Raw genomic sequence first — 49,188 nt, forward strand, 5'->3', positions numbered from 1 at the left:
TGCTCTTCCTTATAGGTGCGGACTTCACGCGTGACCTGCCCCGTTGCATCATAGCCAAAGCGCTGCTGCTGGTTTGCCCACTCGTTCTGCCGCGTTGCGCTGTCCGACACCAGCTGCTGCATCACCTGATCCAGACGATCCCAGCGATAGCGGCGCTCCAGCACCACGCCTGAACGATCGATAAAGCCGCTGCGGCGCATCACGATCCGCCCGACAGGATCGTAGCGCGTCTCCTGATGCAGCGCGCCCTGGGTGCGATCGATCTCACGATGCAGCTTATCGCGCTGATAGCCCGCGATTTCGCTCTGCTTACCGTGCATTTTCAGGTTCATCTGCAGCAGATGACCGGTGCCGTAGCGCAGGCAGTTCAGCTCGCGCCCGTCCGGCAGCGTGCTGCCGGTCAGGTTGCCCAGCGCGTCATACTGATGCGTGAACAGCCCGCCGCTGTTCTCTTCGCTGAGCAGGTTGCCCAGCGCGTCGCTGGTTAAGGTCAGTACTTCGGCTTCTGCCTCACGGCCTTCAGCTCGTGCCTTCTCCCATTCCGTCAGCGCTATCTTTCTGACTTCCACGCAGTCCGGGCCGTAGTGATATTCGGTACGGTGCTGCTGCGTAGTTTTCACCGTCAGGCGACTGACTTCATCATATTCAAACTGCGTGCGGTGAGGCGGCAGGTTTTCGCCTTCAACAGACAACGAATGCTGTACGACTTCCGTAACCTGGCCCAGCTCGTCATAACCATAGCTTTTGCGACGCCCCGCGTAGTCAATCTGCGCCAGCAGGCGCTGGCTGTTGTCATACTCGAACTGCCAGCGATCGCCGTTTGGATTGATTAACGCCGTCATCCGTCCAAAGCGATCGTACTGATAGCGGGTAATATGCCCTGCTGGATCGGTCTGGCTGACGATCTGCCCGCGCACGTTACGGGCCACGTGCCGCTCTGAAAAGCTGTCAACGTTCTCGCCAACCAGCATGCCGGCGCGATCGTATTCATATTCCGTTTCACGTCCGTCAGGACGCGTCAGGCACTGCAGACGACCCGCAGCGCTCCAGCGATAACGCGTAGTGTTGCCTTCCGCGTCCGTGCTGCTCAGCAACCTTCCCGCATCATCATACAGACGATAACTTTGGTTGCCGGAGCAGTCCTCGTCGCGCCGGAGCTGCCCGCGCTCGTTCCACCAGAAGCGATGCATGTTGTCCAGCGCGTCGGTGCGCGTGATTAAATCGCCCTGCTCGTTCCAGGTAAAACGGCTGGTACCGCCGAGCGGATCGGTTACCGCAATAACATCTCCGGCGTCGTTGTACTCGTATTGCCACACTGCACCGTCGGGCTGCACCTCTTTTAACGGAAACGCATAGGATGGATGCCAGAGGGTCGTAGTGGTCTGACCCAGCGGATCGCGCACCATCGACAGATTGGCGCGTTCATCGTAGTCATAGGTCCAGACCCGATCGCCCGGCGCAAGGGTAGCCATCAGCAGGTCGCCCTGCTCCGCCCAGCGGTATCGCCAGTGCGCGCCATAGCTGTCGATATAGTCGGTAATACGACAAAGCTCGTCCCAGCGATGCTGCGTGGTGCCGCCAGAAAAACAGGTCACGTTTGCGCTGCGATCTTCTTCGTCTGCATCGATCAGCCAGCGCTCCAGGCAATGCTGATGTTCGTCCAGCACCTGATACTCATATACGCGCCAGTAACGTGGATCGCGGGCTGGCTGCCACTGGTAGGCCACGGTCAGGCCGGTGGCGTAACTGTGCGAGGCCATCAGATCGCTGGCGCGATCCCAGCTGAAGCGGCGGGTTTCAACCCCATCAGCATCCTGCACCGCAATCAGCTGGCCCTGCGGGTTATAGCGATAATTCACCAGAGGACATAATTCCCCGGCGACCACCTGATGCAGCGCCGTCAGTCGGCCATATTGCGGTTCATAGCTCAGCCGCACGTCCAGCGCTTCGTTATCGCCAGCGATGGCGGTCAGCTGTCCGGCTTCGTTCCAGCTAAAATGCTGGCAGTTTTCATGACGGTCATAAATGCGGCCGATTCGCCATTCACCCTCACGCTGCGGATCCGGCTCGTAAAGATGAAACTCGCCTTGGGCGGTCTGCATGACGATAACGCCCTGCAGCGAGCAGAACAGCGTAAAGCCCTCTTCATCAAAACGCACCACGTCGCCTGGCGCAATCTCGCCCAGTCCCAGCTCCTGACCCGTTATGTCGCGCCAGGCAAACTGGAAAGTCCCGTCCGGATGACGAAAGCGGAGCAGACGCGTTTCAAACGGCAGCATCCAGCCCGTGCCCAGCAGACCGGTCGTCAGGTTGCGGCTGTGATAGATGCGCTGCCAGTAAAGCGGGATACGATCTTCCAGCACAAAATCCAGATCGTCCTGACCGGCCAGGATCTTGGCCCCGGTAGCATAGTTAACCGGGTGAAAACTCTGCATCGCCGCGGAGGAGATGGCGCCTGCGGCAACCGTTCCTCCGGCTTCAGAAACGATTGTACAGGTGATTTGCCGCAGCGCGCGCCGCGCAGCAACGCGGGTAAAAAGCTGTTCCAGCAGTTTTGCCCCTTCTTTACCGATACCGCCGCTCAGCAGGCCGCCGATAAAATAGGCCAGCATGTTTTTGCCGCTGCGAATATCGCGCACCACCACGCTGTCCCCGCCGATACGCACGCGCGGGTTATCGCTGACCTGAACAGTAGCTTCACAGGTGCTGCGATGCCCGTTACGCACTGCAGGATGGCCGTTGATCATCACCTTTTTCGAGCCTTCCGCCAGGAAATTGGCATTCTCGGCCAGATGCCCTTTGGTACAGGCGACGGTATCTTTATTGGCTGGCGTGGCATAAGGACTGGCACTGGCAACGGTCGGCTGAATCAAATCATCCCAAAGATTGCTAAACCAGTTGCCTACCGATTCAGCGTTAAGATGGCTGACCTTATCCAGCGCAGCGCTCACGGCATCGCCCGGATGACGGATAGTGGAAGCGATCCCGCCCGCCACGGCCATGGCAATATCTTTCAGCCCCGGCGCTTCTTCGCTGCCGACAGACGGCGAAGCCAGCCAGGCACGGCTTACGGTTCCTGCCGCGCGTGCAGCCGGTTTGCCCATGATCTTAACGTTATCAGAACCGCTGGTTATAACCGCATCCGGCGGCCCGCGCATGCCCAGCGTATCCAGCAGGCCGTCAACGGCGTCGCTGGCTTTGTTGCCCAATTTTTCAGGATAGCCGGATGCCATCGCACCCAGCATGGCTGCCGCGCCAACCGCGACGCCGGCTACCGGGTTGACGGCAAACAGCAGGCCAGCGCCGGCTAAAATGCCGGTATAGATAGCTCCTTCAACTAATCCGCTGACAAGATCCGCCAGTGCGGAGCTGTGCACTAAAGGATCGTCTAAACGAGCTGCGATCGAATCGGACATCACTCAAGCCTCCGATCCTGCGGCAGGAATAAACCCTTTTTTAATATCTTGCCAGACGGCCAGGGAAGCCGCATCGAAAGAGCCTGCGCGGCTAAAGGTCAACGTCATCAGATGCGTAGCGGTTCTGGCGACCAGCAGCTTTTGCACGACCGCCACGCCCTGGTTTTCAAAACGCATCGCCACTTCCTGCGCAGGCAGGCCGCCGAAAAGCGCCTCCTGCACTTTTTCAGCCGCGAATTTTTTCATATCGCGTTTCACTTTTTCCAACTGCTGTTGCAGATAGCGCGCTTCTTCGCCTTCCTGCACATCCCACGCTCGGGTCACGACCAGCGTGGCGCGTGCTTTGGGCAGTTTCAGTAAGGTGATGCTTTGTTCCTGGACCGCTTCAGGTAACGTCAGCGTGCCTTCGGATAAAATGTAATTCATGAATTGCTTCCTTTTTTATCGAAGGCCTGAAGAACCTCATAGCCGATAGTCATCGGTGTTGGATCGGGCGTGATGCCCGGCGTTGGCGTGCTGATATTCAGATCCAGCGTGCCGCCGGTATTGATTTGTCCGTTGCCGGTGGCGTTGATTTGGAACTGAATGCATTGCAACGAAATGGTGCCGTTGGGATCGAGCGTCAGCACGCTCTCGCCCGAAACAAAGCTGATGCCTTGTCCGGCGGCAATTTGCAAGCCATCCTGCGCCCAAAGCTCGTAATCTCCTCCCACCAGTTCATTACGTGATTTCTGTGTTTTCTGCACGTAAGCGCCGCTTACCGTGCTGGTAAAATCTTTATTAACGGATACCGTCTGATTACCGCCTACCGTGTGGGTTTCATCGTTTTTGATATTGGTATCCATATTCTTCTGCGCCTGGATCCACACCTGTTCCTCGCCCGCCTTATCTTCAAAGCGCAGCGCGTTGGCGTTGTCCGGCGTGCCGTCCTTCGAGCGGCTTAAAAAGCCCATCTGCGTTGCCGCGCCGGGCAGCGCCCACGGCGGCATGCTCGCCTCGTTGTACACGCGGCCCGTCACGATCGGCCTGTCCGGATCGCCGTTGATAAAGTCGATCACCACCTCGTCGTTGACGCGCGGGATCTGCACGCCGCCGAATCCCTGGCCCGCCCAGGCGCTCGACACGCGCACCCAGCACGAGCTGGTGTCGTCCCCTTTTGCCAGCCTGTCCCAGTGGAACTTCACCTTGATGCGCCCGTATTTATCCGTCCAGATGGATTCCCCCTTCGGCCCCACCACCTTCGCCGTCTGCGGCCCGTGCGTGCGCGGCCACGGCGTTTCCGGCGCCGCCCGGAACGTCACCGCCGACGGGATAACCCCGATGGCGATATTGTGCTTCGTGCCGCCGTCGCCCCCGCTGGCGTAGCGGTTCTCCTCGAAGTCGTAGTACGCGCTCACCGTCAGGTACTCACCGTTGTCGCTGAAGAACGGCGCGTTCAGCAGCGTGAAGGTGTTCCCCGGCGCCAGCCCCAGCGCCGTGCCCACCGCGCTTATCTGCTGGTGCTCCACCTGCCACACCTCCTGGCGGATTTTCGCGTAGTGCTCCCCGTGGTCGTGGTCCACGAAGTGCCCCGGCCAGTCGTACACGTCTATCTGCCCCGGCGCCGGCGAAGCCGGGTTCTGCCGCGCCTGCAGCATCCACGCGTTCGGCTTGCGGAAGTCGTAGTCGTCTATGCTGTAGATGCCCGGCGTCACGCTGTCCTCCATCTCCCACACGCTGATGCCCTCGGCGGAGGTGCTGCCGCCCGACGGCGTCGCGTGGTACGGAATAACCCCGTAGCCCGGAAAAGGCTGGTGCTGCCGCGCGCTGTCCGCCAGCACCAGCGTGTGCCTGTCCGCCTCGTGGCGGAAGAAGTAGTAAATCCCCTCCAGCTCCATCAGCCGGCTGATAAAGTCAAAGCTGCTCTCCTGGTACTGCACGCAGTACTCCCACACCCGGTAGCTGCCCGTCAGCCTGTCCTCCACCGTCACGCCGTACTCGTCCAGCAGCGTTTTGATTATCTGCACCACCGTCTGCCCCTGGAAGATGCGCAGGTTGCGGTCGCGCTTCATCGGCCACAGGTCCGGCTCCATGCTCAGGCGGTACACCGCGTAGCGCGTGCCGTTCAGCTCCTGGCTGTAGACCCCGGCGCGGGTGATTTTGCCGTTCAGGTAGCGCGTGCCCATGCCCTGCGTGGGGATACAGACGGTAACCGGCTGGCCCAGCAGCGTTTTGCGGTCGAGGCGCGCGTCGGGGCTCAGCAGCTCCACGGTGAACTCAAAGGCGTCGGCGAGCTTCTCCCGGCCGCTGAGCTTCCAGAACAGCAGGCCCTCAACCGGCAGGATGACGGTGATACGATCAAACATAGTAATTTCCCGGACTGGCAGGCCCGGCGGGACGCCGGGCGGATAAGATTTAGTAGGGTCAGACGGAGTGTGTTTTTAAGTGCAGGGTTGTCGTATTGGTACCTAAAAACCAGACATCAACTTAATGAGCCGAGATCTGCATGGTAGAGAAAATAATTTCCAGGCATCGCTTATTTTCTTCAAAATGATAGTCTTTTACGTTACGATGCCTGCCAACTAATTCTATATATGCCCATACGTTATTTTTATTGAAAACGTATGCCTGATAAAAAGCGCGCATATGGTCAGCTCTGCTGGTGATCTCACCCGTGCACGTAAATAAATCAATATTCAGACTGCTGTTAAAATCATTTTGGATGGGCTCCAGCTCGTTTGCTACCAGTGTTATTCCATTATCCTGCTGATGAAAACGCTCGGCACATTTATCAAAGATTTCTTCTGCCGAGTGAACCACAGTGTCAGGATAAAAGTATAAATTTATCGCACCATAATTAACATTTTCGATAGTATGCTCTATGAGCATTCTGTTTTCTGAAATAACTTTAGCTTTCCAGGATAACGGTACTTTAAACGAACTCCCTGCACCCAGATTAACGGTAGTTAATAATTCAGCCAGCGCCAGATTGCTACGATTTAAGAGATCCCAGTTAACCACGACAAAAAAGATATCATCAGCCAGCGCAGCATAATCTCGTGAAGCGCAGGAAGCTTTCAAAAGGAAGTAATTCCCACCGCCTTCCGCAGGATTGTAATCTTTTTGTATGGTATAGCGCGAGATGACTTCATCACCAGAGGCATGAACTTTGACTGTTAATACATCTGCAAACTTGCCGCTACCGTTGGGATTATTAATTAAACGCTGGTGCAGGATCTTTTCACCCATAATGGACAGCTTTTTGAACAGCCAGTCAGATGCGTTCATTTCCCACTCGCATCGCTCATAAGCTGCCCAAACCTCAAGGTAGGGCGTATCATCGGATGTAATGTAACGACCAATATTCACCAGCCCTACTTCCGGGAAGTCCACCGGATTAATTTCAGCGGGTTTCAGGCTTTGCGGTAAGGCTACCCAATAGTGCAGCATCTTCTCACTGGAAGAGGTGTAAAGACACTTCCAGTAGCGCTGCTGCATTTCCTCTTTAGTAAAAGGAGAGGCAAGCGGAAAGTCGTAGCTGATGTAATTGCTCATAACCCCCTCCTTTTTATCTACCTAACCAAATCCCATAAAGCATCAATGCAGATGCTGCGGAAACTAAACACTTTACGAAAAGAAGAAGTGACGGAGAAACACTTTTCGAAAAAGATGATAATTCTTCATAGTTCTGTGTATTATATTCCTTATGAAACCCCATGATATTTGAAAAGATGGAACAAAGTGCTACTATCAAGAATTTACTGCCAAGTACCGCGATACATGCTCCGCCTAAAGAGGCAGTGAGTTTTTTTGCGTCAGACATGGGCATAAAGTGCCATGAAGTTATCATGTTATACATTAGCCTGCCAAACAGAGCAGTTCCAATTAAAACACCAATTACTTTAGCTGCAAACAAAAGCCAATCTTTTTTAGAAAAACTGTCTTTTCCATTCCACACATACCATAGAGAAATAGCTAAAAATATAAGGAAACCTAACCAAGGCATACACAACCCACTAAATTAAAAGTTAAAGACCTGTTAGCACAGTAGTATAACCAGAATTAATAACTAAGATGTATTTTCCTGATTCCCCCTGATCTTTGCATTAATTCAAACTGTGTTCCAGAAAGATATAAGACTTCAGCTTCATGGCTATATTAAGACAAAAAGGATATATCATTAATTGAAGAACCCTCTGCAACAGCATTCATATTTCCAGAAAATAGATTCGCAGAGGAAGTATTAATAAAATCCATATCTAAATCTACGTACCATTTTTATTCAATGAAAACATCTCTTCAGGAAATGAAATTTTCTCTCTTGAATTTTCATAATAATGAAAAATCTCAGTGCGATTATTGAATATATTTCCTGCCTCCTCTGGGTTATAATATTTTTGCACAACCACTCAGACGCGTTCATTTCCCACTTGCATCGCTCATAAGCTACCCAAAACTTAAAATAGAACATATCATCGGATGTAATATAACGACTAACATTCACCAGGTCTACTTCCGGGAAGTCCACAGGCTTGATGTCAGCAGGTTTCAAGCTTTACAGTAGGGCTACCCAGTAGTGCAGCATTTTCTCATTAAAAGACGTGTAAAGGCTCTTCCAATAACGGTACAGCATTCAATTTTTAGTAAAATAGACACAAAGTGGAAAAATATAGTTGATGTTGTTATACATAGCTTTCATTTTATTACTATCCTAACCAGATGCCATAAACCGCAAGTATGCTACCGAAGGAGACCAGGCATTTTATTAAAACGATGAATAAAGATGATGTTTCCTTTGAAAGAGATAACAATGTCGGGTAATATCGTGGATTATATTTTTTATGAAAGTCAGAAATACTACTAAAAATAGTGCACAGGCCAACAACCCCAAGCTTTCCACCAAGGACAAAAAGACATGAGGTAAAAAAATTTAACACCCCAATTTTTACCGTAGCAACCGATGAGAATTGCCATACGGAGAGCAAACCTTTCAACGAAAATGTTAATAAAAAAGTAACAAAGAAAACAGCGATAAATTTAGCAAGCAATAGCCACCACTCTTTTTTACGGAAAGTATTATTACCATTCCAGACGTAAGCTACAGTTGCTATTGAAAAAAATAAAAAACCCGACCATTCCATCTTTATACATCCTGATAGCTATTCATTGGCCTGTCCTCCACGCTCTATCATGTACTCGCCCTGTAGCGTTTTGATGATGGCGACTATCGTCAGGCCCAGGAAGCTCCGCCTGCTGAGTTCTAACAAGAGTAGGCCATTAGTCAGCAGAAATGACAGTGAAACGATCAATTCCCCAGACTGGCAGGCCCGGCAGTAAGCCGGGCTGGTTGATAATCTGCAAGATAGCAGCGCTGTTACTGGCCACTGCCCTCAAATAGCTGGTTAATATGTCTTAGCTATAGCGGATAAAAAGTTGGCCTGTAAATAAAACCGACTCGCTGTAAAGCCTCTTTAAAAAGATGTTCCTGATGTGCCTCAGTTAGCTAACCTTTATATTTAGAGTGGCCAAAATTATCTCCAGGCAGCGTTTGTTAGCTTCGAAGTTATAGTTTTCATTATTACGTTGTTGGCCGACCAGCTCAATATAGCACCATACACCCGAATCATTAAAGATATAGCTTTGATAGAAGGCTCGAATCTTTTCCTTCTCGCTATATAATTCGCCAGTACAGGTTTGTATTGAGCCCAGCTCAGGATTAATGTCATTCGGAAAATCTTCCAGCTCATTTGCTGTAAGGATTACGGAATCATCGTGCTGAACAAAACGAGCTGTTGATTTATTAAAGACATCTTCATGTGCATGGCATTCGTCGGCAGAATAGAAATAGAAATTAATGACACCAGTACTGAGATTATCAGTTGTATGATCGACAACAATTCTGTTTTTTTCAATTATTTTAGCATGCCAGGAAACAGGAATTTTAAAAGCACTTTCACCTCCCAGATCTACTGAGGTGAGTAATTCAGCCATAGCTAAATTACTGCGATGCAAAAGATCCCAATTTACAGCTGTAAAATAAATATCACGCGCCAGTGCGGTATAATCGTGAGAGGCACAGGAAACTTTTAGCAAAAAATAGTTCCCGCCACCTTTATCTTTATTATAATCCTTTTGCACAGTATATCTTGAGATCACCTCATCACCGGAAGAGTGAACCTTGATAGTTAAAACATCAGCAAAAATACCATTTTCAACGGCTTTGCCCACAAGACGGCGATGAAGGACTTTTTCACCCGACAGAGCGAGCTTTTTAAATAACCAGTCGGATGCGTTCATTTCCCATTGACAGCGCTCATAAGCTGCCCAGACTTCAAGGTAAGGCGAGTCGTCAGTAGTAAAATAGCGGCCAATATTTGTTAATCCCGTTCCGGGAAAAGCTACCGGCTCCAATTCTGCTGGCTTAAGGCTTTTTGGTAATACCACCCAGTAATGCAGCATCTCTTGTTCTGAAGAAGTATAAAGGCACTTCCAGAAATGCCGTTCAATCTCTTCCTTAGTGAAACCAGGAGCAACAGGGAATCCATATTCGATATCAAACTCCATAGAACATCTCCCTTCTGATTCAATTCGTAAACCAAATACCATAAAGCATCAATACAGCCCCCAAAGATACTAAACACTTAGCAAAAATCAAAAGACCTGGGGCCAACTTACTGGTAACTGGCGAAAACTTTTTATAATTTTCATAATTATATTGTTTGTGAAAACCCATGATTCGGCCAAATATAGCCGATATTGCTACAATTAAAAACCTCATTCCCCATACCACTATAAATGAGGCACCTATTTCTTCCATTAAATCGCCGGCAGCATCATTAGTAAATCCAGGGATGATGGCCACCAGAAACTTAAGAAAAAATCCCAAAACAATAATCCCCAGGAATACACCGATCAATCCCTTACTCACGCTCACTAATTTTATTTTCCCGGAGGATAGGTTAGCGCGCCAGACAAAATAAAGCGTTACAGCTAAAAAAAACAACAAAGCTATCATTTTCATAAAAAAACTCCTACGAGAAATTAGTCACCAATCAAAACTGTCTTACACCCGTCGATAATACTACCCTCACCACCGCCGCTTTTCTGGCCCCCCTCCGTATGCTCATCCTTACCAAAGAATAATTTACGTAGTGGCTCAATGAATATTTTCAGATCAACGCCCGTGCCCAATCCTAACCAATAAGAAAATTTACCGCTGGCTTTAAAATTGAATGAGTGATCCGTATTATCCTTGTAAGCGGCTAAACTGGCTGAAGCACCAACCCCCCCCAAATTCACTTCCGCTTTTGCATTTGCTATCGCGATTCCATATAGGTTAACTTTCCGTTCAACTTTTTCTTTAACGGCCGTTGCTTCCGCGCCGCCTTCAAAATTGATCCCGTAACGCCCTTGATTGCCGGTATAAACTTCAGCAATCAGGTTTGCCTCAGCAGTCGCCAATGTTACGCTTGCGTTGGCAGTGCCATATAACGTATTTTCTTTTCCAGCAGAGCCTGTAATACCATATTGCATGCCTGTTGCTTTCGCGCTGGTATTAATACCATAAATATCTCCGCCGCCATTATAATAAGATCCGCTGGCATTAGCCTGTGCTATCTTATTATTTAGCTCGCCTTTTAACAGGCCATCGCTGTCTGCAATCCTCAACGTAAGATCTTCAAGAACAAATCCGCTTGAAACCGTATCGTAACTGCCATCATTGCTGTTGTCTTTCAGGCTGGCATAAGCCCCTAACATGTAGGCATCATAATGATCGCCATGTATTTTACCGTCTTCACCGGCCTTTTTAGCCAGCGAGCCGCCCCAGTATTGTGGAGCCGCAGGTTTAGGTTTTGCAGGAGCTGATGCGCCGCCAGCGTTACACTGGGTTTTATCGCCCTGCCGGGCGAGCGATACGCCGTTAACCAGCACGCTGCCGGAACCACCGACAATAATGCCGCTGCCGTGCTGCGTACAGGAAGGCATAGCGGTTCTCCTCAAAATCTTAGTACACACTTACCCTCAGATACTTGCCGTTGTCGCTAAAAATCGGTGCATTCAGCATCCCGAGGGAGCATCAGGCCCTCAACCGGCAGGATGACAGTGAGAAGTTGATTGCAGGTCTGGCTGCTGATGCTGATGCTGATGCTGATGCTGATGCTGATGCTGATGCTGATGCTAGCTTTTACGGTAATAACCTATAAGGGTTCTAACAAACGCATTTAGATAAACTATTAGCGCTGCGGCTTTCCGCTTTAATATTATAGCTCTTCACCAAAAAACAGTAAAAAATCAACCATCTAATATAAAAACAAAATGTTTTAAGATTCACAAGGTGCCTGAGTGAACAACTGTTGAGCAATGGAAGCAATGCGCTTTTCTTGTACTAGTTTACCACGCCACTCCTGAGGAATATTCGAATAACCATATAATGCTCCGGCAATCTGGCCTGCTGTCGCAGCCACACTATCAGCATCATCTCCCAAATTAGCAGCAAGTAATATTGCGTCACGGAAGTTATTCGTATTCCATACGGCCCACATTGCAGCTTCAAGTGTATCGATAACGTAGCCGCTTGAGCGGATTTGATCGCGGCTTTTTTCTTTGTATTCACCTGCATTAATCAGTAATACTCTTAATGAACAAGGCCATACATGAGGAGAAAAAGTATCCTGCTTTGTGTATCCATTAAGTAAGTAATGTAAAATCAATCCCAGAAACTGGCAACTGTTTATCGATTCAGCTGAGCCATGAGTAGCCAGACTCTGCCTTTTAGAATCATTCCAGTTTTTATAAAGGGAGTTGCGGTGATAAATAGCCACAGGAGCATGTCTGATGATTGCGGCATTACCTGCAGTTTCAACACCTGTGTTGCCAAACCAGTCATCTCCTTTTTTTAAATATTCTTCAAGAGCGCATCTCGTAGTATTGCCAATATCAAAACATCGGCCATTGCTACTATTTTCACCATAATGATACCAGCGCACCAGATTTTCTCTGAAAATATGCATGTCCATTTTACCTGCCGAAATGTAAGTTTCAGCCAGGCAAAGAGCCATAGATGTATCATCGGTCCATTCTCCTGCTTTGAGTGAAAATGGTCCGCCACCAACCATATCATTTACAACAGAACGATCTCTGGGAAGAAACTCTAAGGTAGTCCCAACCGCATCACCAATGGCCAGTCCAATCAAAGCGCCTTTAGCTCTGTCAAGAGCATCGTCATCAGATATTAGTCTTTGCTTATTTTTCATCCATTCCGGTTTTTTTTGACTAGCGGTATGTTCTAAATTTGCTCTGGTTGGTGTCGCATATTCCATTCTATTCTGAAGCTGCCTTGACACTGGCGGTGTGAGATGTGAGTACTTTTGAGCATATAGCGATAAAGTGAATTCATCTTCTCTGATGTCAATCATGGTCTTTCCTCATAACTAAGATGTATCTTCCCATTTTGCTCTACTCTTTGCATTACTTCAAATTTTGTTCCAGGTGGATATAAAACTTCAGCCTCATGGTTATATTGAGATAAGAATGATATATCTTTCCCTGAAGTACCCTTTACCACAATATTTATATTGCCAGCAAATGGATCTGCAGAGGAAGTGCTCATAAAGGCTCCATCTGAAACTATATTTCCCTTTTGATTTAATGATAATATCTCTTCAGGCAATGAGCTTATCCCTCTTGAAGTTGCACCATCATACAGAGGTAATTTACTTAAGCCATTTGCTGCATGACCTGCAAAAGCATTCAATTCAGGCGTTAAAACAGTCTGCCCACGTAATGCTGGGTTAAGTGATGTGTATCCTTCATTAGTTGTATACCCATATAACGCCCCAATTTCATCATCACTTAATTTATTTATAAATTCTGGTGCATTCATTAATGTATTTTCTTTCCCTGCGTTTATCCAGCTTTCGGCAGTGTCTTTGCCGACTGCATCTGCAAGAGACATTTTTGGCATTTCAGGCACTGGTTCAAAAAGCGTCTCAGGTTCAATTTTTAATAAATCTATGCTACGCCACGCATCAAACTTTGTGCCCCCTTTACCACCGGCAGCTCCACCAATCAGTCCTCCAAGCAGCATTGACCATTTTTGACCATCGCTTCCTTCGCCAAAAAATTTACCACCAATATAATTACCTGCGTAGCCACCACCCAATGCGCCAAGAGTACTTAAAATGGCTATCGCTGGTGACGCCAACACGCCTATAGCTGCAGCGCCAACCCCCAGCATTACCCAGTTTATCCAGCCCGGTACTTCAGGATTTATATCATCCGTTTGCTGCTTGCTTCCACCGATAAAAACATTTGAGGAACCTGAAAATATCTCGGCACTACAGGTGAGACGATCTCCAACCCGCGCTGCAGGAAAGTTATTAATATAAACATTGATTGATCCCTCAGCGACCCGTTGCCTTGATCCACTGTGCTCATTACATTCACCGAGCGACAAATGGGCTCGGATAGCCGCACGATTGTTAATGATTACATCTGGAGAACCATCTACCAGTTTTCCTGTACTGTGTCGCGGAGCCCATGACATACTTCCTATCATCTCTCCAACGCCACCAGCCGCCGTTGCACCAGCTGCGGCGGCGGCGATAACTGCTACTACTGCTGCGCCGCCAGTCACTACTACAGCTGCAGCACCTAAGATAGCCCCCCCAATCAATCCAGCTATCATCCAACTTTGTGACGCCGTATGGGCTATATCATCAAGTTCGCGGGCTGCATTGAACTCACTCATGAATCAGGCATTCCTGTTTGACCGAATAAAAGCAGTAATAGCATCAATAGTATTAAGCGTGGCCGGGCCTTTTACCGAGCGGCATACAAGTAAGATTGACAACATGTGTTGGGCCTTTCTAGGCGAAGAAGTCCATAACGCATAGCGCGTCGCCTCCTGCTCCACCGCCTTAGGCAAAGGAGCGATGTGTAGAGGATTGCCTGTAGCATCGTAAAACAGATAAGCTCCATTCAAAGCCCGTTGCAGATTAATATGCTGATAAAGGTCGTTTAATGTTTCAAAAACGAATAGCTCTTTACTATCATTATCCAAGGCGAAATAGACTTTTTCACTTGTCGCTGGAAGGGCTTCTTCAATAAATTCATCTTTCTCTTCCTGACAAAAGCGGATGCTATTGATTATGTTTTGATATTGTCTTTGATAATACTCGTCAAAATCATCCGTACATGTTCCAATAAAACAGACCATTTTTCTTCCCCGAGCGTTATCGTTCAAAAGGATTACGGACTGTTTCTGCCAGATCAACGCATTACCGTTTTTAAAATGATAGAAAATTTCTGCAGCGGGCTGACCATCTATCAGAATTGAGTTCGATGATTCCAACGCAAAATCTTGTAGCGTTAAATTCATTTCTTTAACTAAGCGCGATGCGATGCTTTTTATATCGTCATCAAAACTTGCTGTCGCACGTGACACTACAAACGTAAATTCACTTGCGTTATTTTCACTCATTGTAAAAAGATTCATCGTGCGATCTTTAAATATGTCCGGCAGATTAATCGACGCCTCATTAATTTTATACGTAGCCATAGCCTCTCCTGGGGAAATTATTTATTTTTTAAAAAATCATTTAATTGTGATTGCATGACCTCTTTGTGGCTATTACCTGGTGGAATCGCGGCTGTAACTCCATCTGATGGATTAAGATGTAATTCACAACCAGTATTAATCTCCCCAGTTTTATCAACCGTTATATTGAAATTAACTCCAGTAATATTAATATTGCCATCCTGATTTAGTTCAATAATGCTTTTACCGCATTCTAATCTTATTGATTCACCCGATCCTATAATGTAAGTGCCTACAGCATTGTCAGTCTTATTATTTCCTGTAAGCATAGTCGAATTACCTTTTACACCGATTATCTGATCTTTAGTTACCCGATGCTCTTCATTTTCGCCAACGTAGTGATGATAGTTTTTCCCGACAACGTGCGTGGCGTCGGCCTTAACGTGCGTATCCATATTCTTCTGCGCCTGGACCCACACCTGCTCTTCGCCCGCCTTATCTTCAAAGCGCAGCGCGTTGGCGTTGTCCGGCGTGCCGTCCTTCGAGCGGCTTAAAAAGCCCATCTGCGTTGCCGCGCCGGGCAGCGCCCACGGCGGCATGCTCGCCTCGTTGTACACGCGGCCCGTCACGATCGGCCTGTCCGGATCGCCGTTGATAAAGTCGATCACCACCTCGTCGTTGACGCGCGGGATCTGCACGCCGCCGAATCCCTGGCCCGCCCAGGCGCTCGACACGCGCACCCAGCACGAGCTGGTGTCGTCCCCTTTTGCCAGCCTGTCCCAGTGGAACTTCACCTTGATGCGCCCGTATTTATCCGTCCAGATGGATTCCCCCTTCGGCCCCACCACCTTCGCCGTCTGCGGCCCGTGCGTGCGCGGCCACGGCGTTTCCGGCGCCGCCCGGAACGTCACCGCCGACGGGATAACCCCGATGGCGATATTGTGCTTCGTGCCGCCGTCGCCCCCGCTGGCGTAGCGGTTCTCCTCGAAGTCGTAGTACGCGCTCACCGTCAGGTACTCACCGTTGTCGCTGAAGAACGGCGCGTTCAGCAGCGTGAAGGTGTTCCCCGGCGCCAGCCCCAGCGCCGTGCCCACCGCGCTTATCTGCTGGTGCTCCACCTGCCACACCTCCTGGCGGATTTTCGCGTAGTGCTCCCCGTGGTCGTGGTCCACGAAGTGCCCCGGCCAGTCGTACACGTCTATCTGCCCCGGCGCCGGCGAAGCCGGGTTCTGCCGCGCCTGCAGCATCCACGCGTTCGGCTTGCGGAAGTCGTAGTCGTCTATGCTGTAGATGCCCGGCGTCACGCTGTCCTCCATCTCCCACACGCTGATGCCCTCGGCGGAGGTGCTGCCGCCCGACGGCGTCGCGTGGTACGGAATAACCCCGTAGCCCGGAAAAGGCTGGTGCTGCCGCGCGCTGTCCGCCAGCACCAGCGTGTGCCTGTCCGCCTCGTGGCGGAAGAAGTAGTAAATCCCCTCCAGCTCCATCAGCCGGCTGATAAAGTCAAAGCTGCTCTCCTGGTACTGCACGCAGTACTCCCACACCCGGTAGCTGCCCGTCAGCCTGTCCTCCACCGTCACGCCGTACTCGTCCAGCAGCGTTTTGATTATCTGCACCACCGTCTGCCCCTGGAAGATGCGCAGGTTGCGGTCGCGCTTCATCGGCCACAGGTCCGGCTCCATGCTCAGGCGGTACACCGCGTAGCGCGTGCCGTTCAGCTCCTGGCTGTAGACCCCGGCGCGGGTGATTTTGCCGTTCAGGTAGCGCGTGCCCATGCCCTGCGTGGGGATACAGACGGTAACCGGCTGGCCCAGCAGCGTTTTGCGGTCGAGGCGCGCGTCGGGGCTCAGCAGCTCCACGGTGAACTCAAAGGCGTCGGCGAGCTTCTCCCGGCCGCTGAGCTTCCAGAACAGCAGGCCCTCAACCGGCAGGATGACGGTGATACGATCAAACATAGTAATTTCCCGGACTGGCAGGCCCGGCGGGACGCCGGGCGGATAAGGAATGGACAGGAACTGAGCGGCGCGCGCGGCCTCAGCTTTGCGGGTTCAGCAGCCATACGCCTTCGCGATCGACGGTAATGCGCTGATCGCGGGTTTGGCCGCTGTTGCTGATGCTGAAACGGTAATCGCCCGGCGGCAGCTGCAGCATAGCGAAGCCGTTCGGCGACGGCACCAGCGCCTGCGGATTGCCGTTCATCGCTACTTTATCGCCCGGCAGCAGCTTGATATAGACCTGGGCGACAGGCTCCGGCGGTGGCGCAGGTTCGGCGGCATTCACCGTTTCCGCTGGCGGCTGAGAGGCCGTTGGCGTTACTGCAGGCGCAGAAGTTGCCGCTGGCGCATTCGTGGCGGCCGTCTGCGGCGCATCGTCGCTGCCGCCGCCCGCCATCAGCGCGCCCACGCCAATCCCCACCAGCACGCCTGCGGCAATCAGGCCAGGCACCATAAAGCGCTTCAGCCCGGCGGCTTTTGGCGCAGCCTGCTCTTCTTCTACCGGCACCAGCATGGTGCCAGGCCCGCTGACCTTCACCTCAACGATTTCACTGATATCGCTGGCGGAAAGCGCCATCAGCGCCGCCAGCTCGTCTATGGTCTGCGGCCGATCTTCCGGTTGCAGCGCCAGCGCGCGGTCAATCGCGTGCAGCAGCGGCAGCGAGTAGCCGGCGGGCTTCTGCTGCACCAGCGGCTTATAGTTATCCTCGATGCTGCGCACCACGCTGACCGGCGGTGGCGAGCCAACAATCAGCGTATGCAGCACTGCGCCCAGCGCATAGATATCGGTCCAGGTGCCCTGCTCGCTCTCGTTGTCGTCGCTGTACTGCTCAATCGGCGCAAAGCCCGGCTTGAGCATGGTTTCGGTTTCATCAGAAAGGTTGCCGATAGCCTTGCGGGCGGAACCGAAGTCCAGCAGCACCGGCACGCCGTTTTCCTGGATCTGGATATTATCCAGCGAGATATCGCGATGCAGATAGCCTTCGCGGTGGATAGTATTGATAGCGCCGAACAGCGGCGGCAGCAGGCAGCGGATCCAGGCTTCGCTAATCATCTCCGGGCGGCGGCTGTGCAGCTGCGACAGCGTGGTGCCGGTATAGAACGCCGTGCCCATATAGGCGGTATCGTTCTGCACCCAAAAGCGCAGCACGTGCAGCAAATTCGGATGATTAAAGCGGGCCAGCAGGCGCGCCTCCTGAATAAAGCTGTTCAGCCCGGCGTGAAACGTTTTGCTGAAGCGCTCGCTGCGCAGTACCAACGTCAGATCGTCGCTGCGCACCGCCAGCGAGGCGGGCATAAACTCTTTGATGGCGATGGTGCGTTCAAGCTGATGATCCCAGGCGCGATAGACGATACCGAAGCCGCCGCCGCCGATGACCTCTTTAATTTCAAACTCGTTAAAGCGGTAGCCCACCGGCAGAGCGCCAGGAATGGCTCGCGGAATATCTTGTTCTGACATATTGGACAACTCTCTTAATTGCGGCTTACGCCTCAAACTGACACTGGAACTCGCCGTCGTGCAGGGTTACCCGCAGGCGCTGGTACTGCTCTTCACGCCGGTGTGCGTCCAGCAGCAGCTGGCTCATCTGCGGCAGCAGCGTGTTGGTAAGGATGGCATCGACCATACGGCCGCCGGATTCTACCTCGGTGCAGCGCTGAACGATGCGTGCAATCACGCTGTCATCCACCTCGGAGACGATGCCGTGGTTCTGCGCCAGACGCTGCTGGATGCGCTTTAGCTGTAGCCGCACAATGCTGGCGAGCATGTCGTCGCTCAGCGGATAATAAGGCACCACCAGCAGACGGCCCAGCAAAGCCGGCGGGAAAACCTCCAGCAGCGGCCCGCGCAGCGCGCCCGCCAGCGCGTCCGGTTCCGGCATCAGTTCCGGATCGGCGCACATGGCGCTGATAAGCTGCGTGCCGACGTTGGAAGTCAGAATAATCAGCGTGTTGCGGAAGTCGATATGACGCCCTTCGCCATCTTCCATCCAGCCTTTATCAAAGACCTGGAAGAAAATTTCATGCACGTCGGGATGCGCCTTCTCGATTTCGTCCAGCAGCACCACGCTGTAAGGACGACGGCGCACGGCCTCGGTCAGCACGCCGCCTTCGCCATAGCCGACATAGCCCGGCGGCGCGCCTTTCAGCGTAGAAACGGTGTGCGCTTCCTGAAACTCGCTCATATTGATGGTGATAATGTTCTGCTCGCCGCCGTAGAGCGTTTCGGCCAGCGCCAGCGCGGTTTCGGTTTTGCCGACGCCGGACGGGCCGCAGAGCATAAAGACGCCGACCGGCTTATTCGGGTCGTCCAGCCGCGCGCGGGAGGTGCGCACGCGTTTGGCGATCAGATCCAGGCCGTGGCGCTGACCAATTACGCGCTCGTTCAGCGTGTCGGCCAGCTTCAGCACCGCGTCGATTTCGTTTTTCATCATGCGGCCCAGCGGGATGCCGGTCCAGTCGGCAACTACAGCGGCGACCACGTTGGCATCGACGGCGGCAAACAACAGCGGCGCTTCGCCCTGTAGCGTTTTCAGCTGCTGCTGCTGCTCTGCGAGCTGCTGCTGAAGGGCGGTGACATCTTCCGCATCATCCTTATGCAGCCGCTCGCGCAGCGCGATAATGGCGTCCACCAGCCCGCGTTCGCTCTGCCAGCGTGCCGTCAGTTCATCGCGCTGGCGGCCTAGCGCAGCCAGCTGTTCGCTGATTTTTACCGCCCGGGACGCATCGCCAATCGCCACTTTCGCCTCGCGCTCCGCTATCTCTTTTTCAATCGAAAGCGCGTGGATGCGGTGCAGGCAGTCTTCCAGCTGCGGCGGCTGCGCGCTCTGGCTGACGGCGACGCGGGCGCAGGCGGTATCCAGCAGCGCCACGGCTTTGTCGGGCAGCTGGCGTGCCGGAATATAGCGATGCGAAAGCTTAACCGCCGCCGCCACGGCCTCATCCAGCAGCAGGACGCGATGGTGCTTCTCCAGCGTGGTGACGGTGCTGCGCAGCATCAGCAGCGCTTTCTCTTCGTCCGGCTCCTGCACCTGCACGGTCTGGAAACGCCGGGTCAGCGCCGGATCTTTCTCGATATATTTTTTGTATTCCGCCCAGGTGGTCGCGCCGATAGTGCGCAGCTGGCCGCGAGCCAGCGCGGGTTTTAACAGGTTGGCGGCATCGCCCGTGCCCTGCTGGCCGCCCGCGCCGATCAGCGTGTGGATCTCGTCGATAAACAGGATGATCGGCGTCGGGCTGGACTGCACTTCATTGATCAGCGCCTGAAGCCGCGCCTCAAATTCGCCTTTCATGCCCGCGCCGGCCTGCAACATACCGATATCCAGCAGCCACAGCTGCACGTTGCGTAGCGGCTCCGGCACGTCGTCTGCCGCCATGCGCAGCGCCAGGCCTTCCACCACCGCCGTTTTGCCGACGCCCGCTTCGCCGGTCAGCAGCGGGTTGTTCTGGCGGCGACGCATCAGGATATCCACCATCTGGCGGATCTCTTCATCGCGTCCGGCGATCGGATCGATCTTGCCTTCGCGCGCGCGCGCCGTCAGATCCTGCGCGTACTGTGCCAGCGTGCTTTTTTGCTGCGGCACGGCACCCTCCTGGACGGGCGCGGCGGTGATGCTGCTCTCCTTGCTGTTGGCGAACACGCTGTCGAACTGCTCCAGCAGCGTATCGGCGCTGATACGGCCAAACTGCGGCGAAATGCTTTTCAGCACGTTGGCCAGATTGAACGTTTTCAGCAGGCCAATCAGCAGATGGCCGCCACGGATCTGCTGCACGCCGAACTTCAGCGAGCCGTACACCCAGGCGCGCTCAACCGCGCTGTCGATATGTTCGGACAGATCCGACACCGCGCTGGCGCCGCGAGGCAGACGATCCAGCGCCCCGACGATATCGCGCGTCAGCGCCTCTTCATCCAGTGAAAAATAGCGGATCGCCTGTTGCAGATCGCCTTCCTGCTGCTGCATCAGCTGATGCAGCCAGTGCACCAGCTCCACATAGGGATTGCCGCGCAGCTTGCAGAAGGCGGTGGCGCTTTCCAGCGAGGTAAATAACAGCGTGTCCAGTTTGCCGAACAGTACGGCGCGGCTGATTTCTGACATGGTTGTTCTCGGTAAGTAGATGACGGTTAAAACAGAGAGCCGTAAAGAACAAGCCCGATAAGCGAGCGGCCCGGTTCGGCAAGGCGGCCGGAAAAAGTGACTTTCTCTGTCAAGGTCGTGCGGGTTTTAACAAAACGTTATCTGGCAGCGACCTGCTCCGCCGGTTCCGGGCTGAAGGTCAGATCGCGTAGCGGCTCGCCGCTTTTTAAATGGCCGAGCCAGCTGTTAAAGCCGAGCCGGGTTGCGTCGCCGGGCCGGATCCCTTTGGCCTCTTCCGCCGCCAGGATCAGCTTCAGCTCCCAGATATATTCAATGCCCAGGTATTGCCGTACCCAGTCGCGCAGCGCAAGAGTCCAGGCCTCGCCCGGCAGAAAGCGGTTATAGGTTTCCAGCGGCATCGGCCCCAGCTCGATGCGGAACTTATGCTGCACGTCACGCACCGCCACGCCCAGAAACATCGATTCGCCCAGCTTCGGCGCATGTCGGCCCGCGCCCAGCTTCGCCCGCTCGCGGCTGTCGATCGGCAGCCAGTGCGGCACGTTTCCCACCAGCCTGACCGGCACCTTAAAATAGTGGCTGAGGATCTTTTGCAGGCCTTCGACGTCGCGCGCGTGGCGGGTTAAATGCCCGGCCACCGCAAAGCGCGCGTGATCGCTCAGGCTGCCTTTTGCCAGCTGGCCCGGCTGGCCCATGCCGATCAGGCTCGCCAGATAACGATCGAAGCGCTGATTGTCTTCCCGATCCAGCGATACCGTTGGCTGCGCGTCGGCCCAGGCGCGGTAAAACAGCAGCGTCAGCCGATGGTGAAACAGGTCGGCAAAGGCCGACATACTGCGATCCTGATGATGAATAATGCGCTCGCGGGCGTACTCCGTCAGGTGCGTCGGCAGCGGGCCGTTCGGGCCAAACAGGCCGAAGCTTAAAATTGAGATGTCGTGCAGCGAGCTGTTGTCGCGCGGGCCGGCCTTTGACAGCGTGGCGGGCGCGAAGGCCAGCGACGGCTCCTGACCGATGCGCAACGGCTCATGGCGCGGCAGCGGCGCGCGGCCGAGCGGATAGCGCTCGCCGCCCTGTGCGTCCAGCCTGCGCAGCAGCTGAAACAGGTCGTAGCGCCACGGTGCCTGCGTCACGCCCGACCAGAACGCCTCCGGCAGCCGCTGCGTTTTGCGAATGCGCAGCACGTTCATATCAGCGTCCTTTTGCCCATGCGCGCGGGCCAGTAGCCGACCTCGCCGCGCTGCTGGCTGGTCAGCGTCAACTCGGTAAAGCTGTTGATGGCGACCAGCCTGGCGAAGACCTGCTCCAGCACGCTGCCCAGCAGCCACGGGCTGGCGCCGGAAAACGCCTGCTCGTCGACGCTCAGCTCAATGCCGATGCCGCGCGCGAACACGATCGGGCCGGGTTCCGGCACCCGACGGCTGACCGGTTTGAGCCGACAGTGGCGAATGCCTTCAATCTGCCGGGCCACCGGCGCTTCCGCCAGATTGGCATACAGCCCCAGCAGCTGGCGCAGCGCCGTGGCGCCCTGGCCGTCGTCGCTGTCCATCAGGCTTAAATAATTCAGCTGCAAATGGCTGATCAGCCGCCAGGTCGCCATGCCTTCCGCCAGCGCCGGACGCGGCGGCGTTGGGCCTTTGCGCAGCGTCAGCTGGCTGACCGGCACCGAGTCCGCCATCATAAAGTTGCCCTGATCCTGCGCCAGCAGCATCAGCGGCAGATCGCGACTGGTGCACAAAACTTCTGCCGTCAGATGGGTCAGATCGTCGCGCCACGGCGACTGGCGCTCATCCACCAGCGAAAGAAAGACTTCGGATCCGATATAGCCGGTGCGCGTACCGTAACGCTGCGCGCGTTCAGACAGCGTGCGCTGCTCGCGGCGCAGCGAAAAATAAGCGCCGTAGTCGCCTTCGTCACGGCTGAAGGTGCTCCAGAAAGGCCGGAACACCTGCTCGCCCTGCTGCCTGTCGCCCGTGGCGTACAGCTTCTGCACCGAGTAAATCTCGTAGTCGAGCGGGCGAATGTTATCGACCACCAGATGGTATTCATGCACGCCTTCGCTGATTTTCTGCCGCTCCGCCGTTTTCGTGAACAGGTTGATAACCGGCGTACAGTGCAGCGCCAGATGGCTTTTGTCGATCGTCCGCTCCAGCGCCGCGTCGGCTTTGTCCAGCAGCAGGACGATCTCAAAGGCTTTTACCTCTGGCCCACAGCGTGAAGGCAGCTCGCCCAGGCCGCTGATGCTGACAAACTGGAAGCGCGCAGGAAAAGCGAAATATTCCTGAAGCAGCCTGTAACCGTCAAAGTTGCGCAGATCTTCCGGCAGCAGCGCCTGGTTAGCCGCAAAGCCCTCATGCTTCAGCGCGTCGTCGCCCAGCACGACCCGCTGCGGCTGCGGCTCCACCGTCTGGCAAAAGCTGCCGACCGTGTGCTGCATCATCAGCTCCAGCAGCTGCTGCGCCTGAATGTCCGGGCCGCTGAGAAAAAACATCAGATCTTTCAGGGTCAGATGGCTCAGCGCCACTTCGCTAAAGCATTCAAGGCGGATACGCAGCGCGCTGACCGCACCGCGCTGGCTCAGCCCCATGCTGCCAAGCGGGATATCCGCCGGCACGCCGCCCAGTTCCACGTGAGCGATGCGCAGCGGTTGCAGCATCACGTCGTGCGCCGTGGCGTAGCTACAGGTGACGCCGCTTTTTTTCAGCATCTGGCTGTCCATCATGGTGCCGCGCGGCACCAGGAAACCGCCGCTGATATCCCCTTTTTTACCGTCAGGATGCAGTTCAGCAATCGCCATTGAAGGCACGGGCGAAAGATAGTTGGGCGCGATCATCTCCAGCATCCGCTGCGAAAAGCGCGGGAACTCGGCGTCCATTTTCAGCTGCACGCGCGAGGTCAGAAAGGCGAAGCCCTCCATCAACCGCTCGACATAGGGATCGGCCACGTCAATGCCGCTCATGCCCAGCCGTCCGGCGACTTTGGGATAGCGTTCGGCGAACTCCGCCCCCATTTCGCGCAGGTACGCCAGTTCACGGTTGTAATAATCGAGCAGTTTGCTGTCCATAATTACCCTACGTCTTTCAGTTCAAAATGGCCGTTTTCTAAATCCAGATCGGTGCGGAACAGAAACTCCAGCGGATAAGGCACGCACCAGAGCCGCCCTTTGATTTCAATCGACAGCATGTTGTGCAGGCTGAGCGAGCTGGTGTCTGATATGCAGCGCACCTGAAGCCCCGCCGGCAGAATGCGCGGCTCAAAGTACAAAATAGAGTTGGTGATTTTGCGCTGGATGTCGGCCAGTTCGATATCGGACATACGCTGTCCGGCCAGCGGCGCAACGCCAAAGTTATAAGCGGAGCGCTGCACGTGCGGAAACGGCGAAAGATCCTGCTGCGCTTCGTTGTTGATGCTGTTGAACAGCCACTGCAAATCACGCAGAACGTTACGCTTCAGCGTGGCGTGCGAAATCACGCGGCTGCCGGGGGCTTCCTGCGGCTTATCCGGCGCGTTGTCGGTCAGCCTGTCCAGCAGCGACGGCTGCATTTTATCGCGCGCCGTCATCGTCTCCCTGCCGCGCTGGCGAAAACCGCCGTGCAGCAAATCGCGACCGTCACTCATCGTCGGCTTCCGCTGCAAAGACAATATGCGTCAGGCTCAGCAGCGGAAAATCCTGCTCTTCGCTCAGCCAGGTTTTCTGACCGTGGCCGATAAACTGCTGGTCGTCCAGCGGCGTCCACTCGGTGACGGCGGCCAGCCGCAGGTTGTCTTCGGCCGTATCGGCAAACGGATAGCGCACCGGCAGCTGGCAAACCTGTTCGCTGCCGTCGATTAGCGTGACGGCCGTGTGCCGCCAGACCAGATCGGTGACGCTCGCCGGCGGCTGAAAACGCATTTCGCGCACGGCGGCGAACGGCAGCCAGGTGTAATGGCCGTTAACGATCAGCTCACAAATCGGGCCGAGCCGCCCGTCGCCGTCGATCAGCCATGCCACGGTCTGCGTCTGCTCGTCCTGCATGGTGACGCGGGCCGGGTTGGCCTGCGCCGCCGCAAAAGCCGCCGCGCGTAACTCATCGGCCTCTTCGGCATGCTCTTTACGCAGCGCCTTCAGTAACGCTTCCGCCCAGGCGAACGCCTCGCCGGGCATTCTCGGCATCGCCAGGCCTTCAAAGACCGCCGCTCGCTGGATTTCTGCCGTAATGGCCTGCTCCAGCAGCGTAACCGTGGGCTTTGCCTGCGGCTTTAAAGCCAGCCAGGATTTCAGCTGGGTTTTGGCGCGCGGCCAGTGGCCCGCCAGACAGAGCAGCTGTACGAAGGCGGCGCGCAGGTCGGCATCCGCCGGGCGGCTTTTGATATCGCTTTCGACGCGCGCCAGAGTTTCCAACAGCGTGGCGCCGGACATCAGTTGAGTCAGAGATTTCATAGCTTTCCTCGGGCACAGGGGTCAGTTAAGCGTCCGGTAAGCACCGGCGGCCGGATCTTTCAGCTGCGGATGGATTTCATCCACCAGCTTGACGATCACCGCGCCGTCGGCCAGATAGGGCGACCAGACCTTACGGACTTCGTCCAGGCGCGCCTTCAGAATACTTGCATCGCTGGCTTCCTGCTGGCTTATCGCCACCACCACGGTGCCGTCAGCCTGCCAGCCGTTCAGCGCGGGCGCGTAAGGCACGATCATCCAGCTCTGCGGCGAGCGCTCGTCGCTCAGCACCATACGCTCGTTGTTGACGGTGGTGATCTGCGTATCGCGACCAATCGCTTTGCCGTTCAGCCCGGAAACCGGGAAACCCTGCACGAAGCTGACCTGACGGCTTTTGGCGCCGCCTTTGCCCAGCTGCGTTAGCTGGCTGTCGCCGCTGAGCCAGCCGTCGCTGCCGCAGGTCACGCCGCCTTTCGCAGGCACAAACAGCGCGCTGGCCTGGCTGGCGTTATTCCACCAGGTGCGGAAGTGGCAGCCGTCCAGCAGACTGAACTGGATCCACGGCGTGGTATCCGCCGGCGGCGATAGATCTTCTGCCTTAACCGGCGCGGCGGCTGGCGCGGTTTCTGTCGGTGCGGCCTGAACCGGCACGGTGGGTGTTGCCGCCTGTACCGGCGTGGCCGCTGGCGTTTGTGCCTCCATTTTGCTTTGCCAGCCCTGCGCTTTAGCGGCGCTGCCGTGCGCCAGCGCTTTGCCGTTGCTGTCGGTCAGCTGCCATTGAAACGTGGCTATTTTCGCGCAGCTGTGCGACATCAGGCCCGCGACCTGCGGCAGCAGCTCGTTTACCTTCGCCGGATCTTTATCACCGTTGGCCACGATGCGCAGCGCAACATCGCGCTTGCACCAGCTGGCAGGCTTCTGATCTTTAACGTTATCGAGCCAGACATCCATTTGCAGCGATTTAGCGGTGACGACGCGGTAATCCTGTGCCCAGGCACCGGATGCAATCAGCAGGGTGACACCCGTTAGCCAATATTTCATGTGGGTTAAAGCCTTATTTTAATCACGAAGAGGGAAAAACTGCGCTGCGGCTTCCAGCGAATGCAGCAGCGTGGTGTCCTGCGGATCGCCGACCCAGACGGCGACGGCGCTGTAATTGTCCTGGCTGGCGGCGGCCTGCCGCTCGTTTTTGCGGATAACCTGCTGCATCAGCGTCAGCCATTCGTCCGGCGTATTCACCATATGCAGCGACTCCTGCATGTTTTCCTGCGAAAGCCCGTGCCAGAACCCGTCGGTGCAAAGCAGGAAGGCGTCGCCGTCTTCGATCTCGACCACGTCGCTGTAGCTGGCGTCGCGCTCCTCATCGCCCATGCCGAGCGCAAAATAGAGCAGATTGCCGTTGATGCCTTCGGTCTGGTGACCGGCGTCCTTCATCTGCTGCACCAGGCTGTGATCGGTGGTGACGTGATAAAGGTAGCCGCGTCGGAACAGATAAAGGCGGCTGTCGCCCGCGTGCGCCCAGTAGGCCAGGTCGAAATCGCGATCGATAAACAAGCTCACCAGGGTGGTGCCCATGCGCTTATGGTCGCCGATCGCCTGCTGCTGGCGAATTGCGTGGTTGGCGTCGTTAACGTAGCGGCGAATACTTTGTGCGTCCAGGTGTCGCTCGCCGTCAAAGCGCTGGAGAATGGTATCGCGCGCCAGCGCCGCCGCGACGTCGCCGCCGGGCAGCCCCGCCACCCCGTCGCAGACCACGAAGCAGGCCGAGCGTTCGCCGATGCGCTCGCCGGTCTGATCCTGATTGCTTTCGCGAGCGCCCTGGTGCGACATAGAGGCAATGGTGATATTCATCATTCTTCCGATCTGATTTGAGAATCTTTGTACTGGTTCACTTCCATGTCGTAGGCGTGCAGGAAAGCTTCGCCAAACAGCGTGTGGAAGTCATCCTCAATTTCGCCCGCCGTTTCACCGTAGCGTTTGGCGAAGTGCTCCCACAGCGCGGCTTTACGGCTGTTGGGCAGCGACAGGCGAGAGATGGCGCCCTCTTCCCGCGCTTCTTCTTCCAGCTGCTGCGGGTTAAAGGATTGCAGCATCGAAGCGATAATCGCGCGGATCCCGGCGATCATGCCCAGCTGATGCGCCTGTAAATCGACCAGCGCGTCGCGCACCGACTGCTTAGGCGGCATAAAACCCGGCATCCGGCTGCCGAACATCTGCATCAGCACCGATTTACCGGAAGGCAGCAGCTTAAACGGGTTGTTGGCCTCGTCGAGGATCACCGTCATTTCCGCTTTTACGCCGCGCTTGAGGATCGAGCGGGAGGAGAGCAGCGCCACCGTTCCCTGCGAGAACATGCTGAGCATCTGGCCCAGCTCCTGCATTGCGTCGCGGTCAAAGCGCGGCGTCGGCTGTAGATCGTTCAGCCCCATGCCGCCAATCAGCGCCTCCAGCAGCTCGCCGTCCAGCCGCTGACCGTCGCCGGAAGCGCTGTGCTGTTGCGAAGCCGTATTGGCGACCGGATCGATGCGCAGACGGCCTTTTGGCGGCGGCGTAGTGCTGCGCGCAACGGCCTGTGGCGTCGGCAGGGTGATGCCGCCGTACTCCTGCTGCGGCGGCCGCGCGGCGGCGGTCGGCTCGCTGAAATCGGCGTCGCTCGCCGGGTTTTCGGCAAAATGCGGAGGCTGGCCGCGATCCGTATCGCTTTGCGGCAGTTCAGCAAACAGCGGCGACTTGCTGAGATCGTCAGCGGCCTGCGGGTTTTCGCCAAACAGCGGCGACTTGCTGAGATCGTCAGCGGCCTGCGGGTTTTCGCCAAACAGCGGTGACTTGCTGAGATCGTCAGCGGCCTGCGGGTTTGTATCAAACAGCGGTGATTTACTGAGATCGTCAGCGGCCTGCGGGTTTGTATCAAACAGCGGTGATTTACTGAGATCGTCAGCGGCCTGCGGGTTTTCGCCAAACAGCGGCGACTTGCTGAGATCGTCAGCCGTCTGCGGATTGCTTGTTGGCCTGCCGATCGTCTGCGGCTGGCTGTCCAGCGCCTTTGGTGCCGGCGGCACAAACGCAGTCTGTGGCCGCTTCTGCTGCGGTTCATCCACCGGCGTCAGCGGGACGGCGTTGCCCATCATCAGCCCCAGCGGATCGTCGCCGTCGGCGGGTGTGCTGTTGCCGCTGCCGAACAGCGCCATCGGATCCAGCTGCTGCTTTTTGTCCTGCTGCGGCTGCGTCAACGTGCCCGGCGTGCTGTCGTCAAAAATGCTTTGCCGATCGAACAGCGACTCGCTGCTGAACAGAGAGTCAGACGTGCGATCCCGACGATCCAGCTGCGGCGCTGGCTTATCGGCAAACTGCGCCAGCGGATCGACCGGGTTACGATCCTGCGCTTTTTCCGTCAGAGGATCCGATCCGGCTGGCGCGGGCCTGCTGCGGCTGGACAGGTTGTCGCTGATGGAAAATTCCTGCGCCAGGCTGTCCCAGATTTCACTGGGAATGGCGGCAGGCGCGCTTTCCTGCGGCGGCGCGGCCGGTCGGGCAACCGGCGCGGGTCTTGCCACGGGCTGCGCCGCCACGTTGAGTTCGCTGACCTGTAAACGGTACTCATCAATGCTAAGGATGTCGCCATCCTGCAAATCCACCTGCCGACCCCGCTCCAGCGGAATATCATTCAGGTGCACCAGCGTCACGTTGCCGCGATTAGTAATGCGGCATTCGCCGTCGGCCGTGATATGCACAATGGCCTGCAGGCGGGAAATGGTGCGGTCATCGTCCGGCAGCACCAGGTTGTTGTCGGCGCCACGGCCGATAGTGCCGCCCGGCGGCAGAAAGTCGCAGCTGCTCTGCGGCGGCTGCTGGCCAGCTTTGGTCGCTATTATCGTAAATCGCATCACGTTTTCCTGCGTTGGATTTCGGCGTTCGGGCCGCGCCGGTAGGCCCGGCGGGCGTTGAAACTGATTGCTGCCCGGCATGGATTGCGCTATCCCGACAGCTTTAAACAGGGCGACGGCTTCGTCAGCGCATCGTGCCTTCGACGCTGTCTGTCACCTGGTCGCCTTTAAAGATCTCCATTGTCCAGCGGTTAAAATCATTGGGAATAAAGGAATAGCTGTAACCGCTGTTCTCAAAAACGTAGCCGCGAAAATCACACACGTCCGGGCAGTTGATATTGATGGTTTTGCCAGGCAGCAGGATCGCTTTGCCGCTGCGTTTGCTTCTGGAGTCCAGCGTGACGTCATTGCAGTCAACATTGCCTTCTTCGCACCAGGCCGTAATACGGGCCAGATATTTTTTGCTGTCAAAGGTGGCCGTATTGGCAGGATGCGCCGCATAAAAGCGACGGATTTTCGGCACGCTGTCTATTGACGCATTATTCACTCTTTGCGACAGCGCATTATCGACCAGCAGCGAGCGGGACTGGGGATCGTACGCCAGCACCACCGCAACCAGCGAGGTTTCTACCAGCGTGGTGGCGGTATAAATCACAGCGATTTTCACCTCGCGATCGCCAGGCGAGGAAATTACGCCCACGCCTTTCACGTCTTCGCACGCTTCGCCGTCAAAACGATTGAAGCCAATGGTCGGCACCAGGTTTGTCAGGCTTTCACCATCGCGCGACCAGCCAATAAAGCAGGCGTTCATATCGGCCCGCAGCAGACCTTTGCCCGGCACCATCACGCCCAGTAAATGGCCGCTATCTCGTACGGCAAAGGTCTGCTGGCCGAACGGCTCTGCGCCAGCGATATCCAGCGACAGGGCTTTTTGCGCCAGTTCAGGCGCAAACGTATCCGCATCTGCCGTGACCAGATGCGGGCTGGCGACGGCGATGTTGGTTAATAAGGCAAGAGAGAGTAAAAGGCGTTTCATGCTGAGTTCCGGTAAAAAATTAAGGCATTTATAATGAAAGTCAGGTATTCAATAATATTTTCTGAGTACGCCGATACGATCGAACATGCTCTGATAAAGGCACCGGCTATCTGTATTACAGTCAGCACGTTTTTTTATCCAAATCTGCTGAGAGTGCATAACTTCATTGAGTTCATGCTTATTTTTAGCCTGTTTTAGTTGCCATAGTGCAGCACGATAGGCCTTATTAACACTCTTATCCCATGTGGCTAAATCAAACGAGATGCATATTGCCTTTTCATCATCTTGCTGTACCTTACGACAATTAAAAGAAGGCGAAGGTCTTTCGTCGATGATCCTTTTTAAAGTCAGGATACTGCTCATATTGCCGGAGACTAGCAGAGTATTTTTATCAGCTACCACCAGCCAAGGCTTAATATTGGCACCTTCGCTAGCAAAATTACCCTTTTTGCAGTGAAGCATCAGAGGCGTAAGATGCTGGCTGCCTGAAAAAGCTAAATCGTAATCTTTAGCTATAGGTTTAACCGGCTCCGACTGACGTTCGCCTTCGGTTAGCGCAACCAGCTTGTCCAGACTTACGTCTGGCGCGCTATCGATCTCTGGAGAGCTACAGTCTGCCAGATAGCTCATTGGCGAACTGATTTCAGCCTGGCTTATTATCACACGTCGGCCAATAAGATAAGGATCGTTCGGAACAATATTATCGCTGCTGGTGATCCAAGTATCCGTGCCGACCTGAGCGACCTGCCAGTTGCCCATAAGCACTGTCGGCAGTGGAGCAGCCAGGGATCGTCCAATCTTGAATGCTGTAATAAGAAGCAACAGTAAGCGACGCACTCTATTTCCTTTTTTTGCAGAAAGAATTAGTCAGCCTTGCTCGCCTGCAAGAGCGTGAAATCGCCCTCTGCCGGATCGTCTTTATCGCTGATCATCTGCCTGGTTTTCTGATCGACATAAACGCTGAATAATCTGTGCTGCGTCTCGGGATCGCCCGGACAATCGCCGCCGTGCTTTTCCACTACGTCGATCAGATCCAGACCAGGTTCAGCGTCTGCCGTTAGCAGGTAGTTAACGCAGTTGGCGTCCGTCACCAGCTTGTTTTTCTCAACGGTGTTTTCAACCTGTATAACTGCTGACTCCGCTGTGCTGGTGGCCGTGGCGTAAAAACTTATCCCTGGAAAGAGAACAAAAAGAGTTAGTTTTAAGATTTTCATTATTTTTTATGGTGAGCCGGATATCAAGCTGGCTCTTTTCATAGCTCGGGCGTTTATAAGGAAAGTGAAGAAGAATTAGATGGATTTATTCAATTTTTTATCTTCTCATACTTCTTACGCATAGCGGCTATATCTTTGACATAGGAGTTTTGAAATTTTTCGGTAGTATTTTCATCATAATAAACTTCATTATGATTTTTTATCCCTAAAATAATATAGTCTTGCGAATATTGCCCACGCACATCAACTTTATAGATAACAGCAATTTTTACATCTTTATCATCTGAACGGGACAAGACGCCAACGGATTCAACTTTATCACAATCCACGGTTTCCCAATCATCAGCCCCCATGGTTTGCATAAAGAATGCGTCTGAATGTTGATCTGTTGACCAACTAACAAAACAAACCGGATGAACATCTCGTAACCAGCCTTTCCCCTGAACCAGCGTGCCCAGTTTTTTCCCATTACTGAGAATGTCAAACGTTTGCTTAGAATCAATCTTTACATTAGACAATCCTGTCTCTGTTGCTTTTTCAGTTACAGAACTATTGGAAAGGTTTGATTCAGGGTTTTTAAGTGTTGTGCCCGCTATAGAAAAAGCACTACTTATTGATAATGCCAATCCTAAAAATAAGTTAATAGATTTCATAATAATCCTTATTTAATGATGCAATGCATAATCATAGTTAGCTGCCATCTGTGTATCATAATTTTTTTCTTTATAGCCAGAACCATTATAGTGGTAAGCAAATTTTGCCCAATTTTTGGTTCTGATAGCATTCAACAATACCGGTGTTCTGGATATATGATTCACAAATGCGTAAACCTGTCCGGAGAGCGTATTCATGCCTTCGACAAATTTTTCTACGCTTGCATAGCCTGCCGTTTCATAGTTATTTCCCATTATCTGAAAAGCCCCCCATGAAGCAGACTTGAGCGCAGCCTGTCGATCAAGCGCTATTGCTTTATTCAGTCTGGTATATTGTATACTAAATTTCCCATAGTGTTGATAGCGTGGCCCGGATATCTCAGGATGTGATTTGTCATATTTACCATTGGTTAATGAGCTAAAATAATGACGTTCATAAAGAATCGTTGGCCGCCCTTGTTCGTCAAAAGGGCCAGTAACTTTAGACTCGGTAATAACCACAGCCTTAACTGCAGCCACTTCGCAATTGAGCGCTTTGGCGGCGCTTACATACATTTCTTCAGTTAACTCACGCGCATTTGTATTGAAATTTATTTTAACTGGCGTAACCGTATTAGAGTGGTGATGCAAGTTGCGTATTGTTGGACCGTGAGGAGATACAACACCATCAGGCGTTGTTAACCTGACTACTTTTTGTTGAAATTCCTTTATCCTTTCAATAGTTTTCGGCCCAATTTTGCCATCTACATCCAGCTCATTGCCTGCCGTGGTTATTACCTTATTACCATTGAGTAGGGATTGAACTGTTTTCACATCACGATATTTATTAATTTGCCCACTGCCTACCGCCTGGCTTATTCTGATTGTACTCATCTAAAATCCCTCTATTACAGCCGACTTCTTACCTTTAACTTATCATTATTAACCTCCCCTGACGGGGAGGCCCTGGAAGCAAGTTAAGCTTCTTTATTTTCTTTGATATTCCAGCCAGCGCTGCTTTCTGCGCCTTTACCGCCGGAAGAACTCTGCTCCCAGTACTGCTGCTTCACTTTGGAAGCCTGGAAGGAGTAGCTCATGCCTACGGTGTCGCCGTTATCAGCACCAACGTACTGCACGTTAGTCACCAGCACGTCTTCCAGCGTAATGCGGGTGTATTCAACCTGAGTGCCGCCAGCTTTACATACGGACAGCTCAACTTTGGCGATGTGCTTGCCGCTTGCGCAGTTCTTCAGCAGCGCGGTGGTGGACTTGTCGATCAGCGCTTCAACGTGCAGATCGTTAAAGTTAACTTTACCGGCACCGCCGCCGCCGCCAACAGACATATTGCCCGGCTGAGAGGCGCCCCAGGAGAAAGAAGTGATATCGGTCCAGCCTTTATGGTTAGAGTCTTTCGACTCGCCGGTTACACCGTCTACCTTCATAAACATATCAATAGCCATTATTTTCTACTCTTTTTTGATGGACAATTTTGCTTTTGACAAAGCAGCGACAGACAAAAAGGCATGCTTTTTGTCTTTTTTCCGACGATCTTGCAGCCGACCGTACAGAAATCTTTTAACCCGTCGCCAGGACGTAAATTTATTTTTTCCGGGAAGAGGAAATCACAGCGGAATAAATTAAATTTACAGATAGCATTGGCAGATATAAATTAGAGACTTATCACATGGCGCTTAACTTAAAAGGTCAGCGTTAAATAATGAAAAAAACTTTTTTGTCATTACTCAGCGTTATTTTTTTAGCGCTATCCATCTATGCTCTGTTCACGCTTGCCAGCGGCATCTGGCTGGTAGCCCGCTATGAAAATTTTGATATAAACGCCTCAGGCTTCCTTTCGGGTGAACTGCTGTTCACCGCGCTCTGCCTGGGCTTCTATTTTTTGATAAGGAAAGCGGCCAAAAAAGCACGTTGACCGCTTTAGCTTTAATTAATCAGCTTATAAAGGGAGCCGCCTTACCTTCCGCCAGGAGCCAGCGGTAAGCTCTCCCTTCAGCCTTTAAGCATCATCGCTTTTCAGCGAAGGCAGCTTAGAGACCAGACGCAGCGACACGGTCAGGCCTTCCAGCTGGTAGTGCGGACGCAGGAAGAATTTTGCGGCGTAATAGCCCGGATTATCTTCCAGCTCTTCCACCAGCACCTCGGCGGAAGCCAGCGGCTTGCGGGATTTGGTTTCCTGCGAGGAGTTGGCCGGATCGCCATCCACGTAGTTCATCACCCAGTCGTTCAGCCAGCGCTCCATCTCTTCGCGCTCGCGGAAGGAACCGATCTTGTCGCGCACGATGCACTTCAGATAATGCGCAAAGCGGCAGCAGGCGAACAGGTACGGCAGGCGCGCGGCCAGACGTGCGTTGGCGGTGGCGTCCGGATCGTGATACTCGGTCGGCTTCTGCAACGACTGCGCGCCGATAAAGGCGGCGAAATCGGAGTTTTTGCGGTGTACCAGCGGCATAAAGCCGTTTTTCGCCAGCTCGGCCTCGCGACGGTCGCTGATGGCGATTTCGGTCGGGCACTTCATGTCCACGCCGCCGTCGTCGCTCGGAAAAGTGTGGCAAGGCAGATTTTCCACCGCGCCGCCGGATTCCACGCCACGGATCGCCGTACACCAGCCAAACTCTTTGAAAGAGCGGTTGATGTTGGCCGCCATTGCGTAAGCGGCGTTCGCCCAGGTGTAGTTGCCGTGGTTCGCGCCTTCGGTTTCTTCCTCAAAGTCGAAGCTGTCGACCGGGTTGCTGCGGATGCCGTAAGGCAGACGCGACAGGAAGCGCGGCATCACCAGGCCCAGGTAGCGCGCATCTTCCGATTCACGCAGGCTGCGCCAGGCAGCATACTCGCTGTTCTGGAAGATTTTGGTCAGGTCGCGCGGGTTCGCCAGCTCCTGCCAGGATTCCATCTGCATTACTTCCGGCGCGGTGCCGGTGATAAACGGACAGTGTGAAGCCGCGCCGATACGCGCCATCTCGCCCAGCAGCTCCACGTCCTGCGGGCTGTGATCGAAGTAGTAGTCGCCTACCAGGCAGCCGAACGGCTCGCCGCCGAACTGACCATACTCTTCTTCGTAGATTTTCTTGAAGATCGGGCTTTGATCCCAGCCAACGCCTTTGTAGCGCTTCAGCGTGCGGCCCAGCTCTTTCTTCGAGATGCTCATAAAGCGGATTTTCAGCATCTCGTCGGTTTCGGTGTTATTCACCAGATGGCTCAGGCCGCGCCAGGCGCCTTCCAGCTGCTGGAAATCTTCGTGATGAATAATCTGGTTGACCTGCTTAGACAGCTTCTCGTCAATCTCGGCAATCAGCGCCTGAATGGTACGGTAAGCGTCGTCAGAAGCGGTAACGGTGTTTTCCAGCGCCTGCTGCGCCAGGGTTTTCACCGCGCTTTCCACCGCCGTGCGCGCAGAGTCGGTTTTCGGGCGGAACTCTTTGTTCAGCAGCGAGCTGAATTCATCCTGGCTCCAGGCCTGCTGGCCCTGCTGCTCAAGCTGGGAAGGATTGGTCATTACTGCTCTCCTTCTTTAGCCGCGTCATCCTGCTTTGGCAGGTGGCTGAGAGATTGCAGCAGCGTCGGATCCTTGAGGATTTTGGCAATCAGCTCTTCCGCGCCGTTTTTGCCGTCCATATAGGTCAGCAGGTTGGAAAGCTGGGTACGCGCATCCAGCAGCTTGTTCAGCGGCTCGACGTTGCGTGCCACCGCGTCCGGCGAAAAATCTTCCATGCTGTTGAAGGTCAGATCGATGTTCAGATTGCCTTCGCCGGTCAGCGTGTTTTGCGCCTGGAAAGCCACGCGCGGCTTCAGCGCCTTCATGCGCTCGTCAAAGTTATCGACGTCGATATCCATAAATTTGCGTTCATCGACCGACGGCAGGTTATCGACCGGCTTGCCAACCAGATCGGCCATCACGCCCATCACAAAAGGCAGTTCGATTTTGCGTTCTGCGCCGTAGATCTCCACGTCATACTCGATCTGTACGCGCGGCGCGCGGTTACGGGCGATAAATTTCTGCCCGCTGGATTTACTAGCCATAATGTTCTCCATTGGTATGCGCGATTAGTCAGGACGCCTCAGTCGTGACGCCCGAAAATGTTTTCCAGCTGATGCACGCCGTCCGGCGCCAGGTCGCGGATAATGCTCATAAAGTCCATCTCGATCATGCGCTGTACGCGGTCGATCATCAGCGGCGCCGGATGGCTGGGTTCGTGCTGCACAAAATACTGTTTCACCTTTTCCAGCATCAGCTGCGCATCGGCGCGCGATGCGGGCTGCACGCTGCGCCAGTCGGTCTGCGTCGTCCTGGCCAGCTGCTGCGTCGGGGCGCTTTCCGCCTCTTCGCTGGCGGCCTGCGGGAGCAGAGCGCTGACGTCGGTCATTTCACAGGCCTGCGCGACGGTATTGACCGTTTTCAACAGCTGCGCCATTTCCGGCACGCCGCTTTCGCCCAGGTGCTCCATCAGCGTTTCACGAATGGTTTGTAACCGCTCACTTATGCTGCGAATAGCGACAATGCCCGGTTGTTCGCTCCGGGCCAGCTCGTCCAGCAGCCTTGCGCGACCGCCGGGAAACTCGTCGCACTCGCTTTTGCTGCCGTCCAGCAGCGCACAGGCGTCGCGCAGAGAAAGCTGATCGGCGGCGTTACGCAGCAGCAGCGACTGGCGCAAAGCCGTAGTAAGCGCTGACTTATCACCTAAAGCCGCCAGCGCGTTGATGCGGTAAAAGGGATCGTAGTCGCCGTCTTCGGTCAGTACCGGCCACAGTGGCTCCCAGTAGAGCAGCAGCGACTGCTTGATCAGCTGTAAGCCGTCGGCGTAGCCGCTTAAGCCTCGCAGCTGGGTCCAGGCCTGGGTCAGCGCCAGCATCACGCGCAGATCTTTGCTGCGCGTCAGCAGGCTGCCCGCCAGCTTCGCCACCTTGTTCCAGTCCGCCGGTTCAGCGGGAATGATGGTGTCGCCAAACTGCTGCTCGGCTTTGCCCGCGCTGGCCTGCTCCATCGCCATATAGTCGGCGTCATATTCCAGGTTTTCCCCGCACGGCCGATCGCTGCTGATGGGGGCTAGTAGCTCGTCAAGATTCATGGCAGTTCCTTACTCGAACATCGGCGGATAAAGACCGTGGCGGCCAGGCTTTGCGCCAGCGGCCGGATCGAACAGCATCGAAAACAGCTGGCCGGTGAAGTTGCCGCTGTGCACGTGGGTATAAAGCGGCTTGCCGTCGGCCTGATTCGTCCACCAGAAGCTGGTGTAGTGCTGCGGATCGAAACAGTCGGAAGCGCGTCGCCAGCTCAGCGTCGCCCGCTGTTCCTGATAGCCGATAGCGTCAAGAATGGCCGACTGCTGCGGCTGCGGCAGGTTCAGCGCCAGCAGCGTGCCGTCGAGCTGTGCCGACGACCAACCTTCACGTACGGCGTTCAGCAGGATGCGGCCCAGCTGTTGATACCAGTCACCCGCCAGCGCCAGCTGCGCCTGCGTCCAGCTCTGCGGCGAAAAGGTTATCAGCGCGCAAAGCGGATAAAGCCGGCCAACGCTGTCGCGCGAGGGCACCAGGCAGCCCATCTGGATCTGCTGGCTGCCCAGCATCGGCGGCACCACAAAGTTCCAGACCGGCGCGTCGGCAAACTGCCGTTCGCCCTCGGTGTTTTCCTGGCGATGCAGCAGCCCGACCTGAAACCAGTGCGACCACTGCGCCAGCAGCGCGTCCGGGAAACGACGCTTTAAAAAATCGCCGCCGCTCGGCAGCTTTCCATACCAGCAGAGTGCGGGCGTCTGACTCATGTTGTTCTCCCGGCTCATGGGCAGGCGAAACCGGGCAGCTGGAACGGGTTACGAATGCTGTTCGGCGTAAATTCCAGCGTCACGTGGTGGCCGCTGACGTTAAAAGAGGCCTGACGGCTAAGGCTGCTGCCGCCTGCGGAGAGCTGCGCGCGGTCGAAGAACCGGTTCAGCGCCCAGGCGCCGTTGGTGACCAGCGTTGCCGTGGTGCCGTTGGCGAGGCCAAGCTGCATGCGCACCTGGCTGGTGCCGCCGGGGCCGGGCCAGCTCATCAGCTGTACCGCCTGCGGGCCGTGGCTGTATTGCAGCAGCTGCCCGTCCACATCCAGCGTCATGGTCAGAATATCGTTATCCATCTGGCCGGTGCGCACCGTCACGCGGTAAGCAGGCGTGGTCGCGCCGTTGGCGAAAAAGGCGTCGCGAATGCTCTGCGCCTGCTGAAAAGGCCGCAGCACGCTTTCACCGCCCGGCAGCGTTTTGCCGTCAATGCCGGGCATAAAGCGCCAGCTGGCCTGGGTGGTATCAACCTTGTTTGCCAGGTTGTCGCGGAAAAAGCTGTCCATCAGCCCGCTGCCCGGCGCGAACATGCGCGCCAGATCGTCCGGCGTCACTTCCGCCCGTGCCGAATGCGACAGCGGATAGCGTCCGGCAATCGCCTGGCGACAGAAGCTGCCGACCTCAACGTTGATGCGCTTGCGGATATTGTCTAAATCGCGGCGCTGCGTATCGCTGCTGGCGCCCACCGCCATGCTGGTAAACATGGTCTGCAACGAGCCGGGTAACCGCCCTGCGCTGGCCTGCAAACGGCTGATGGCTTCGCCGGTCGGCGGCGGCATTCCGCTGTTGGCCGCGTCCTGCACGGCGGTGAGATAGCGATAGAGATCGTCAATCTGATGCAGGAAATCGTCAAAGGCGATGGTTTTACCCCCCTTCTCCAGCGGCTGCGCCAGCTCGGTAACAGGAGCAAAGTGAGCGGTTACTGACTGCTCCGGCGTCTGCTGCTGCTGGCTGGCTGCCGTGGCCGCCTGACGCGCGTGGAACAGCGCATCCAGCGTGCTGCTGGCGCTCTCCTTGCTCGCCTCTTCCTTGCCTGCTTCCGGCGCGGCCTTATCCAGTACCAGATAGTGACTGAGATTAATCACCAGCTTGCGCAGCGGCGAGTTATTGCCGGAAAGCAGACGTGCCGCGTTAATGCGCTGCGACAGATCCGCGCTGTTGTTCAGCTGGATATCCTGCAACAGCCCGTCCCACTGGCGCATATAGTCGCTCATATAGCGCTGGCGCACGGCGTAATCGATCTGCTGCTGCGTTTCGCTCTGCACCGTCTCGCTCAGCACCCAGCGATCGTCGTCGTGCAGCGATTTGGTGACGGCAGCGATATTTTTATCAAAGCTGTTCCAGTAGCCCTCTGGCGTAAACAGGCCCGGAATGCCTTCGCTAATCGCCTTGCCGCTTTTGCGGGAAAAGACCAGCTCGCTCTGCGGGCCGCCCATCAGCGCCAGGGAAACCGGTTTCAGGCTGTCGTCCCGCTCCAGCAGGCGCTTCAGTCGGCCGTAGACGCGCTGCGACAGCGGCATCTGATTGATGAGCGCCTGCTCGCGCTTTACCAAGGCGTCATCCTTTGCGTAAGGCGACGCCTGGATCTGCGTCTCCAGCAGCTGCGCCAGATGCCAGTCGAGCTGTTTGATCTGCGCCTGGGTGATGTTCTGCGGCTGGCTGCGCGCGATATTCAGCATTACCCAGGCATGCAGGAACTTGCCGTCGTAGTGCTTCGGCTGATAGAGCATCTGGTAAGCCTTCAGCGCTTCATAGCTGTAGTCCGCGTCGCTGCCGTTATCCGCGCGCAGCCAGCTGGTGATAAGCTGCGCCACCTGCGGCATCACCAGCTGCTTCAGCGCTTTCTGGTAAAGCGCCTGGGTAGCGTCGCTGACCTCTTCGCCACGGTACAGCCCCATGCGGCGCGTAATCGGCGGATCGTTAAGGTCAAAATCGGCGCTGTCCGGCAGATGCAGCACGCCGTTCAGGTAAGGCAGCAGCGACCAGAGATCGGCCGTCTGCAAATTCTGGCCCAGCGCGTTGATTTCCGGCACCTTCGCCTGCACTTCCGCCAGCCAGGCCTTGTTGTTGCGGTAGCTTGTGCTCCACAGCAGCGTGGCGACGATCAGCGCACCCAGCAGCAGCACGTAGCCAGACCAGAGCACCGCGCGGTTACGCAGCTCCCACCAGCGGTTGCTGCCCGCCAGGCCCGCTTCCTGAAAGATCACGTTCTGCAGCAGATCCTTTAAGAAGAAGCTCTGACCTTTGTTGCCGGGAATAGGCGCGGCCTTATCCACCTTATCCCAGGCGCCGCTGTTGCCGCTGTCGGACTCTGGCAGCTGAAGCGTGCGGCTCAGCTCGCCCATTACCCGGTCAAACGGCAGGCCTTCCTGGGTGCCGCTGGCAAAGTAGATGCCGCGCGGCGAAAACTGCGTTTCGAAGTTGGAACGGCTGAATACCGTCTCCAGATAGTCGTTAAGCAGCGGACGCAGCGCCGCGAACTCCTGCGGGAACAGATAGCTTTCCGCACGGGTTTGGGCATCGCTTTCCTGGATCAGCGTATCCGGCAGGCCCGCGTCCAGCCGCTGTTGCAGCAGCGCGTATTCCTGCGTGAAAGCGCCGGGCAGATCGAAATCGGCCTGTTTCGCACGCTCCCACGGAAAGGTGAAGCCCCAGACCTGATCGCGCTGCGCCTTATCGAACTTGCTGAAATAGGCGTTAAAGCCTTTCAGCAGATCGGTTTTGGTTACCAGCACGTAAACCGGAAAGCGAATGCCCAGCTGTTCGTGCAGCTCCATCAAGCGCTGGCGCAGCGACAGCGCCTGCTGACGCGAGGCCTCCGCCGACTGGGTCATCAGATCAGAGACGCTGACGGTGACGATCACGCCGTTGACCGGCTGGCGCCCGCGATACTTGCGCAGCAGATCGATAAATTTGCTCCACTCGCTGGCGTCCTGCTGCCGCTCGCTCTCCTGCGTGGTGTAGCGGCCCGCCGTATCCAGCAGCACCGCCTCGTTGGTAAACCACCAGTCGCAGTTGCGCGTGCCGCCGATACCTCGCAGCGCGGCTTTGCCGAAGCGGTCGGCCAGCGGAAATTGCAGGCCGGAATTCGCCAGCGCGGTGGTTTTCCCCGCGCCGGGCGCGCCGATAATCACATACCACGGCAGCTGGTAAAGATACTGACGGCTGAAGCGCTGCGTCCAGCGACGGTTGCCCGCGCGGCTGAAATGCGCTTTTTTCAACAGCTCGGCGGCTTCGGTAAAGCGCTCCGCCAGCACGCGATCTTCGCTGGTCAAACGCTTGACGTTCGGATCGTCCTCCTCCGTGGCCGGATTCAAACTGCCCATCAGCTTGCGGTTCAGCCAGGCGTTGTAAAGACGCGGCACCACGTTGCTCAGGCCCCAGGCGATATAAAGCAGCGCGATACTGATCTGGCGATTGACTTCCGGCTCCAGCGGCCGCGAGTCGACGATAGAGAAAACCGGCCCGATCACCCAGATAATGAATGACAGCGCGGTAATGCCGAGAAAGCCCCACATCAGCCGGTTGGTCATAATGGCAAACAGAATATTCATCATCCGTTAATTTCCTTGCTGCGACGTCAGTTCCGCGCGGGTGTTGTCAGGGGAAACCAGCAGCGTGATATCCACACGGCGATTGCGCGCCCGGTTGGCGGCGGTGGTGTTCGGTACCAGCGGATTGGTTTCACCGCGCCCTTCCGCCTTCACGCGCGCGGGCTGGCTCAGCGTCTGCTGTAGCCGTTCCTGCACCGATTTCGCTCTTGCCAGCGACAGCTCGTAATTAGAGGCGAAGCGGGCGCTGCGGATCGGCACGTTGTCGCTGTAGCCAATCACCAGAATGCGGCCGCTGACGTTGTTCATCGCCTGAGCAATGCGATCCAGCACCTCTTCATAGCGGCCGCGCACGGTTGTGGAGCCGGAGGTAAACAGGCCATCGCCTTTCAGCGTCACCACGCTTTGATCCGCTTCGTCTTTCACCGACACCAGCCCCTCGTCGATTTCCGGCTTCAGGAAGGCTTTCAGGTTCAGCGCAGCGGGCGCGGGCGGCGCGGGATTGTGAATGGTTACTTCCGGCAGCGAGGTCTGATAGACCGAGGCCAGCACCGGACTGGTCGCATCGCTCAGCCGCCAGTTCAGCAGAATGTAGAGCAGACAGGCCAGCAGGCCCACCAGCGCGGCGCAGGCCCACAGCGGCACAACCGGACGCCACAGCCTGCGCGTGACCGGATGATCTTCCGGATGTGGCGACAGCGGCGGCGGATAGCCGCCACGCACCGAACGGATCATTTGCAGCAGGCGGCTTTTGATCGTCTCCAGCTGCGAACGGCCGTTATCCAGCACGCGATAGCGCCCTTCAAATCCCAGCTGCAGGCAGTAGTTAATCAGCTCCAGCAGCGCAATCTGTTCGCGCGGATTCTGCGACAGCTTGGCCAGCAGCTGGAAAAACTTCTCGCCGCCCCAGGTTTCATTATGAAAGGTCACCAGCAGGCCCTGCCCCGGCCAGGCGGCGCTGCCCCACGGCGTCAGCGCCGCCGCTTCGTCGATAGCGGTGCACAGGCAGTAGCGCGCGCCAATAATCACCTCGTAAGGCAGCCCGGCGCGCTGGCAGTGCATTTCAAACTGGCGGATTTCATCGATCAGACGCTGGCGCAGACCGCCAGGATCGGCGTGCGTCACCGAGTGGCGGATCTGCGGGATTGCATTCAGTAGGGGATTTGCCGCCGCAACCAGCGGGTTAACGCTGCTCGCGCCCGAAAAAATGTCGCCCTGTGCGGCGGCCTGTCGTTGCTGCATGTCTCTTGCTCCTGACGTCAGGCGGAATGACTACGAATGGCCCAGAATTCCATGGCGAGGCCGGGAAAATCACCGGCCAGATGAAGCGCGAAGGTGCCGGACTTTTCCATTTCCTGCCAAAGCTCGCTGCCCTTATCCAGTTCGAAATAGCTGTAGCCGGCGTGCCACGGGATCTGCGGCGGCGCGACCGACATCGGGCGCAGGATCATGCCCGGCAGCTGTAGCTGCACCAGATCGCGGATTTTTGTCACCGGCGCGACTTTCATCTGCGCGGGGAAGTGGGTCAGCAGCGTATCGGCGGGCACGCTGGCGCGCACCGCCAGCACAAAGCCGAACTCGCGCACCATCGAGCTGGTTGGCACCGTCGCCACGTTCAGGCCGTGCGAGCGTTCGGTCAACGGCAGCTGCACGGCATTTTCTTCCAGCACCTGCGACAGCCCCTGACGCAGCATCAGCATCAGCCTGCCAAAGCAGCGAGCCAAATCGTCATGGTCGTAAACCGGCAGCGAAGCGTCCGGGAAACGCTGCGGCGTGTAGGTCGCCAGCTCGCAGGCAAACGCCAGCCAGCTGGCGAACAGCGTTTCCGGGTGCAGCAGCGGCAGGTTTTTCAGGTGGCTGACGTGGCCCAGATGGTGGTTAACCAGCGCCAGCAGCATAAAGTCGACCATATCCGCAGTATTGAAACGCCCCGGCTGCTGGAGCCGCTGGCCGATCTGCTGGCTGCGCTGCTGCAACAGGCCCGGCATATCGTTGAGGTAGTCGCTAAGCTGCGGGCTGGCGCCGCAGTTCAGCATCGGTGGAATATAGCCGCTTTCCAGCCGCACCTGATTGCTGCGCTTCTCCAGCACTTTTACCACGGCCATCGCCGTCCATTCGGCGCTCAGCTCGCTTTCCAGCATCAGGCGCAGGCGCAGCTTGCCAAACTGCACAGCGGCCGGGCTGACCGACAGCGCGTTGCAGTCATCCACCTCTTGCTCAAACGTGATATAGCGCGCCAGCGAGTCGGCGGTTTCGCTGAAAATTACCTCGTCGCGGCCGTTGCGACGCGCGGGCAGCGCCAGCAGCACTTTTTCGCTGCCCTGACCGTCCGGTATCGCCAGCGGCGGCGGGCCGTTTTTGCCGTCACGAAACGAGAAGAAGGTGCCGTCGGGCAGCAGGCCGCTGGCCGAACTGAGGGCGACTTTGCCCTGGCGCAGCAGCGCCTCGTCAATTTCGTAGTCGAGAAAGCCCCACATATAGGGCCGCTGCGCCTGGCCCCACTGATTCAGCAGGCTTTGCTGATAGCTTTCCGCCTGCTGAAAATGATGCGGGCGCAGGAACATGCCTTCGGTCCAGACCACTTTTTCTGCTTTGTTCATAAGGCTTCCGTTTTCAGGCTGGCGTCAGTGACTGACGGCAAGGAGTCCGCTGTCGTTAGCGATGAGGGTGGCCTGCAGCAGGCTGTCCGTCTGCTGCCAGATCGTGCTGGCGTCCGCGCCGGACGGCAACGGCAGCGCAAGGCGCCACTTTTTGCCGTCGAGCGACTGGTATTCTGCAAGCACGCCTATATAGCGAGCCTCGGCCGGCAACGGCCCGCTCAGGGTGTCGGCGCTTTTTCCGGGCATCAGGAAGAGTTGTTCGCTGTTCAGCAACGCGCCGCCCAGCAGGGCGCCCGTTTTGTTTTGCAGCGAATAAAAATCGGCGGACAGGAAATCGGCGTCGGACCGCAGCAGCAATACGCGCACCTTAAGCGGCGCGCCGTGATTAATCTGCGAAGGGTGCCTGAACGCCAGGCTGTAGTGAGAAGGTACGCTGTGCGAAGTGCAGCCTGTCAGCACGCTGAATGCCATCAGGAAAAGCGCCTGAAAGCTCAGGCGCAAAACGTTTCTGTTCATGATTATTAGCTACTGGATTATTAGCTACCGGATTAGTCGATTACCCAGGTTCCGCTGTTGCTGTTCTGGCAGGCTTTGCTGTCGCCATCCACCGCAACGCAGGTCTTTTTCGTCGGCGCGCGAACGCGTTTGCGGCGGGCATCGGCTTTTACGGTTTTATCGTAAAGGTCGCTTTTCACCACGGCGCGCAGCGGCACGTAACCAATCAGCTGCTCTTCTCCGCTTTCGGCGATGGCGAACCAGTTGTTCTCCACCGAGCCAAGCACGGTATAGGGCTTGCCGTTTTCCAGATGGCTGACCAGCTTGCCGCCGAAGTCAGGACGCGTCATCACCGAAGCGGCGTAAAGCGCCCGATACTCCTCGTTCACCGGGGTGAAGGAGAGCGGCGGCTGCACCGCATGACGATAGGTCAGCTTCACGCCGTCAACGGTGCTGGAAACGATCGTATCGTCGGTCATTGGCGGCGGCGGCGCCTTACATCCCGCCACAGTCAGAACAAAAAGCAGGCTTAGTGCAATTCGAATTTTCACCCGGGTCCTCATGATTTCTGTTTAAAAAGGCGTGCGCGAAAGCGCGACGGGAAGCGGCCCGGACAGGCCTGAAGCAAAAGTCTGCTATTGGCTGGCCGCACCACGTGGAAAAACAGCCCCCGCCGCGCCCGATTAGTACAATGGTTAACACAACCGAAGCGTTTCTGTTTACCCGCCAGCGGGAGAGCAACGTCTGGTTAGCGGATTAATTATTAAGCAAGCCGACGATTAAAACAGGCGCTGGCCGTGTTATAGCACCATTTAAAGCTGGACATTCAGCAATTTTTTACGGCCTGCCGCGCTCAATCCGGCTGGAAGTTAACCGTTCAGATAACCGTTTTTTCAGATTTTCTTTATTGATTATCCGCAGCAATTATGCGGACAAAAAAGGCAATAACGTCAGATAAATGAATGGATTAGTCCATTATTCTGCGCCACCATAGCTACCGCACGGGCCAGTGCTGAAGCAGGCTGCCCGTATAAAACCCAGGGATTAATACCCCCTTTTTTCGGCAAGTTTACAGAGTCTTTCCAATTATTCAACGTTACCCCCCGCCCCGGCAAAGCTTTAGCCTTGCTAATGTAAAAAAAATAAACAAAATTTGACCGTTCTGGCGCACATTTTCCCGAAAGCGCCCCTCTTTGATGATGTTTTCTTCATCTTCCAATTGCATTTAGCTACTAAAAAACAGGATTTAAATAACCAAATATTATATAGACACAGTCCGCACTGGCACTGAACTTTAATACAGGGGAGGAAGGTAATTTCGGGGAGAAAATAAAAAAGATAAAGTATCGGATGAGACGATTATTTCCGTCCCACCCAGTTACTTACGCTGACTAAAGAAAAATTGAGAGGTTTTTACTGCGCACAGGGCAAACTTAAGCAATCAGAATCTCTTCGAGTTCCTGTAGCGTGGCGACCTGCCAAGTGGGCGCTATGCCGTCGGGCAAAGGGCGGTTATCGGCGTTCAGCCAGCAGGTCGCCAGCCCGGCGCGCATTCCGCCCAGAATGTCGGAATCGGGGTTGTCGCCTACCATCATCACCCGCTCGCGCGAAGGATTGCCCATCTTTTCCAGCGCGTGATTGAAGATAGCCGGATGCGGCTTGGCGTGGCCGACCTGTTCGGAGATCACCAGCAGGTCGAAATAGTCCAGAAATCCGGTGCGCTCCAGGCGGGTTTGTTGCAGGGCGGTAAAGCCGTTGGTGATGATGCCCATCTTTACTTTACCCTTCAGGCGGTTGAGCAAATTCACCGCGCCGGTCAGCGGCAGGCAAAGCTCGGCCATCGCGCTCAGAAAACCGTTGTTGAGATCGAGCGGCGTGACGTTCAGCCTGTCGGCCCAGCCCTGGAAACGCTGGTGCTGTAGCTGAAGCGCGGTAATAGCGCCGTTCTGATACTCCACCCATAGCGGCTTGTTAACCGACTGGTATTGCTGATAATCATCCGGTGAGAACACCACGTCATACTGCTGAAACAGACGCTGCAATCCGGCGTACGCATCAAAGTGAAACAGCGTGTCGTCAGCGTCAAACAATATCCAGTCCCACTCTTTAAGCATTGGTTACCCTTAGATAGTTAGCGCCATGATAATGGCATCTTCTTTCCCCTCGGCGGTGGGGTAATAGTTGCGGCGTACCGATACCTCATTGAAATCGAGCTGCTGATAAAGCGCGATGGCAGCCCGATTCGAGGCGCGAACTTCCAGCCACAGCGTCAGCACGCCGCGCTGTTCCAGTTCGCCGATCAGATGTTGCAGCAGCGTCCGGCCAAGGCCGCGACGCTGGAAAGCCGGATCGACCGCGAGGTTGAACAGCGTGGCCTCATCCAGCACGATTTGCGTAATAGCGAAGGCCGCCATTTCCGTGCCGACATCCAGCCGGTAATTCAGATAGCGTTCGCCCTGGTTGCTGGCAAAGGTTTTTTCACTCCAGGGAAAAGCGTGGCTGCGCTGCTCAATGGCGAAAGCGCGGTCAAGATCTTGCGGCGTCAGTAAAGAAATCGGATTCATAGTGGGTGATCTGCTGCCAGAGCGCGCGTTTGGCGTCGGCATTATGGTAAAGCTCCGCCAGTACGGGCGAAGCGAGTTGAGCGCCGTCGATCGCGACCGGCTCGGCCAGGCCCAGGCACCAGCTGGGGCAGCGCGTGTCGTCAGGCAGCATAGCCAGCTGCTCCGGCGTCAGCGCCATCACCTCATGCTCGCGCATCAGCAGCGCGGCCAGCACGTCGCGGATCAGCGGATCGGTTAACGGCGGCGGCGTTTCCGCCACGATGATCAGCCGGATCTGTTCCGGCAGCGAAATAGAGACTTCGCCGTGCAGGGCGCGCGGACGCCGCAGCGTATACTGCGTAATACCCATCTGCTGTAATAACCAGTCACGTCTGGAAGACATCATTTTTCCCGTCTGGTCGCCCAATTGCGACGCTATGCTAGCAAACCCATCGAATCTGCGCCAACAAACCACTATAATCGCCGCTCTGATTTGTAAGGAGCCACCGATGTCCGCATTTACCCCGGCCAGTGAAGTGATACTGCGCCACAGTGATGAATTTACTCAACGCCGCGTGCTGTTTGCTGGCGATCTGCAGGATGACCTGCCCGCCCAACTGGATACCGCGCTGAGCCGGGTACATACCCAGCAATATCATCACTGGCAGATCCTCAGCCGCATGATGGGTGAAAATGCCTTTTATGGTCTGGTGGCGACGCCGGAAATGGTCGCCGACTGCGACACGCTGGTCTACTTCTGGCCAAAAAACAAGCCGGAAGCGCTGTTCCAGCTGGAAAACCTGCTCGCTTTACTGCCGGTCGGCAGCGAGCTGTTTATCGTCGGCGAAAACCGCAGCGGCGTGCGCAGCGCCACGGATATCGTGGAAGGCTGGGCCACCCTGAACAAGATCGACAGCGCGCGCCGCTGCGGACTTTATCACGGGCGGCTGGATGCGCAGCCAGAATTTGACGCTAAGGCGTACTGGAACGATTACGAGCTGGGCGATCTGACCATTAAAACGCTGCCGGGCGTGTTCAGCCGCGACGGCCTGGATGCGGGCAGCAACCTGCTGCTGTCCACGCTGACGCCGCATATGAAAGGCAAAGTGCTGGATATCGGCTGTGGCGCGGGCGTGCTTTCCGCTATGCTGGCGCGCTTCTCGCCGAAGGTTCGCCTGACGCTGACCGACGTTAACGCCGCAGCGGTAGAAGCGAGCAAAGCCACGCTGGCCGCCAATGAGCTGGAAGGCGAGGTCTTTGCCAGCAACGTCTATTCCGACGTGCAGGGGCGTTTCGATCTGATTATTTCCAATCCACCGTTCCATGACGGCATGCAGACCAGCCTGGATGCGGCGCAGACGCTGATCCGTGGTGCGGCTAAGCATCTGAATATGGGCGGGGAGCTGCGTATTGTCGCCAACGCCTTCCTGCCTTATGCGCAGGTACTGGATGAAACCTTCGGCAGCCACGAAGTGCTGGCGCAGACGGGCCGCTTTAAAGTCTATCGCGCCGTCTGGTCACGCGCGGCCAAAGCGAAGCGCTAATCCACTCCGTCCCGCACCTTTTTCGGTGCGGGACGCGGCCCTTTCTCCTTTTTGCACGCTGCCTGCCGTCTTCCTCTCTGCCAGATACCGCTTTTTGCTCGCTCCCTGCCATCTTCCTCTCTGCCAGATGCCGCTTTTTGCACACTGATTGCGCTGCCCGCCGCAACCCGATGACGCTTTTTGCAGCGATCGCCGCAGCCGCGTTAAATAACTGTTGACGTGTCGGGGAAAATCTCTAGAATGCGCCTCCGTGGTTGCAATATAACGTTGTTATGTTGACGGTACGCGAAGGTGGCGGAATTGGTAGACGCGCTAGCTTCAGGTGTTAGTGTCCTTACGGACGTGAGGGTTCAAGTCCCTCTCTTCGCACCAAAAACCACGTTATTCATATTACGCAGCATCTGCGCGAAGGTGGCGGAATTGGTAGACGCGCTAGCTTCAGGTGTTAGTGTTCTTACGGACGTGAGGGTTCAAGTCCCTCT

General features: G+C 55.6%; 42 protein-coding genes and 1 tRNA gene. 3 read left to right on the forward strand and 40 right to left on the reverse strand.

The genetic code is table 11. The features are described from left to right. From ACMGEE_RS20865 to ACMGEE_RS21000, 28 genes are all read right to left on the reverse strand, one after another. Positions 1 to 3,416, reverse strand: a 3,416-nt coding sequence (locus tag ACMGEE_RS20865) for a DUF6531 domain-containing protein (protein ID WP_436830591.1), incomplete at its 3' end; no start/stop codon positions are given. A 3-nt stretch (positions 3,417 to 3,419) separates the two neighbouring features. Then, positions 3,420 to 3,842 (reverse strand): DcrB-related protein, encoded by a 423-nt coding sequence (locus tag ACMGEE_RS20870; protein ID WP_301253541.1) that lies wholly within the window; start codon positions 3,840 to 3,842, stop codon positions 3,420 to 3,422. After that, complete coding sequence (locus ACMGEE_RS20875) at positions 3,839 to 5,761, reverse strand: type VI secretion system Vgr family protein (RefSeq protein ID WP_436830592.1); 1,923 nt, start codon at positions 5,759 to 5,761, stop codon at positions 3,839 to 3,841. The genes ACMGEE_RS20870 and ACMGEE_RS20875 overlap by 4 nt, the downstream gene beginning before the upstream one ends. A gap of 121 nt (positions 5,762 to 5,882) precedes the next feature. Further along, a complete protein-coding gene (locus ACMGEE_RS20880) occupies positions 5,883 to 6,950 on the reverse strand; it encodes a hypothetical protein (RefSeq protein ID WP_436830593.1) in 1,068 nt (355 codons plus the stop codon). A gap of 13 nt (positions 6,951 to 6,963) precedes the next feature. After that, on the reverse strand, positions 6,964 to 7,401 hold the full coding sequence (locus tag ACMGEE_RS20885; protein ID WP_436830594.1) for a hypothetical protein: 438 nt from the start codon (positions 7,399 to 7,401) through the stop codon (positions 6,964 to 6,966). 700 nt (positions 7,402 to 8,101) lie between these two features. Beyond that, the gene (locus ACMGEE_RS20890; RefSeq protein WP_436830595.1) at positions 8,102 to 8,536 is read right to left on the reverse strand and encodes a hypothetical protein; all 435 of its coding nucleotides are present in this window, start codon (positions 8,534 to 8,536) and stop codon (positions 8,102 to 8,104) included. A gap of 358 nt (positions 8,537 to 8,894) precedes the next feature. Then, positions 8,895 to 9,959, reverse strand: a complete 1,065-nt coding sequence (locus ACMGEE_RS20895) for a hypothetical protein (RefSeq protein WP_436830596.1) — start codon at positions 9,957 to 9,959, stop codon at positions 8,895 to 8,897. A 19-nt stretch (positions 9,960 to 9,978) separates the two neighbouring features. Further along, on the reverse strand, positions 9,979 to 10,416 hold the full coding sequence (locus ACMGEE_RS20900) for a hypothetical protein (protein WP_436830597.1): 438 nt from the start codon (positions 10,414 to 10,416) through the stop codon (positions 9,979 to 9,981). A 20-nt stretch (positions 10,417 to 10,436) separates the two neighbouring features. Beyond that, the gene (locus tag ACMGEE_RS20905; protein WP_495849204.1) at positions 10,437 to 11,411 is read right to left on the reverse strand and encodes a PAAR domain-containing protein; all 975 of its coding nucleotides are present in this window, start codon (positions 11,409 to 11,411) and stop codon (positions 10,437 to 10,439) included. Positions 11,412 to 11,716: 305 nt separating this feature from the next. After that, entirely contained in the window at positions 11,717 to 12,811 is a 1,095-nt protein-coding gene (tri1, locus tag ACMGEE_RS20910) for an ADP-ribosylarginine hydrolase Tri1 (protein ID WP_436830599.1), read from the reverse strand. Then, the gene (locus ACMGEE_RS20915; RefSeq protein ID WP_436830600.1) at positions 12,808 to 14,145 is read right to left on the reverse strand and encodes a PAAR domain-containing protein; all 1,338 of its coding nucleotides are present in this window, start codon (positions 14,143 to 14,145) and stop codon (positions 12,808 to 12,810) included. Before ACMGEE_RS20915 ends, tri1 begins: the two co-directional genes overlap by 4 nt. 3 nt (positions 14,146 to 14,148) lie before the next feature. Beyond that, positions 14,149 to 14,955 carry a DcrB-related protein gene (locus ACMGEE_RS20920; RefSeq protein WP_436830601.1) on the reverse strand — a complete coding sequence of 269 codons (807 nt, stop codon included), beginning with the start codon at positions 14,953 to 14,955 and terminating at the stop codon, positions 14,149 to 14,151. Between the two features lie 17 nt (positions 14,956 to 14,972). Then, complete coding sequence (locus tag ACMGEE_RS20925; RefSeq protein WP_436830602.1) at positions 14,973 to 16,889, reverse strand: type VI secretion system Vgr family protein; 1,917 nt, start codon at positions 16,887 to 16,889, stop codon at positions 14,973 to 14,975. A gap of 79 nt (positions 16,890 to 16,968) precedes the next feature. Beyond that, a complete protein-coding gene (locus tag ACMGEE_RS20930) occupies positions 16,969 to 18,387 on the reverse strand; it encodes a serine/threonine protein kinase (RefSeq protein ID WP_436830603.1) in 1,419 nt (472 codons plus the stop codon). Between the two features lie 25 nt (positions 18,388 to 18,412). Then, positions 18,413 to 21,022, reverse strand: a complete 2,610-nt coding sequence (gene tssH / locus ACMGEE_RS20935) for a type VI secretion system ATPase TssH (RefSeq protein ID WP_436830604.1) — start codon at positions 21,020 to 21,022, stop codon at positions 18,413 to 18,415. 137 nt (positions 21,023 to 21,159) lie between these two features. Then, positions 21,160 to 22,209, reverse strand: coding sequence for a type VI secretion system baseplate subunit TssG (gene tssG, locus ACMGEE_RS20940; RefSeq protein WP_301253415.1), 1,050 nt, complete (start codon positions 22,207 to 22,209; stop codon positions 21,160 to 21,162). Beyond that, the gene (gene tssF / locus ACMGEE_RS20945) at positions 22,206 to 24,083 is read right to left on the reverse strand and encodes a type VI secretion system baseplate subunit TssF (RefSeq protein ID WP_436830605.1); all 1,878 of its coding nucleotides are present in this window, start codon (positions 24,081 to 24,083) and stop codon (positions 22,206 to 22,208) included. Before tssF ends, tssG begins: the two co-directional genes overlap by 4 nt. A 2-nt stretch (positions 24,084 to 24,085) precedes the next feature. After that, complete coding sequence (gene tssE / locus ACMGEE_RS20950) at positions 24,086 to 24,637, reverse strand: type VI secretion system baseplate subunit TssE (RefSeq protein WP_125290453.1); 552 nt, start codon at positions 24,635 to 24,637, stop codon at positions 24,086 to 24,088. Beyond that, positions 24,630 to 25,439, reverse strand: a complete 810-nt coding sequence (locus tag ACMGEE_RS20955) for a type VI secretion system accessory protein TagJ (RefSeq protein WP_301253417.1) — start codon at positions 25,437 to 25,439, stop codon at positions 24,630 to 24,632. Before ACMGEE_RS20955 ends, tssE begins: the two co-directional genes overlap by 8 nt. Before the next feature lie 21 nt (positions 25,440 to 25,460). Next, positions 25,461 to 26,477: a hypothetical protein gene (locus ACMGEE_RS20960; protein ID WP_253455490.1), complete on the reverse strand. Its 1,017-nt coding sequence runs from the start codon at positions 26,475 to 26,477 to the stop codon at positions 25,461 to 25,463. An 18-nt stretch (positions 26,478 to 26,495) separates the two neighbouring features. Beyond that, complete coding sequence (locus ACMGEE_RS20965; RefSeq protein ID WP_301730212.1) at positions 26,496 to 27,287, reverse strand: PP2C family protein-serine/threonine phosphatase; 792 nt, start codon at positions 27,285 to 27,287, stop codon at positions 26,496 to 26,498. Beyond that, complete coding sequence (tagH, locus tag ACMGEE_RS20970; RefSeq protein WP_436830606.1) at positions 27,287 to 29,320, reverse strand: type VI secretion system-associated FHA domain protein TagH; 2,034 nt, start codon at positions 29,318 to 29,320, stop codon at positions 27,287 to 27,289. The genes ACMGEE_RS20965 and tagH overlap by 1 nt, the downstream gene beginning before the upstream one ends. A 124-nt stretch (positions 29,321 to 29,444) precedes the next feature. Then, a complete protein-coding gene (locus tag ACMGEE_RS20975; RefSeq protein WP_436830607.1) occupies positions 29,445 to 30,296 on the reverse strand; it encodes a hypothetical protein in 852 nt (283 codons plus the stop codon). 48 nt (positions 30,297 to 30,344) lie between these two features. After that, positions 30,345 to 31,133: a lysozyme inhibitor LprI family protein gene (locus ACMGEE_RS20980; RefSeq protein ID WP_436830608.1), complete on the reverse strand. Its 789-nt coding sequence runs from the start codon at positions 31,131 to 31,133 to the stop codon at positions 30,345 to 30,347. 26 nt (positions 31,134 to 31,159) lie between these two features. Beyond that, entirely contained in the window at positions 31,160 to 31,510 is a 351-nt protein-coding gene (locus ACMGEE_RS20985; protein WP_253455499.1) for a hypothetical protein, read from the reverse strand. An 89-nt stretch (positions 31,511 to 31,599) separates the two neighbouring features. Then, complete coding sequence (locus tag ACMGEE_RS20990) at positions 31,600 to 32,163, reverse strand: hypothetical protein (RefSeq protein WP_436830609.1); 564 nt, start codon at positions 32,161 to 32,163, stop codon at positions 31,600 to 31,602. Positions 32,164 to 32,175: 12 nt separating this feature from the next. Next, complete coding sequence (locus ACMGEE_RS20995; RefSeq protein WP_436830610.1) at positions 32,176 to 33,036, reverse strand: N-acetylmuramidase domain-containing protein; 861 nt, start codon at positions 33,034 to 33,036, stop codon at positions 32,176 to 32,178. A gap of 83 nt (positions 33,037 to 33,119) precedes the next feature. Beyond that, complete coding sequence (locus ACMGEE_RS21000; protein ID WP_253455505.1) at positions 33,120 to 33,602, reverse strand: Hcp family type VI secretion system effector; 483 nt, start codon at positions 33,600 to 33,602, stop codon at positions 33,120 to 33,122. Positions 33,603 to 33,859: 257 nt separating this feature from the next. Here ACMGEE_RS21000 and ACMGEE_RS21005 point away from each other — a divergent pair, with 257 nt between their 5' ends. Then, positions 33,860 to 34,072, forward strand: a complete 213-nt coding sequence (locus tag ACMGEE_RS21005) for a hypothetical protein (RefSeq protein ID WP_125290443.1) — start codon at positions 33,860 to 33,862, stop codon at positions 34,070 to 34,072. An 84-nt stretch (positions 34,073 to 34,156) separates the two neighbouring features. Here the strand turns inward: ACMGEE_RS21005 and tssC are convergent, their stop codons facing one another. The 12 genes from tssC to ACMGEE_RS21065 form a co-directional block, all read right to left on the reverse strand. Beyond that, positions 34,157 to 35,653 (reverse strand): type VI secretion system contractile sheath large subunit, encoded by a 1,497-nt coding sequence (gene tssC, locus ACMGEE_RS21010; protein ID WP_253455508.1) that lies wholly within the window; start codon positions 35,651 to 35,653, stop codon positions 34,157 to 34,159. Continuing rightward, positions 35,653 to 36,189, reverse strand: coding sequence for a type VI secretion system contractile sheath small subunit (gene tssB / locus ACMGEE_RS21015; protein ID WP_253455511.1), 537 nt, complete (start codon positions 36,187 to 36,189; stop codon positions 35,653 to 35,655). Before tssB ends, tssC begins: the two co-directional genes overlap by 1 nt. A 26-nt stretch (positions 36,190 to 36,215) precedes the next feature. Further along, positions 36,216 to 37,223 (reverse strand): type VI secretion system protein TssA, encoded by a 1,008-nt coding sequence (gene tssA, locus ACMGEE_RS21020; RefSeq protein ID WP_436830611.1) that lies wholly within the window; start codon positions 37,221 to 37,223, stop codon positions 36,216 to 36,218. Between the two features lie 9 nt (positions 37,224 to 37,232). Continuing rightward, positions 37,233 to 37,919 carry a type VI secretion system-associated protein TagF gene (gene tagF, locus ACMGEE_RS21025; RefSeq protein ID WP_253455515.1) on the reverse strand — a complete coding sequence of 229 codons (687 nt, stop codon included), beginning with the start codon at positions 37,917 to 37,919 and terminating at the stop codon, positions 37,233 to 37,235. 14 nt (positions 37,920 to 37,933) lie between these two features. Then, complete coding sequence (gene tssM, locus ACMGEE_RS21030; protein ID WP_436830612.1) at positions 37,934 to 41,530, reverse strand: type VI secretion system membrane subunit TssM; 3,597 nt, start codon at positions 41,528 to 41,530, stop codon at positions 37,934 to 37,936. Between the two features lie 3 nt (positions 41,531 to 41,533). Beyond that, positions 41,534 to 42,766, reverse strand: coding sequence for a DotU family type VI secretion system protein (locus ACMGEE_RS21035; protein WP_253455519.1), 1,233 nt, complete (start codon positions 42,764 to 42,766; stop codon positions 41,534 to 41,536). Positions 42,767 to 42,783: 17 nt separating this feature from the next. After that, positions 42,784 to 44,124, reverse strand: a complete 1,341-nt coding sequence (gene tssK / locus ACMGEE_RS21040; RefSeq protein ID WP_369895226.1) for a type VI secretion system baseplate subunit TssK — start codon at positions 44,122 to 44,124, stop codon at positions 42,784 to 42,786. A 24-nt stretch (positions 44,125 to 44,148) separates the two neighbouring features. Beyond that, positions 44,149 to 44,640: a type VI secretion system lipoprotein TssJ gene (gene tssJ / locus ACMGEE_RS21045; protein WP_301253429.1), complete on the reverse strand. Its 492-nt coding sequence runs from the start codon at positions 44,638 to 44,640 to the stop codon at positions 44,149 to 44,151. Between the two features lie 32 nt (positions 44,641 to 44,672). Continuing rightward, complete coding sequence (locus tag ACMGEE_RS21050; RefSeq protein WP_253455525.1) at positions 44,673 to 45,170, reverse strand: SH3 domain-containing protein; 498 nt, start codon at positions 45,168 to 45,170, stop codon at positions 44,673 to 44,675. A gap of 882 nt (positions 45,171 to 46,052) precedes the next feature. Then, positions 46,053 to 46,733: a pyrimidine 5'-nucleotidase gene (gene yjjG, locus ACMGEE_RS21055; RefSeq protein WP_253455527.1), complete on the reverse strand. Its 681-nt coding sequence runs from the start codon at positions 46,731 to 46,733 to the stop codon at positions 46,053 to 46,055. Positions 46,734 to 46,742: 9 nt separating this feature from the next. After that, positions 46,743 to 47,183 carry a ribosomal protein S18-alanine N-acetyltransferase gene (rimI, locus tag ACMGEE_RS21060; protein ID WP_253455529.1) on the reverse strand — a complete coding sequence of 147 codons (441 nt, stop codon included), beginning with the start codon at positions 47,181 to 47,183 and terminating at the stop codon, positions 46,743 to 46,745. Beyond that, a complete protein-coding gene (locus ACMGEE_RS21065; protein ID WP_394148725.1) occupies positions 47,146 to 47,565 on the reverse strand; it encodes a DNA polymerase III subunit psi in 420 nt (139 codons plus the stop codon). Before ACMGEE_RS21065 ends, rimI begins: the two co-directional genes overlap by 38 nt. Positions 47,566 to 47,671: 106 nt before the next feature. Here ACMGEE_RS21065 and rsmC point away from each other — a divergent pair, with 106 nt between their 5' ends. Together rsmC and ACMGEE_RS21075 are read left to right on the forward strand one after the other, a co-directional pair. After that, positions 47,672 to 48,706 (forward strand): 16S rRNA (guanine(1207)-N(2))-methyltransferase RsmC, encoded by a 1,035-nt coding sequence (gene rsmC, locus ACMGEE_RS21070; protein ID WP_301253432.1) that lies wholly within the window; start codon positions 47,672 to 47,674, stop codon positions 48,704 to 48,706. Between the two features lie 285 nt (positions 48,707 to 48,991). Further along, positions 48,992 to 49,078 (forward strand) — tRNA-Leu (locus tag ACMGEE_RS21075). Positions 49,079 to 49,188: the final 110 nt, after the last annotated feature.

The organism is Erwinia artemisiae, from assembly GCF_051400835.1.
Taxonomy (GTDB): Bacteria; Pseudomonadota; Gammaproteobacteria; order Enterobacterales; family Enterobacteriaceae; genus Erwinia; species Erwinia aeris.

Coding starts and splice junctions, on each gene's coding strand:
- ACMGEE_RS20955 (WP_301253417.1), bottom strand. CDS start 25,439: ATGAAATCTCTGACTCAACTGATGTCCGGCGCCACGCTGTTGGAAACT.
- ACMGEE_RS21065 (WP_394148725.1), bottom strand. CDS start 47,565: ATGTCTTCCAGACGTGACTGGTTATTACAGCAGATGGGTATTACGCAG.
- ACMGEE_RS20915 (WP_436830600.1), bottom strand. CDS start 14,145: ATGAGTGAGTTCAATGCAGCCCGCGAACTTGATGATATAGCCCATACG.
- ACMGEE_RS21005 (WP_125290443.1), top strand. CDS start 33,860: ATGAAAAAAACTTTTTTGTCATTACTCAGCGTTATTTTTTTAGCGCTA.
- tri1 (WP_436830599.1), bottom strand. CDS start 12,811: ATGATTGACATCAGAGAAGATGAATTCACTTTATCGCTATATGCTCAA.
- ACMGEE_RS20890 (WP_436830595.1), bottom strand. CDS start 8,536: ATGGAATGGTCGGGTTTTTTATTTTTTTCAATAGCAACTGTAGCTTAC.
- ACMGEE_RS20965 (WP_301730212.1), bottom strand. CDS start 27,287: ATGAATATCACCATTGCCTCTATGTCGCACCAGGGCGCTCGCGAAAGC.
- tssG (WP_301253415.1), bottom strand. CDS start 22,209: ATGAACGTGCTGCGCATTCGCAAAACGCAGCGGCTGCCGGAGGCGTTC.
- tagF (WP_253455515.1), bottom strand. CDS start 37,919: ATGAGTCAGACGCCCGCACTCTGCTGGTATGGAAAGCTGCCGAGCGGC.
- tssJ (WP_301253429.1), bottom strand. CDS start 44,640: ATGAACAGAAACGTTTTGCGCCTGAGCTTTCAGGCGCTTTTCCTGATG.
- tssF (WP_436830605.1), bottom strand. CDS start 24,083: ATGGACAGCAAACTGCTCGATTATTACAACCGTGAACTGGCGTACCTG.
- tssM (WP_436830612.1), bottom strand. CDS start 41,530: ATGATGAATATTCTGTTTGCCATTATGACCAACCGGCTGATGTGGGGC.
- tssC (WP_253455508.1), bottom strand. CDS start 35,653: ATGACCAATCCTTCCCAGCTTGAGCAGCAGGGCCAGCAGGCCTGGAGC.
- rsmC (WP_301253432.1), top strand. CDS start 47,672: ATGTCCGCATTTACCCCGGCCAGTGAAGTGATACTGCGCCACAGTGAT.
- ACMGEE_RS21000 (WP_253455505.1), bottom strand. CDS start 33,602: ATGGCTATTGATATGTTTATGAAGGTAGACGGTGTAACCGGCGAGTCG.
- ACMGEE_RS20960 (WP_253455490.1), bottom strand. CDS start 26,477: ATGAAATATTGGCTAACGGGTGTCACCCTGCTGATTGCATCCGGTGCC.
- ACMGEE_RS20920 (WP_436830601.1), bottom strand. CDS start 14,955: ATGGCTACGTATAAAATTAATGAGGCGTCGATTAATCTGCCGGACATA.
- ACMGEE_RS20975 (WP_436830607.1), bottom strand. CDS start 30,296: ATGAAACGCCTTTTACTCTCTCTTGCCTTATTAACCAACATCGCCGTC.
- ACMGEE_RS20930 (WP_436830603.1), bottom strand. CDS start 18,387: ATGTCAGAACAAGATATTCCGCGAGCCATTCCTGGCGCTCTGCCGGTG.
- ACMGEE_RS20895 (WP_436830596.1), bottom strand. CDS start 9,959: ATGGAGTTTGATATCGAATATGGATTCCCTGTTGCTCCTGGTTTCACT.
- tagH (WP_436830606.1), bottom strand. CDS start 29,320: ATGCGATTTACGATAATAGCGACCAAAGCTGGCCAGCAGCCGCCGCAG.
- tssA (WP_436830611.1), bottom strand. CDS start 37,223: ATGAATCTTGACGAGCTACTAGCCCCCATCAGCAGCGATCGGCCGTGC.
- tssE (WP_125290453.1), bottom strand. CDS start 24,637: ATGAGTGACGGTCGCGATTTGCTGCACGGCGGTTTTCGCCAGCGCGGC.
- ACMGEE_RS20880 (WP_436830593.1), bottom strand. CDS start 6,950: ATGAGCAATTACATCAGCTACGACTTTCCGCTTGCCTCTCCTTTTACT.
- ACMGEE_RS20885 (WP_436830594.1), bottom strand. CDS start 7,401: ATGCCTTGGTTAGGTTTCCTTATATTTTTAGCTATTTCTCTATGGTAT.
- ACMGEE_RS20990 (WP_436830609.1), bottom strand. CDS start 32,163: ATGAAATCTATTAACTTATTTTTAGGATTGGCATTATCAATAAGTAGT.
- ACMGEE_RS20995 (WP_436830610.1), bottom strand. CDS start 33,036: ATGAGTACAATCAGAATAAGCCAGGCGGTAGGCAGTGGGCAAATTAAT.
- ACMGEE_RS20870 (WP_301253541.1), bottom strand. CDS start 3,842: ATGAATTACATTTTATCCGAAGGCACGCTGACGTTACCTGAAGCGGTC.
- tssH (WP_436830604.1), bottom strand. CDS start 21,022: ATGTCAGAAATCAGCCGCGCCGTACTGTTCGGCAAACTGGACACGCTG.
- rimI (WP_253455529.1), bottom strand. CDS start 47,183: ATGAATCCGATTTCTTTACTGACGCCGCAAGATCTTGACCGCGCTTTC.
- ACMGEE_RS20900 (WP_436830597.1), bottom strand. CDS start 10,416: ATGAAAATGATAGCTTTGTTGTTTTTTTTAGCTGTAACGCTTTATTTT.
- ACMGEE_RS20875 (WP_436830592.1), bottom strand. CDS start 5,761: ATGTTTGATCGTATCACCGTCATCCTGCCGGTTGAGGGCCTGCTGTTC.
- ACMGEE_RS20985 (WP_253455499.1), bottom strand. CDS start 31,510: ATGAAAATCTTAAAACTAACTCTTTTTGTTCTCTTTCCAGGGATAAGT.
- ACMGEE_RS21035 (WP_253455519.1), bottom strand. CDS start 42,766: ATGCAGCAACGACAGGCCGCCGCACAGGGCGACATTTTTTCGGGCGCG.
- ACMGEE_RS20925 (WP_436830602.1), bottom strand. CDS start 16,889: ATGTTTGATCGTATCACCGTCATCCTGCCGGTTGAGGGCCTGCTGTTC.
- yjjG (WP_253455527.1), bottom strand. CDS start 46,733: ATGCTTAAAGAGTGGGACTGGATATTGTTTGACGCTGACGACACGCTG.
- tssK (WP_369895226.1), bottom strand. CDS start 44,124: ATGAACAAAGCAGAAAAAGTGGTCTGGACCGAAGGCATGTTCCTGCGC.
- tssB (WP_253455511.1), bottom strand. CDS start 36,189: ATGGAGAACATTATGGCTAGTAAATCCAGCGGGCAGAAATTTATCGCC.